Raw genomic sequence first — 55,848 nt, 5'->3', positions numbered from 1 at the left:
ACCGTGGCGACCCGCAGAACGGCTGGGACACCGACCAGTTCCCCAACAGCGTCGAGGAGCTGACCCTGGTCACCTACGAGGTACTCAAGGCCGGTGGCTTCAAGGGAGGTGGCTACAACTTCGACTCCAAGGTACGCCGCCAAAGCCTCGACGAAGTGGACCTGTTCCATGGCCACGTGGCCGCAATGGACGTGCTGGCGCTGTCCCTGGAACGCGCCGCCGCCATGGTGCAGAACGACGCCCTCGAACAGTTCAAGGCCCAGCGGTATGCCGGCTGGGACCAATCCTTCGGGCGTGCCGTGCTTGGCGGCGACTTCAGCCTGGCGTCGCTGGCCGAGCATGCCTTCAGCCACCAACTGAACCCACAAGCCGTGAGTGGCCGCCAGGAGATGCTCGAAGGCGTAGTGAATCGCTTTATCTACCCATGACCGCTACGCTCCAGGTCCAGCAGTGCGTCTAAACAACAATAAAAGGGACTCACCATCATGAAACACCTGAAAACCGTCTTGCTCACCAGCGTTCTGGCACTGCTTTCCAATTCGGTCATGGCCGACGCGGCCCATCCGAAAATCGGTTTTTCCATCGACGACCTGCGCCTTGAACGCTGGGCCCGCGACCGTGATTATTTCACCGCCGCCGCCGAACAACTGGGGGCCAAGGTCTACGTGCAGTCGGCGGACGCCAACGAACAGCGGCAGATCTCGCAGATCGAAAACCTGATCTCCCGGGGCGTCGACGTGATTGTGATCGTGCCGTTCAATGCCACGGTGCTGAACAACGTGGTGGCCGAGGCCAAGAAAGCCGGGGTGAAAGTGCTGTCCTACGACCGGCTGATTTTGAATGCCGATATCGACGCCTACATCTCCTTCGATAACGAAAAGGTCGGCGAGATGCAGGCCCAGGGCGTGTTGAACGCGCAGCCTAAAGGCAATTACTTCCTGCTGGGCGGCGCACCTACCGACAACAACGCGAAGATCCTGCGCCAGGGCCAGATGAAGGTGCTGCAGCCTTCGATCGACAAGGGCGACATCAAGATTGTCGGCCAGCAATGGGTCAAGGAGTGGAACCCCACCGAAGCCCTGAGCATTGTCGAAAACGCCCTGACCGCCAACAGCAACAAGATCGACGGCATCGTCGCCTCCAACGACGCCACCGCCGGCGGCGCGATCCAGGCCCTGGCGGCACAAAAACTCGCGGGCAAGGTGCCGGTCTCGGGCCAGGATGCCGACCTGGCCGCGATCAAGCGCGTGATCGCCGGCACCCAGACCATGACCGTCTACAAGCCCCTGAAGCTGCTGGCGTCCGAGGCGGCCAAGCTCTCGGTACAACTGGTGCGTGACGAGAAACCGGCCTACAACTCGCAGTACGACAACGGCAGCAAACAGGTGTCGAGCATCCTGCTCAAGCCGACCGCGTTGACTAAAGACAACGTCAACGTGCTGGAAGAAGACGGGTTCTACACCAAAGCGCAAATCGCCGGGCAGTAAGCGTACGGCTCACTGCAGGGGCGGCTTGAGGCCGCTCCTGCCTTTTCGCTGTGGAATGAGTGCCCGCCATGTCCGACTACCTGCTGGAAATGAACAACATCGTCAAGACCTTCGGTGGCGTCAAAGCCCTGAATGGCATCGACATCAAGGTAAAACCCGGGGAATGCGTAGGGTTGTGCGGCGAGAACGGCGCCGGCAAATCGACCCTGATGAAAGTGCTGTCGGCGGTGTATCCCCATGGCACCTGGGACGGCGAAATCCTTTGGGACGGCCAGCCGTTGCGCGCCCACTCCATCGCCGAAACCGAAGCCTGCGGCATCGTGATCATCCACCAGGAATTGACCCTGGTACCCGACCTCTCGGTGGCCGAAAACATCTTCATGGGCCACGAGCTGACACTGCCCGGCGGGCGCATGAACTACCCCGCCATGATGCACCGTGCCGAAGCCCTGATGCGCGAGCTGAAAGTGCCGGACATGAACGTCGCCCTGCCCGTTTCGCAATACGGCGGCGGCTACCAGCAACTGGTGGAAATCGCCAAGGCCCTGAACAAGCAGGCGCGCCTGCTGATCCTCGACGAACCCTCCTCGGCGCTGACCCGCTCGGAAATCGAGGTGCTGCTGGACATCATCCGTGGGCTCAAGGCCAAGGGCGTCGCCTGCGTGTACATCTCCCACAAGCTCGATGAGGTCTCGGCCATCTGCGACACCATCGCGGTGATCCGCGACGGCAAACACATCGCGACCACGGCCATGGCCGAGATGGACGTGTCGCGCATCATCACGCAGATGGTCGGCCGTGAGATGAGCAACCTCTACCCCACCGAACCCCATGCGGTCGGCGAGGTGCTGTTCGAGGCGCGCAACATCACCTGCCACGACGTCGATAACCCGAGCCGCAAGCGGGTGGACAATGTCTCGTTCAGCCTGCGCCGTGGCGAAATCCTCGGCATCGCCGGGCTGGTGGGCGCCGGCCGCACGGAACTGGTGTCGGCGCTGTTCGGCAGCTACCCCGGGCGCTACCAAGGCGAGGTGTGGCTGGATGGCAAACCGATTGATACACGCACGCCGCTGAAGTCGATTCGCGCCGGGCTGTGCATGGTCCCGGAAGACCGCAAGCGCCAGGGCATCGTCCCGGACCTGGGCGTTGGGCAAAACATCACCCTGGCGGTGCTGGACCGTTTCTCGCACCTGACGCGCATCGATGCCGAGGCGGAACTGAGCAGCATCGAGCAGGAAATCAAGCGCATGCACCTGAAGACGGCGAACCCGTTCCTGCCGATCACCAGCCTGTCCGGCGGCAACCAGCAGAAGGCCGTATTGGCCAAGATGCTCCTGACCAAACCTCGGGTGCTGATCCTCGACGAACCGACCCGTGGCGTGGACGTGGGCGCCAAATATGAGATCTACAAATTGATGGGCGCGCTGGCGGCCGAAGGCGTGTCGATCATCATGGTGTCTTCGGAGCTGGCCGAGGTGCTGGGGGTCTCCGACCGGGTGCTGGTGATCGGCGAGGGCCAGTTGCGCGGCGACTTCATCAACCAGGGCCTGACCCAGGAACAGGTGCTCGCCGCCGCCCTCAGCCAACCGAACGGGCATGACAATAATAATGATCGGAAGTCCGCGTAAATGAACCAGGTCAAACAGCTCTTCACCCGCTACAAAATGCTCGCCCTGTTGATCGCCGTGGTGCTGATCTGGGTGTTTTTCAGCTGGCAGACCGAAGGCGGTTTCCTGACCCCGCGCAACCTGTCGAACCTGCTGCGGCAGATGTCCATTACCGGCATCCTGGCCTGCGGCATGGTGCTGGTGATCATCAGCGGCGAGATCGACCTGTCGGTGGGCTCGATGCTCGGTTTGCTCGGCGGCGTCGCGGCGATCCTGGATGTGGTTTATCACATTCCCCTGCCGCTGAACCTGGCCATCGTCGCCCTCTGTGGCTTGCTGATTGGCCTGGGCAACGGCTACATGACCGCGTACCTGCGCATCCCCTCCTTCATCGTCGGCCTGGGCGGCATGCTCGCGTTTCGCGGGGTGCTGCTGGGCATTACCGGCGGCACCACGATTGCACCGGTTTCGCCACAACTGGTGTACATCGGCCAGGGTTACCTGCCGACGGTGGTCGGGGTTATTCTCGGCGTGCTGCTGTTCGGGCTGGCGATATTCCTGACCTGGCGCCAACGCCACAACCGCGCCCTGCACGGCTTGGCGCTGCCGTCGATGCTGCGCGACAGCGTGCGCGTGGTGTTGATCGGTTTCGTGCTGGCCGGCTTCGTCTACACCCTCAACAGCTACGACGGCATTCCCGTGCCGGTGCTGCTTCTGCTGGTGCTGCTGGGGGTGTTCAGTTACGTCACCAGCCAGACCGTCTTTGGCCGGCGCATCTACTCGGTGGGCAGCAACATGGAAGCCACGCGCCTGTCGGGGATCAACGTGCAGGCGGTCAAACTGTGGATCTTCGGGATCATGGGCGTGATGTGCGCCCTTGCCGGGCTGGTCAACACCGCGCGCCTGGCGGCGGGTTCACCTTCGGCGGGCAACATGGGCGAACTGGATGCTATCGCGGCGTGCTTTATCGGCGGTACATCGATGCGCGGCGGTTCGGGCACGGTGTACGGCGCCCTGCTCGGCGCACTGGTGATCAGCAGCCTGGACAACGGCATGTCGATGCTCGACGTGGACAGCTACTGGCAGATGATCGTCAAGGGCAGCATCCTGGTGCTGGCGGTGTGGGTGGATGTGAGTACGCGGACGGGGCGTCGTTGAGGTTGGGGCAATGGCATGGAGCTTGCTCTTGACCAGCAGGCGGCCGATATCGGCCTCGACTTGAGCAGAAACGACCCACGAGGCACATGCCATGCACAGTTTGTTCTTTGCAACCGCTCAGATGATCAACGGCCGCGTACAGTCCGTTGATTCCATGGACAAACATCAGGACCCAAGGGCAATGCCCCTTGAACTGCAGGCAAAGCTTGGCATCGCCCTTGGGCTGCTGGCCCTCGGCAGCTGTTTCGCGCTGTGGTTGATCGGCGCCTGAGCCTGCCCCAAAAAGAGGCCGGTGTTACCGCCCGGGCAACCCTATCGGGCGGTCCGGATCATGTCGGCAGCTTTTTCGCCGATCATGATGCACACCGAGTTGGGGTTGCCTGAAATCAGGGTCGGCATGATCGACGCATCGGCCACCCGCAGCCCTTCGATGCCATGCACCTTGAGGTCCGGCCCCACCACCGCCCGCTCATCCACACCCATGCGACAGGTGCCGGATGGATGCAGTGCGGCGTGGGCTTCCTCGTGACAGAACTGCTTCATCGCTTCGCGCGAGCGCACGGTGGGTTCCGGTACATGCCGACGAGCCACGTAGGGTTTGAAGGCCGCCTGGGCCATGATCTGTTCGCCCACCAGGCAACCGTCCACCAGGCTTTCAATGTCGTACGGATCGGAAAAGTAGTTGGGCACGATGCGCGGCGGGGACATCGGGTCGGCGGAGTAAAGCTCCACATAGCCCCTGGACCTTGGCCGTATCTGCCCCAGGTTCAACGTGCAGCCATTGCCGCCGGGCACCGAATCCACACCCTCTTCGATGCCCGCGCCCACCACCATGAAATACTGGATATCCGGGTGCACCGCCGTCTTGTCGCCCCACCAGAACGCCCCGCCTTCAATCAGGTTGGACGCCGCCGGGCCTTGCCGGAACAACGCGTACTGCAACCCCGCCATAAGCTTCCACCACGGTTTTTTGTACTTGTCGTAGCTGTGGGGGCCGGTCAGCTCATACACCAGTGAAATTTCGATATGGTCCTGCAGGTTCTGCCCCACACCGGGCAAATCCTGAACCACTTTGATCCCGTGTTTTTCCAGCTGTTCAGCGGGCCCGATCCCCGACAACATCAGCAACCGGGGTGAGTTGATGGCGCCGCAGGACAGGATGATTTCCTTGTCGGCGTGCATCACCTGGCGCACGCCCTTCTCCAGGTATTCGATGCCGACGGCCTTGTTGCCCTGCATCAGGATACGCAGCACCCGGCAGCCGGTCTTCACCGTCAGGTTCTTGCGCGACTTGGCCGGCGCCAGGTAGGCCACGGCGGCACTGCTGCGAAAGCCGTTTTTGGCGGTGATCTGGTACAGCCCGCAGCCCTCGGGCTGGCCCGAGTTGAAGTCTTCGTTATAGGGCAATCCAAACTGCTGGCAGGCCCGCAGCCAGACTTTGGTCAAGGGGTGGATATTGATCGAGTCCGACACCCCCAACGGCCCGCCGACACCGTGCACCTCGTTGCAGAACCGCTCGTTGTCCTCGGCCTTTTTGAAGTACGGCAACACGTCTTTATACGACCACCCGGCGGCGCCCTGTTCGGCCCAACCGTCGTAGTCGGCGGGTACGCCACGGATATAAATCATCGCATTCACCGAGCTGCCGCCCCCGAGCACGCTGGCCTGGACCATGGTCGGCGTTTCGCTGCGGTGCTGGTCCTCGGTCGGCTCCCACGCATAACGCTTGAGCAGCGGGCCCTGGGCGGTCTTGTAGTAGGCGCCGGGAATATGGATGTAAGGGCTGCGATCCCGCGGGCCTTCCTCGAACAGCACCACCGACGCTCCCGCATCCTCACTCAGGCGCGATGCGACTGTGCAGCCCGTGGAGCCGCCCCCGATTACGATGAAATCCACCATGACAACCTCAGATCTTTTTAGTATTCAGCCAGTGTCGAAACGCGCGTTATCAACCGACCAGACCGGTTAACAGCGTCTTCAATTGTTGGGCGACGGCGTAGCTGTTTTGCTGCTGCTGTTTTTTGCAGAACAACTCACAACTCCACCACCCGGCGTAACCGGTGGCCTTTACCGCGGCGGTCCACTCGACCAGATCGAGCACGCCGCTGCCGGTGGGCACATCGCGCAGCACTTCCTCATTCGGGATACCGCCTTCGAAGGCCAGTGAGTCGCAGACATGCACGCCGTAGATCACGTCCTTGTCGAGCCGGGCGACGTCCGCAGGGGTCACGCCGCTGGTAAAGCAATGCCAATAGTCGATCACCATCTTCACGTTGCTGCGCCCGGTGCGTTCAATCAGCTGCAGTTGGTGATCCAGGGTGTTGAGTGGCGTCCAGGACAAGGCTTCGAGGTAGAGCAGCAGACCGTATTGCCGGGCCACATCGGCCAACTCCGCCAGGTTGCTTGCCGTGCGGGCGTACTGTTCGGCCTGATCCAGGCCCAGCAAGCCTGAGTAATGCAGGCTCTTGCCGGTCGCCTGAAAATCAATCACCGCCTGTACATTGATCGGACCGGTGAGGACTTGCACGCCTTTGGCGCCCACCAGATTGGCCAGCTCAAATAGCCGCCGGGCTTCTTTGAACAGGTCGTCACGCTCGTCACCCTGACGTTCGATATCCCGCAGGTAGCCGATGCCGGTGACAGGCACGTCGTTGAGCAGTGCTTGAAGCTCTGACTCGGTATAGCCGGCCTGCAGATACGCCTCCAGCTTGCCGCTGTTGATCTCCAGCGCGTCAAAACCCAGCGTCCGGGCGATGTCGATATCCATCGCCAGGGTCGAGTGTTTCGCAACGGTGGAATGCAGGGCGAGGACGTTATTTTGGGTTGCCATATGGCGCTCCTACGGTTGAACAGCGATCAGCCAAGGCACCAACGGCCAACGCCGCGGCGTCCAGCCGCGCTTGGGGCAAGAGGCCCTCGGCGACGGCGGCGACAATCGCCCGAACGATCTGCGGTACGTGGGGCATAGCCTTTGCGGAAATCAGTAATAAGTCGGCCCCGGCATTCAGCGCGGCCACTGCGACCTCGCCGAGGGACATCTGGCCGATGGTTGAGCGGTGATCGAGGTCGATGGTCATGACCAGCCCCTTGAAGCCCAACTCCTGGCGCAACACGCCGATCAATTCAGGCGACACCGAGGCTGCCGTGGGCGGTGTGCATGCGGCGAATATCGCCGGACCCATCATCACCGCATCGGCGCCAGCGTCGATCCCGGCCTGAAACCCGGGCCAGAAGGCCCGCAGTTGCTGCATGGACTCGCTGACCACCGCCGTTTCAGTCGACGGCTGCTGAAACAGCACCGGGTGCCCGGGGAAGTGCTTCAGGGTGCTGGCCATCCCGGCCCGCCGCACGCCGCGCACATACGCACCGACCATCGCCGCCGTCTGGTGGACATCGCCCGACAGCGTGCGCCCCGCCAGCCACACATTACGGCCGCCGACCACATCCGCCGTCGGCGACAGCAGCAGGTTGACCCCGGTCGCCCGCGCGGCGGTGGCGACCTTGAAGCACGCCTGTTCCAGCGCCGCACAATCCATCGCCCGGGCCACATCGGGCTCCGGCAGCGCCGGGGTCACCCCTTGCAAGCGGTGCACGGCGGAGATGTCGGCATCGGCTGCCAGCAGCAGCGGCCCACCCAGTTCGGTGGCCGTGCCGGTAAAACGCTGCCAGATGTCCAGGGTTTCGGTTTGCAGGCGGCTGGCGCTCATTTTTCCGCTGACGTATTCCTCTCCGGTCTCGCCAAACAACAGGCTGCGCCCGCCATTGCCGAGGAACCGACGCACGTCATCCGTCATCTGCACGTCCAGCAATACCGGGAACAGTACGCCGTAGGCCTTGCGGTCATTCGCGCTCATGGCTGGTTTCCTGGGTGGCGATTGCCAGTTGACGAACCTTGGCAGCGGCGTCCAACAGAACCTGGCGGTCCAGGGTGCCTTCGTGGACGGCGGCGACAATCGCCTCGGCGATGCTGTCCAGGCCTGACTCGCTGGACACCAGCAACAGGTGCGCACCGGCCACCAGGGAGGCTACGGCGGTATCGGGGATAGTGTTGCCGCGCAGGATCGACACGGCGTCCAGGTCATCGGAAATGATCAGGCCTTCGAAGCCCAGGGTGTCACGCAGTACGCCGATGACCTTCGACGAGGTGGACGCCGACTGCTGCGCATCAATCGCAGGAAACACCGCCGGGCCAGGCATGACGGCTTTTACGCCGGTGGCGATGACCTGCTTGAACACTTCAAGATTGTCATGCAGCAATTCCGGCGGCCCCGGCACGGTGGCTTCGGCAATGGCCGGATCGTGCTCGGTGACGTAGTGCCCGGGAAAGTGCTTGGCAGTGGCGATCACACCCGCGCGCTGCACCCCGCGGATAAACGCGCAGGACACTCGGCTGACTTCCACTGGATCCGCGCCCAGGTGCCGGTTGTGCAGCCATGGATTGACGCCGGTGACCACGTCCACGATGGGCGCCAGGAACAGATTCACGCCCAGCCCGCGGGCCGCGGCGGCCATCTCGAAGCAACGTTGCTCGAGGTCCTCGGCGCCGAGGTCCTGGAGCTGCGCCCGGGTGGCGACCGCCGGGACCAGTTGGTGCAGGCGTTCGATTCCGCCGAGTTCCTGGTCTACCGCGATCAGCACCGCAGAGCCCGCCAGCGCCGTGGCTTCCTTGACGATACTGATGAAATCGGCTTTGGACTCGGCCGCCTTGCGCGCCGGGCTCATGCCTCGGCCCACGTATTCATCCCGGGTTTCCCCAAGCAACAGGGACACACCACCACGGCTCAGGTAACGGCGCACATTGTCGTCCAGGTGCAAATCCCCGAATGCGGGAAGCAGTACCGAATACGCGGCGCGATGCAGTTCGCTTGACATTGTTTTTCCTCAACAGCGTTTGGGTGAGTCGTTGGATGCGCAGCGGTGCCACGCATGAAATCAATTACCGCGGGAAAGGCACCCAGGCCCGCTGCTGGTGGGATTCGAGGCTGGCCTGGGACAACAACACCCCGCGCACGCCTGCGTGAATATCCGGCAACGGGACGCTGGTCGCTGTGCGCCATTGCGCCCCGGCGTCCAGGGCCTCGGCGAAGTCGGCGTACAGCACGGCCAGCGCTTCCAGATAACCTTCGGTATTGCCCGCCGGCAAGCTGGTGAACGTCAGCGTCTGCGGCCTGTTGTCGGACTGGCCTCGCCGATAGATGCGGTCTGCACCGTCAGTGGGCGTGAACAACAGGGTTTCCGGTGACTCCTGGCACCATTCGAGCGAAGCCAGGCTGCCGACGACCTTGAAGCGCAAGCCGTTGCGATGCCCGGGCGCGGCGAAACTGGCCCACAACAATCCATCCACGCCGCCGTCGAATTCCAGTTGCACCACGCAGGTATCGTCCAGGCCCCAACCCGGCACCACGCTGGTCAACTTGGCGTTGAGCTGGGTGCAGCGCTGCCCGGACAGAAACTCCAACAGGTTGAAGGCGTGGGTGCCGACGTCTCCCAGCGCGCCGGTGGGGCCGGCCTTTTGCGGGTCACCGCGCCACGCCAGGCTATTGCTCAAGCCGGACACGCCGGGGGCCAGCCACTCCAGCAGGTATTCGACGTACAGGAAGCGCAGCTCACCCAGCTCGCCGGCCTGGATTCGACTGCGGGCGTCCCTGACCATCGGGTAGCCCTGGTAGGTGTAGGTCAGCGCAAAAAATGTCCCGTGGCGCTCGGCAAGGCTCGCCAACTCACGGGCTTCGTCAGGGTGGTTGACCAGGGGCTTGTCGCAGATCACCGGGATGCCCGCCTCCAGGAACAACCGGCACGGTTCGAAGTGCAAGTGGTTGGGCGTCACGATAACCACCGCCTCGATCGGGTCGGGGCGGCGAGACTCGGCGGCCGCCATGTCCTCGAACGACAAGTAGATACGTTCGGGTTCAATAGTGAGCGCTGCGCCCGCCTCGCGGCATTTATCCGCGTCGGCAGAGAATGCGCCGGCGACGATATCGAAGCGATTACACAGGCGCATCGCTGCGCGGTGGTAACTGGCGAAGTAAGCGCCCTGCCCGCCGCCGACCATGCCGACCTTGAGTCGCCTCTTTCCGGGAATGTCGCCGGTCAACCTTGCCATCGCCCAATCCTCCGCAAAAAGCATTGGCCCGAGTATCAGGGGTGACCGGTGTTTCCACCATTTCGCACCCTTGGCGATACCTGACGCGGACTGAAGCACTCCTGCGCAGCACGGGGTGTTACCCGTCGCTATCGAATGTGTTACTGGGCGGACCGCCACCGTCACGATTGACCCGTGAAAACCACAACGCACTGGCGCCGAACCTTCAGTAAAAGCGCTTACAATCTGACGCATTCAGTTATGCTCAAACTTCATGTTTGAACTTAAACAAACGGCATGAAAGATGCTTTGGTAGTGATCGGAAGTTTCAAACGCTTAAACGGTTATTACGGTTATGCCCAAGGTTATTCGATAACTGCGCTATAACTTTAATAACTGGCGCCTTAACCCAGCCAAGTACATCGAGATAATAATGCCCAGCCGCCCGGACTCATCGCCTCTGTCATTAGCCGCCGCCACCTCCCACCCCGAGCGACAGCAGGCGCGCAGCGACTTGCAGGCCAATGTGCAAAAGAACCTGAGCACGCTGGTGGAGTCCTGCCGGTCGGTGGCCGACATGTGCCGCAAAGTTGATGTGAACCGCCAGCAGTTCAACAAGTACCTGGTGGGCCAGCACGTGCCGTCGCAGAAGATTCTGCAAAAGATCGGCCGCTATTTCATGATGGAAGCCGAAGACCTCTTCCGCCCGCCCGCCGAGTTCAAGAAGTTCTATGAAGGCTATGAAAACGAACTGCCCACCGGCTTGCGGGCTTCGGAGCAGTTCAATCATTTCCTGCCGCTGGCCAAGCAGTCGGCTGACGTGCTCGAAGACTATCTGGGGGTGTATTACCGCTACCACAATTCATCGATCTACAAGGGCCGGATCCTGCGTTCGGTCACCTGCCTGTACCGCGCCGACTCGATGGTGCAGTACGTCACCGTCGAGCGCTTTCCGCTGCGCGATGGCAGCGGCAAGATCGGTTATTCATTCACCTACCACGGGTTCTGCCTGCTGCTGGGCGATCGCCTGTTCATGGTGGATTTCGAAGGCAAGCAACGTAACGAAATGACGTTTTCGATCCTGACGCCGCAGCATCGTCGGCCGATCCGTTTTCTCTATGGGTTGGTGACGGGTGTGGCGTCGTCCTCGTTCCGCCAACCCTTCTCCACGCGCATGGCGCTGGGACTGGTGGACAAGGGCAAGATCCGCAAGCATCACTTGCGCAATGCAACGGTGCTGTTGCCCAGCGACCAGTCGATCCCGCTGGACGTACGTGAATACATGACCGGCGACAACGCCACCATTGTCTGGGGCGGTCAGGACTGAGGGACCTGCAGGGGCTGGCGTGCCGTCATCATTTCAACCAGCGACGGGCCCTTGCTGTTGAGGGCTTTGACGAGGGTCGCGTTGAGTTGTGACGCGTGTTCCACGCGCCAGGCTTCAAGGCCGAAGTTTCGGGCGATGCCGGCGAAGTCCGGGGCATAGGGTTTGCCATCCGGCAGGTTGAATTCACCGGCCCGGTGCTGCTCGATGGGCGACGTCTGTACGTCGCCCAGGGCTTCGTCACCGTTGCTGTTGAAGACCAGGAACACCACCGGAATGCTGTGCATCACGCACACGGCCATCTCTTGCATCGACTGCAGGAAATCCCGGCTGCCCACGGCACAGACCACCTGGCGGGCGGGCATGGCGAGCTTGGCGCCGATCGCTGCCGGGACGGCCCAGCCGAGGGTGGCGGGGTTGCCGGCGCACAAGTGCCTGCCGGGGTAATGCACCGGGAACATTTTGCGGGCCATGGGCTGGGTGGGGCCGCTACCGATGACGAGAATGGCGTCGTTTTCCAGCACGGAGGATGAGGCGCGGCCTTCGCGCAGTACGCTGATTTTACGCGGGGTGGGTTGGGGTTCTGCACGCAGGGTGGCGGGTGGCAGGCTGGCGTTGGTGGAGGCGCCTTGGAGGGCGTCGTCAATGGACAGGCTGACAGGGCCGGGATGGGCGCTCAGCATGGTGTCGAAGGCTTGGCGCAGGGCTTGGGGTAGCTGTTGTAGTGTCGAAACCGTCGCGTGATCTTTCATGACGTTGGCGGCTATCGTTTCGGGCTGGGCGTTACTGATGACCAGCAGCGCGCAGGCGTCCTGGTGCGCGGTGGCGAGGGCTCCCAGGGCTGAGGGGATGCCCAGGGGGCCCGTGAGTACGACGGCCATGGGGCGACCGCACGCACGGTAGTAGCCGTCGGCGAGGTGCACGGCGCTGTGGGCCTGGATGACGTGGATAAAGGGGATGTCGGTGCCTGGGGTCAGCAGCGCTTCCACCAGGGCCCGGGCGCCGTCGCCCGGGGGCCCGGCTACGTAGTCGACACTGTTGGCCTTGAGTGCCTTGGCGATGATTTGGCCACCTGTGAATTTCACTCGATACTCCAGCGAATGCGCGGCGTCTGGGCCGGGATCAGGCTTGGAGTATTCGCTTGGTGCGGGGTGGGCTCAATTTCGCACCTTGGGTAAAAGAGACGCAGATTGACGCAGATATTGGGGCTCACTACAGCACAGCGGCCTGCAGGCCGGCTTGAGTGTTAGAAGCCAAATCAAAAGCTAAAGCGGGCACGGTCAAATGTGGGAGCTGACTTGCCAGCGATGGCATCGCCCAGGTGTGTCTGATGTACCGAGTTGTCTGCATCGCAGGCAAGCCAGCGCCTACAGAAAAGCCGCTCTGCTTCTGCTCTGGTTTCTAACCTGCAGGTCGGCTTTCAGGCCGCCGTGCTCTTGCTACGGATCCCCCCAGAAACCCCTGGCCCCCCACGTGCGCCGCTTAGGTCACTCCAATGCGTCAGAGTGCGTCGCTTTTAACCCCCCTGCGAAATTGAGCCCCCCGCCTCCCCGCTCAATACTCAACCCATGAAAACAACAAGCCGAGCCTATCAAGCGCTGGGCGCACCGCTTCAGGCCCGCAACACCCTGCAGCCCGGAATAAGCGTGCGTCGCCCCGCCAAGGAAGAGTCAATCGGAACAGTGGAGGCCTTACCACCCTCCCCAGCAGCATGGAATCAATGCTGGCCATAACACTGCCGATCCAACTGACTGCATACAAAAGGACGCACCTGGCATCGACACCAGGCCCACGCCTTGCAAGTCGCTCAACATTTGCACCCACCACCCAGGCAGGAACTCGAAATGAAAAAAGAAATAGAGACGGGTTATGGTTTGACCGGCATTGACTTCAATTCCCTCAGCTTGAAACGACGCTCGTTCCTGCTGGGCGCTGCCGCCTCTGCCGCAGGCTTGTACCTCGGCTCGTTCGTGCCCAGCGCATTTGCCGCCACCACCGGGCACCTGGAAATCCTCGGCTGGGAAGGCGAAACCGGCGACGCCGAACTTGCCGACTGGCGCAAGCAACGCAACGTTACCGTGCGCTCCAGTTATGCCAGCAACCAGGACGACATCACCGCCCGGCTGGCCGGCTCCGATCCAGTGCAGCTCGACCTGACCATGTACGCCTTGGGCTACGAAAAGATCTATCAGGAAATGGGCCTGCTCAAGGCCATCGACACCACGAAGATCCCCAACTATTCCGCCGACAATACCCTCGCGCTGTTCTACAAGGGCAGCCGTTGGTACTGGGACGGCAAGCAATGGGGCATCCCGTTGCTGTGGGGGATGAACACCATCATCTACAACCCCAAGAACGTCAAAAAGCCCACCCAATACACCGACCTGCTGGACCCCAAGCTCAAGGGCAAGTTGACCTTTGTCGATGACGGCACCTCGAACTGGTCGCTGATCGCGACCATCGCCGGCTACGGCGACAAGTACCCCAACCTGACCCGCGCCGAGTTCAACGACGCCTTTGAAAAACTCAAGCCGTACCGTGATCAATGCCGCGTGTTCGCGGCTTCGTCGGGTGACGCGGTATCGCTGCTGGTATCGGGTGAAGTGGACGCGGTGTTCTCGGCCTCCGCCAACACCCCGAGCGAAACCATCAAGCGTGGCGTGACCACTGCCCTGTCGGTGCCCAGCGAAGGCGCAGCGCTGTGGTGCGATGCGTTGTTCATTCCGAAAACCGCCAAGGATATTCCCCTGGCCCTGGAATTCATCAATAAGACCCTGGAGCCCGACATCCAGGCCAAGATGGCAACCACGATGTTCTCCGGCGTGGTCAACCCCAAGGCCGTGCCGCTGCTGCCGGAGGACCTGAGAAACACCTTTGACTACGCGAACCTCGACAGCTTCTTCGAGAAATCCAAACTCTATGGCCAACCGCCCCTGAGCTCCGAAAAGTATGTGACCTATGCGGAATGGATCGATCAGTGGGCGAACTTCAAAGGCTCGTTCTAGAGCGCTTGGCACGCCGGCGCTGGCAACCGTGGGGTGGGTGCTCATCAACACGTGCCCCACGGGTCAACGCGCCCTGACTCTCGAATAAAAACGCAAAGGCAACCTCATCATGACCGTAGTCAACAACACCGAGTCCATGCCCCTGGACGACGGCGATTCAAGGGTCGGTAAACACGTGAAGATGGATAAGAGAACCCTCAGCGGGTATTGGCTGGCGTCGCCGCCGTTGCTGTTTCTGGTGGTGTTCTTTCTGGTTCCGTCGGCACTGTTGCTGATTGCCAGTTTCTGGACCGCCAAGACCTTCAGCATGGAGCCCGCCGCCACCCTGGCCAACTATGCCAAGGCCCTGAGCGCCAGCGGGTTTTATGACTCGCTGTGGATCGCCCTGCAAAACGGCTTCTGGACCGCCCTGCTCTCCACCGTGATCAGTGCGCCGGTGGCCTATTACATCGTGTACCGCACACGCTCCAACGCCGTGTTGTACCTGGCGTTGGTGTCGTGGTTTTCCAGTTACCTGGTACGGGTCTACGCATGGCGCTCGATCCTGGGCACCAACGGCGTGATCAACTCCACCCTGCTGCACTTCGGCCTGATCGACCAGCCGCTGGAGTGGCTGGTGTTCAGCAAGTTCGCCGTGGTGCTGACCCTGGTGCACATCATGCTGCCCTTCACCCTGTTGCTGCTGGTGTCGGGCCTGCGAGACATCAAGAAGGACTACCTGGAGGCCGCTGCCGACCTGGGCGCCGGCGGTGTCACCATTCTATGGCGGGTGATCATGCCGATGGCCCACAAGAGCATCGTCAGCTCCTTCATGTTCACCTTCGTGCTGGCCGCCAGCGACTACGTCACCCCGCAACTGCTGGGCGGCCGGGATGCGATGACCACCGGGCTGGTGATCGCCAACCAGTTCCGCTCGGTAGGTAACTGGCCACTCGGTGCGGCGATGGCTTATCTGCTGTTGATCGTGTTCATGCTGGTGTACGCGTTGCTGCTGGGGGTGTTGCGCGCAGCCAACCTGGCACCCGGCAAGCGTTACCACGACTGACTGCCGCTCATAAAAAAGGTAACTCCCCATGATCCGGTTATTCACTTACGTCTACATGTTGTTCCTCTACGCGCCCATCGCGATTATCGCGCTGTTCAGCTTTCACTCGTCCGCCTCGCTGTCGTTCCCGTTCGAGGGTTTTTCCACGCGCTGGTACGAGGCGCTGTTCAGCAGTTCGGACTTCATGACAGCCCTGACCAACAGTGCGATCGTCGCCGCCGGTTCGGCGATTCTCACCACGCTGCTGGGCACGTTCTCGGCCCTGGCGCTGATGCGCATGAAAGGCCGGGTAAAAGCGGTGTTCGCGTTCATGAACTTCGCCCCCATCGCCTTGCCCGGTTTGTTTTTGGGGATTGCACTGGTGATTTTCTTCTCACTGGTCGGCCTGCCCCGTTCGCTGCTGACGGTGATCATCGGCCACACCCTGTTCACCTTTCCGTTCTTCGTGGAGTCGGTGCGCTCACGGCTGGAGTATTTCGACCTGTCGTTCGAGGAGGCCGCCCGCGACCTCGGCGCCTCGCCCCTCAAAGCGTTCTGGCTGGTGACGCTGCCGATCATCGGGCCAACCATCGCCGGCGCCGCGATCCTCGCGGTGGCGCTGTCGATGGATGAATTCCTGATCACCGTGTTCGTCACCGGCAGCGACACCACGCTGCCCCTCATGATTCTTTCGATGATGCGCCGCGCCGTCAGCCCCACCATCAATGCCGCCTCGGTATTCATGCTGGTGGTGACCATCGCCATCATCGCCATTGCCGGCCTGGTCATGACCTTGCGTCGTCGCCGCCTCGAACTTGAACGTGCTGAAACTGCAGAGTAATCACCATGACCAACAGTATTGAACTGACCGGGATTTCCAAGAGCTACGGCAACCTCACAGCCCTGGGCAAAGTCGACCTCACGGTAAAACGCAACGAGATCCTGACCCTGCTCGGCCCCAGTGGCTGCGGCAAGACCACCCTGATGCGGATCATTGCCGGCTTCGAAGAGCCCACCACCGGCAAAGTGGTGATCGACGGCAAGGACTCCACCGCCCTGGCGCCTGAACACCGCCCGGTGAATATGGTGTTCCAGAAGTACGCGCTGTTCCCGCACCTGGACGTGTTCGACAACGTTGCCTTCGGGTTGCGTTTGAAGAAGAAGCCCAAGGATGAGATCAAGCGTGAAGTGAACAAGGCGCTGGAACTGGTGCAACTGGAAAGCTTTAAGAGCCGTTGGATCTCCGAGCTCAGTGGCGGGCAGGCGCAACGTGTGGCCCTGGCCCGCGCGCTGGTGAATCGCCCGGCGGTGTTGCTGCTGGACGAGCCGCTGGCGGCCCTGGACCTGAAGATTCGCCATCACATGCTTAACGAGATCAAGCGCATCCACGAAGAGACTTCCACCACGTTTGTGTATGTGACCCACGACCAGGACGAAGCGATGATCTTGTCGGACCGTGTGGTACTGCTGAACAAGGGTGGCATCGAGCAGATCGGCGGGCCGCAGGAGATGTATTGGTCGCCGCGCACGTTGTTTGCCGCCAGGTTTTTCGGCGATACCAATATCGTCAACGGCACGTATGGGCTCGGTGGCGTGGTCGAGTTGCCGTTTGGGCGTTATGCCCACACCGCTAAAAGCGGCGTGGGTGCAGGGCCGGTGAATGTGTCGATCCGGCCTGAAACCATCGGCCTTGAGCCGGCTCTGGGCGCCGCACTGGCCGACGGTGCGTTCGCCGGGAAGGTCAAGGACACTTCGTTTATCGGTAATCGGGTGATCTACCGCGTGGAGGTGGCCGGTGGCACGCTTGATCTCAAATGCCAGCAACTGCCGACTCCCGGCAGCCACGCACTGCCGCCGGGTACGAATGTGGCGTTGACCTGCAAACCGGAAAGCTTTGTGGTGATTCCGGTCTGAAGGGGTTGAACATGGGGCCTGGCTGAAGCAGCCGAGGTTCATTTTTACGCTGGATCATGCGCTCTTTCACGGGAGGCTGGTCTGGCGTTTTTTTTGCCCGGGGGGAAGAGAGTAATGGTCGGTTTTATTGAGCGGGAAGTGGGCCCTCCGGTAAGTCTAGATTTACCGGGGGCCCGTGCCGGGCTGACCATCTCATTAGGGCTCTGCCCCGCCTGTCGGCGCCTCGCCTAGGCTCGGCGTTCCCTCACTCCGGCACCGCGAAGCGGGCCGCCGCGACGGGCCATCCATGGCCCGGTGCGGCTAAACCGGCGTCCTGCCGGTTTACCCGCTGCGCAATACCTGCGTTCGGCCTCGGGCTTATTGGGGCAGTCAGATCAAGATGAAGATCAAAAGCACGGCGGCCTGAGAGCCGACCTGAGTGTTAAAAGCAAAGGCAAGATCCAGAGCGAAAGCAGAGCTGCTTTTCTGTAGGAGCTGGCTTGCCGGCGATGCAGACACCTCGGTGCATCAGGCACACCCAGTTGATGCCATCGCCGGCAAGCCAGCTCCTACAGTGGACCGTGCCCGCTTTAGCTTTTGATTTTGCTTCTAAACACTCAAGCCGGCCGGTAGGCCGCTGTGCTGTTGATCTGCTTTTGATCTTGGGCGCCCCGTTAAACCACGCTGGCCGAACGCAGGCTTTGGAGCGTGGGTAACCCGGCAGGACGCCGGGTTAGCCGTCCTGGGCCAAGGATGGCCCATGACGGCGGCCCACGGTCCAAAGCCGGAGTGAGGGCACACCGAGCCTAGGCGAGGTGCCGAGTGGTGGGGCAAGAGCGTTTTGCTTACTTTTGCGCTTTTCAAAAGTGAGCCGCTGTAAGAGCGGAACCAATAGCAGCCGTGACCGCAGCAACGGATATGTACCCATAACCCCGCCATCCCCCCCCGCTAGCCCCCCGCATTGCACCCGCAGCCCAGAGCCGATAGTCTTGCAAATCATTACCAGCCCAATCGCCCCAGCACCCCGGGCCCATTGGGTAAAAGGAGAGGTTTGTGAACATCGGACAGTTCGCCTTTCAACGCCAGGTTGAAAATCTATACGTCGACCACAACGCCTGGCTACGTACCCTGTTGCGCCGCAAGCTGGGCAACGCATTCGACGCCGCCGACCTGGCCCACGACGTCTACCTGCAACTCATGCGCAAGGGCCAACTCCCGCCCACCGGCGAATCCCGGCGGCACCTGACCCAGATCGCCAACGGCCTGGTCATCGACCTCTACCGCCGCCGCCAGATCGAATCCGCCTACCTGCAAGCCCTGGCCCTGTTGCCCGAACCCTGCGCCCCCGATGAAGAAACCCGCGCCCTGGCCATCGAGGCCCTGATCCAGATCGACGCCGCCCTGCACAGCCTGCCACCCAAGGCGCGCCAGGCCCTGTTGCTGTGCAAGCTCGATGGCCTGAGCTACCGCGAGATCGCCGCCGAGCTCCAGGTCTCCGTCTCCTCGGTGGAAAAGTACATCGCCGCCGGCCTGCTGGCCTGCTACCAGACCCTGTACGGCTGACCCTCGCAATGTCGACCGAGCAGCCAATCTCCCCGGATATCATCGAGCGCGCCGCCGCCTGGATGGCCCGCCTGTGGGCCGATGACGCCAGCGCCGAAGACCACGCCAACTGCCTGCACTGGCGCGCCGAACATCCCCACCACGAACTGGCCTGGACGCGCCTGCTGGGCTTCGAGCAAAGACTCCACAGCATCCCCGCGCCGGTGGCCAGGCACAGCCTGGCCGAACCCGACGCTCCCGACTCCCCCGACCGCCGGAGCACCCTGCGCCTGCTGGGCCTGTTGGTCGCAGCCGGTGGCCTCACCTACGGCGTGCGCCGCACCGACGCCTGGCAGCTGGCGAGTGCCGGGCATAGCACCCGCACCGGCGAAGTTCGCGAAGTGGTATTGCCCGACGGTACCCGCCTGGTATTGGGCCCGGCTTCAGCAGTTGACGTACAGTTCGATGACGACCAGCGCCTGGTGCTGCTGCGGGCCGGCGAGGTCTTCATCACGACCGGGCCGTCACCCCGGCCGTTTCGGGTGCAGAGTCGCCAGGGCGTGTTTCATGCCCTGGGCACGCGTTTCAGCCTGCGCCAATGCGACGACGGCAACTGCCAGTTGGCCGTGCTTGAGGGCGCCGTGCAGGTGCAGCCCGACCATGGCGCAGGTGCGCGGGTGGAGGCAGGTCAAGGCGCCACGGTTTCCAGGGACACCGTGCAGCCGACCGCAGCAGTGACTGACCGCAGCATCGCCTGGGTCAAGGGCCTGTTGGTGGCCGATGGTACCCGGCTGGACGAACTGATCGCCGAGCTGGGACGCTACCGCCCCGGTGTACTGCGCTGTGCGCCTGAGGTGGCGATGCTGCGGGTCAGCGGTGTATTGCACCTGGACAACACCGACCTGGCGCTGGACAACCTGGCCGCCGCGTTGCCGATCCAGGTGGTGCGGCGCACCCGCTATTGGGTGACGGTCCGCGCCCCTGCCTGAAAATTCCTTGAGGTTTCGATTGAGGGGTTTGGCCGCTCGTTCGGAAGATAAGGTAAGGGCGAGCAAAGGCTCATTCAGTCAGGGAGACTTCATGAGTAACAAGGATGTGGCTGCGGCCAAACCCAGGGGGCGCGGCGCGGTCTCGCAAGTGTTGCGGCCGGTGCGCGGGCGACTGATCGCTGCGGCACTGCTGGCCGGTGTGGGCAGTATGCTGACGCTGGTGCCGCTGGGGGGCATTGTGCATATCGCCAGGGTCGCCCTCGGCGCGCCGTCGATGGCCCAGGCATCGGGCGAGGTCTGGTTGACCATCAGCCTCAGCTTGGCGAGCCTGTTCGCGGGCCTGCTGTTGATGACAGTTGCGGAGACGGTCGCGCACCTGGCCGACAACCACATCACTCGCCACTTGCGCCTGGCCATCGCCCAGCGCCTGAGCCAGGTGCCGCTGGGCTGGTTCACCGAGCGGGCGTCGGGCGAGGTCAAGCAGGCAATGCAGGATGACATCGGCACCCTGCACAGCCTGACTGCGCATTTCTACACCACCGTGGGCCGTTGTGCCGGGGCCGTGCTGCTGTCGGCGGCTTATCTGTTCATGGTGGACTGGCGCATGGCGCTGGTCTCGCTGCTGCCGTTTCCGGGGTTTTTGCTGTTTTTTACCCGGGCGATGAAAGCCAGCGGCAGCCACATGCGGTCCTTTGTCGAGCGCATGACCCGGGTCAATAACGCGGTGGTCGAGTTCGTCAACGGCATTCCGGTGGTCAAGGCCTTCGGTGCCACCGGCAAGGCCCACGCCAGTTACCGCAAGGCGGTGGATGAGTTCAGCGAAGCCTTCGTTGAGTTCACCCGGCCACGGGTGGGGACGATGGCCAATGCCAACGCGATGATCGCCCCGGTGACGGTGCTCGCCATGGTGCTGACGTTTGGCCTGGTGTTTGTCAGCCTGGGCTGGATCAGCGCGGTGGAGGTGCTGCCGTTCGCCATCGTTGCACCGGGCATTTGCGCGCCACTGATGCTGCTGAGTTACATCGTGCATGATCTGGACAACGCCACCGGCGCGGCCCAGCGCGTGCAGGCACTGCTGGCGACGCCGGTGCTGGCGCAGGTGGAGCCGGGGTGCGAACGCTTGCCCAAGGACGCCGAAGTACGCGTCGAAAACCTCGGGTACGCCTACGACCCGCAGCACCCGGTACTGTCGAACATCAGCTTCACCCTCAAGCCTGGCACCGTAACCGCCATCGTCGGCGCCTCGGGTTCGGGCAAGTCGACCCTGGCGCGCCTGCTGCTGCGGTTTTTTGACCCGACCGAGGGGCGTATCACCCTGGGCGGCGTCGACCTGCGGCAGATCGAGACCTCGCAGCTCTACAACCTGATCGGCTTTGTGCTGCAAGAGGTGCGCCTGGTCCACGCCAGCGTTGCCGAAAACATCGCCCTCGGCCGGCCCAGCGCCAGCCGCAAGGAAATCGAGGCGGCCGCACGGGCCGCGAATATTCATGAGTGCATCATCGGCTTGCCACGGGGCTATGCCTCGGTGATTGGCGAGGACGCGCAGTTGTCCGGTGGCGAGCAGCAGCGTATCAGCATCGCCCGCGCAGTATTGCTGGCGCCGCCGGTGCTGGTGCTGGATGAACCCACGGCCGCCGCCGATGCTGCAAACGAGGTGGCAATCCAGGAGGCGCTGTCGCGCTTCGCCCAAGGGCGCACGTTGTTGGTGATTGCCCATCGCCTCGATACCGTGATGCACGCCGACCACATCATCGTGCTGGAAAACGGCCGTATTGTTGAACAGGGCACCCATCCTCGACTGATCGCGCAAGAGGGCCGTTATGCGCGCCTGTGGGCGTCGGGCGGTTACAAACAGACCCGCGAACAGGCGCTGCCGACATGCTGAAAACCTTTATCGAACTGTTGGGCGATGACGGGCCGGTCTTCCGTCGCTATGTCGGGAAAGTGATGTTCTACGGTGCGCTGTGCGGGCTGACCCTCGCCGCCCTGGTGCCGGTACTCACCGACATGCTCAACGGTGATCTGGCCGAAGCGGCGTTGTGGCTGGTGGTGTTCCTGGCGGCGGTGGCGACGTGTTGGGCCACGCGACGCGAGGTTGAAAAGGCTGGCGTCGCGGTGGGTGTGGCGGTGCTGCAAGGCGGGCGCCAGCGCATCGGCGACCATGTGGCCGAACTGCCTGTCGGTTGGTTCACGCCTGATAACACGGCGCGGCTCAACCAGGTGGTGACCCAGGGCATGATGGCCGTGGCTCAGCTGCCGGCCCATGTATTTACTCCGGTGCTCAGCGGCGTGGTGACGCCATTGGTGCTGGTACTGGCGTTGTTTGTGCTGCACTGGAAGATGGGCCTGATTGCCTTGCTGGCGTTGCCGATTCTCGGCGGCGCGTTCTGGCTCAGCGCCCGCCTTGGGCGGCGCGCCGACCGGGCGTTCCAGCGCAGCTCGGCCGACACCAGCCAGCGCATGCTGGAGTTCGCCCAGTCGCAGTCGGTGTTGCGTGCCTTCAGTGGCGGCGGCAGCTCGGTGTTCCTGCAACGGGCGATCGAGCAGCAGCACGCGACCGGGGCGCGCCTGATCCTGCTGTCCGCCACCTCGATTCTGCTGAACATGTGGCTGGTGCAGGTGGTGTTCGCGGCCTTGTTGATCGCCGCCGCGCTCTGGCTTGAAGCTTACCTGGGAAATGCCTTGCACGTGGGCTCGGTGATTGCGGTGATGGTGTCGCTGTTGCTGGTCAGCCGCTTCATCGACCCGTTGCTGGAGGTGGCCGGCTATGGCGAAACGTTGCGCGGCGCCGGGGTGCAGCTTGAGGCGGTGCGCGAGATATTGGCCGCGTCGCCCCTGAAGGCGCCGAGCGCGCCGCAATCTCCACGGGATGCCTCGGTGGAATTGTTCGATGTGAGCTTTCGCCACGCGGCCGGTTCGCGGGACGTGCTGCGCGGGGTGAACCTGCGTATTGAGCCCGGCAGCATGACCGCGCTGGTGGGGGCTTCCGGTTCGGGCAAGACCACGCTGTTGCGGTTGGTCGCACGGTTTTTCGAGGTCAGCCAGGGCCAGGTGTGCATCGCAGGCGTGGATGTGCGACAGATGTCCGGTGAGCAGCTCAACGCGCAGATCAGCCAGATCTTCCAGGACACGTACCTGTTCCAGGGCAGCGTCGCCGACAACATTCGCCTCGGCAAACCCGACGCCAGCGACGCACAAGTACTGGAGGCCGCGCGGCAGGCTGGCGTGCAGGAGATTATCGAGCGCCTGCCCATGGGCCTGTCGACCACGGTGGGTGAGGGCGGGGCACGCCTGTCCGGTGGCGAGCGTCAGCGTGTCGCGATCGCCCGTGCGTTGATCAAGGGCGCGCCGATCCTGCTGGTGGACGAAGCCACGGCAGCACTGGACGCCGAGAACCAGGCGGTCATCGCCGAAACCCTGGCACGCTTGCGCGGCACATGCACGCTGATCGTGATCGCGCATCAGTTGTCGACGGTGGTGATGGCCGACCAGATCGTGGTGCTCGATGAAGGCCGGATCGTGGAGCAGGGCACGCCTGAGCAATTGACCGCAAGACAAGGGCGCTATGCCCGGTTCCTCGCGCAGCGGCGGGCGTCGAAAGGCTGGCGTATCGCTTAGTGGACCCGCCAGGGCGGCGGGTCCGAAGGGCAGGTCAGAGCTTTGGCAGTTGCCCGATGCGGCCCATCATTTCGGTGACGATCTGCAGGTCCAGCAGGAACTGGTCGACGGTCTTGAACTCGTTGTCGGTATGGCCGGTGTACTTGACCTCCGGCCGTGCCAGGCCGAATTGCACGCCGTTGGGCAACTCATGCACCGAGGTAGCGCCGGCAGAAGTACCGTACTTGTGCTCCATGCCCAGGTTCTCGCTGGCCACCGCCAACAGCGCCTTGACCCACTCGCCCTCAGGGTTGCGGTACATCGGCTCGGCGATCGAGTAATCGAAGGTCACAGCCACGTGGTTTTTCTTGGTCCAGGCGCTGAGCTTGTCGGCGATTTCGGCCTTGAGCGCTTCCGGTGACTTGCCCTTTGGCACCCGCAGGTTGACCGCCAGCTTGAAGGTAGTGTCATCTTCGCCCACATAGGTCAGCGAGGTGGTCAGCGGGCCCATGAACGCATCGGAGAAGCCCACGCCCAGCTTGGCGCCCAGGTAATCCAGGCCCCAGTTGTTGGCGGCGTAGTGCGCGGCGTCGGTGAACTGGTTGTGCTTGAGCGCGACCTTGCCGTCGAGGCTGTTGAGGAAGTCGAGGACCCTGGCTACCGGGTTCACCCCGGATTCCGGTTCGGAGGAGTGGGCGGACACGCCAGTGACGGTCAACTGAACGTCCTTGCCGACGACCTTGGCCGCCACTTCAAAGTCGCCGCCATTGCGCTTGGCGTACTCGCTGCCGGCCTTTTGCAGGCTGGCGGCCAGTTCGGCAGGCTTGTCGCTGAGCAATGTCACCACCGACGCCGACGGAATCTGGTTGGTGGCCTTGCCGCCGGTCATCGAGATGATTTCTGCGCCTTTGCCTTCAGCCTTGCGCTTGGGGAACTTGGCCATGACCGTGCCGTAGCCTTTCTCGGCGATCACCACCGGGTAGCCGCCGTCCAGCGCCAGGTTGTAGTTGGGCGTTGGGTTGTGCTCGAAGTAGTACGGGATCGCGTCGCCGGAGGTTTCCTCGGTGGTGTCCACCAGCAGCTTGAAATTGCGCGCCAGCGGCAGCTTCTCTTCCTTGATCACCTTCATCGCGTACATCGCCACCACGATGCCGTTCTTGTCATCCTCGGTGCCGCGACCATACATCCGGTCGCCGATCAGCGTGACCTTGAATGGGTCGAGCTTGGTGCCGTCCTTGAGCACCCAGTTTTCCGGGGTTACCGGTACCACGTCCGCGTGAGCGTGGATGCCGACCACTTCATCGCCGCTGCCTTCCAGGGAAATCTCGTAGACGCGGTTGTCGATGTTGCGGAAGTTCAGGTTGAACGACTCGGCCAGGCTCTTGATCTTGGCGGCGATCTTGATGAACTCGGGGTTGTCGTGCTGGGCCACGCCGGCGACCTGGAAGGTCGGGATCTCCACCAGCTCACGCAGGGTTTCAGTGGCGGCCGCACCGTACTTCACCCGCGCATACAGGCCCAGCAGGCGATGGATTTCATTCTGCTGGTCGGCGCTCAGGTCCTTGTTGTCGAGAAAGGCACTGATGGCCGGGCCGAGGTTGTCGCTCTTGGCCACGTCATTCTTGGCCAGGCTGGCGAGGAACTGCCGGAAATCCTTGACCGAGGCATCGCTGAAGGTCTTCAGGATGACGGCGTTCTGTTGTGGGGTGAGGTTGGCTTGAGCTTGGGTGGTGAACACCGAAAGGCTGGCGGCCATCAGGGTGGCTACGGCCAGTTGCTTGAGGGAAAAATCCATTGCTGGGGGCATTCCTTTGCAGGGAGTGAGTGAGAAATGTCTGATCGAAAGGTCAGAAACAATTTCACACACTACCATCGGGAGGCAGGGGTAGGGGAGTGCCTGAGTGGGAAATCTCCCATAGAAATGCACAGCAACCCATTGAACGGAAAGCTACGGTATGGTTCTCCTGTCAGGGTGTTAATTGTGCAAAGGAGTGAGATTGATGATGCTTTCAGAGCGTTACCGCGGCAGCCTGCTTGGCCTGGCGTGCGGTGATGCAGTAGGGACTACTGTTGAGTTCATGCGCCGTGGGTCGTTTGCCCCTGTCATCGATATGGTTGGTGGTGGGCCCTTTCAACTGTTACCGGGCCAGTGGACGGATGACACGTCCATGGCGCTTTGTCTGGCCGAAAGCCTGCTGCGCAAGAATGGTTTTGACGCTGCCGATCAGATGGGCCGTTATCTGAACTGGTGGAAGTGGGGCTACCTTAGCTCGACGGGTGAATGTTTCGATATTGGCACGACGGTTCGTGAGGCATTGGCGGAGTATCAGTACACCGGTGACCCGTTCGCGGGCTCCACCGATCCTTACTCAGCGGGTAACGGGTCGATGATGCGCCTGGCGCCGGTGGTGCTGTTCTATTTTCCGGATGCCGAGCGCCTGCGTGAGTTTACCGTCGACAGTTCCCGCACGACCCATGGCGCGATGGAGGCGATTGAATGTTGCCTCGTGCTGGCTGAGTGTATTGCGAATGCGCTGCGGGGGGATTCGAAACCGCAGGTATTGCAGGTCGGCTACCTGGAGTTGAGCGAATCCAAAGTTGCGGACATTGCTGATGGGCACTACCTCGACAAGGCGCGCAGTGACATCGTGGGTTCTGGCTACGCAGTGGCTTCGCTTGAAGCGGCGCTATGGTGTTTTCATCACACCAACAGCTTTGCCGAGGCTGTGTTGGCTGCCGCAAACCTGGGGGATGACGCCGACACTACCGCAGCGATCGTGGGTCAGTTGGCGGGCGCGTATTACGGCGTGCAGGGCATTCCGTCCGAGTGGTTGGGCAAGTTGTGGCAGTGTGAAGATATTCAAGAAACTGCTGACGCGTTGTATCAGGCGGCGCAACTCCAGGCAGCCGCACTTTAACTCAGTGTCTGCTAATCTGCGCTCGTTGAATCTCGACCGCCACCCGTGGACCTCTCAATGACATCGCCATCCGATCAAAACCTTGAACCCCAATCCGTCTGCAGCCCGATCACCAGCAGCGCCATTTTCATGGTCGCGACCCTGGCGCCTGGCAGTGACTCGGCTGAGGCGGTGCGCAGCTGGTGCGCCGATATCGCCGGCCTGGTGCGCTCGGTCGGCAAGCGGGTGCCAGCCGGCAACCTGACGTGTGTCGCAGGGTTTGGCTCCAAGGCGTGGGACGCGCTGTTCGGAGGGCCGCGGCCAGCAGCGTTGCACCCGTTCAAGGAAGTGGGCGTGGCCGGGCGCCTGGCGCCGGCCACGCCGGGGGATATCCTGCTGCACATTCGTGCCGAGCAGATGGACCTGTGTTTCGAATTGGCCACCCAGTTGATGGCGGCGCTGGGGGATGCGGTGACGGTGGTGGACGAGGTCCAGGGTTTCCGCTATTTCGACATGCGCAGCATCATCGGTTTTGTCGACGGCACCGAGAACCCGGTCGGGCGCAAGGCGGTGGGTTTCACCATCGTCGGTGATGAGGATCCGGCGTTCAGCGGCGGCAGCTATGTAATGGTGCAGAAGTACCTGCACAACATGCAGGCCTGGAATGAATTGTCGGTGGAGGCGCAGGAGCGGGTGATCGGGCGCACCAAGTTGTCGGACATCGAGCTCGACGATGCGACCAAACCGAGCAATTCCCACAGTGCATTGACCACCATCACCAAGGACGGCGAGGAAGTGAAGATCCTGCGGGACAACATGCCCTTTGGCCGGCCGGGCGCGGGGGAATTCGGGACGTACTTTATCGGCTACGCGCGCTCGCCAGAGCCTTTGGAGTTGATGCTGGAGAACATGTTTGTCGGCCGACCGGTCGGCAACTATGACCGCCTGCTGGACTTCAGCACGGCGGTCACCGGCGGCCTGTTCTTCATACCGTCTGCGGATTTGCTCGAAGAACTGGCCGACCGCGCGCCTTAGGCCAACAACCCGGTGCTCACCGCCACAATCAGGAACACCCCCAGCACCGCGCGGTAGATCACGAACGGCCAGGTGGAGAATCGCTCCAGGAACTTCATCAGGCCCCAGATCGCGAAGAACGCCGACACACTGGCGACCACCAGCCCGAAGATCAGGTGCGGCCAGGCGTGGGCGGGCAGGTCGGCGTGGAACAATACCCACAGCTCTTTCAGCCCCGCGAGGGCGATCGCCGGCAAGCCCAGCAGGAACGAAAACCGCGCAGCTTCTTCACGCTTGAAGTTGAGGAACAGTGCGGCGGTCAGGGTCGAACCCGAGCGGGAAACCCCTGGAATCAGCGCGCCGATCTGCGCAATGCCGACAATCAGCGCATCCCGCAGGCGCATTTCGCCCACCGTGCGCTTATGCCTTGCGCTGAGTTCAGCCGCCGCCAGCAGCACCGCCATCACCAGGCAGGAAATCCCGATCACCATCAGCCCGCGCAGCGGCGAGTTGCAGGAGTTGAGGGTCGACGACAAGGCTATCCCGGCAATCCCGATCGGAATCGTCGCCAGCACAATGGCCACCGCCAGCTTGAACCACTGGTTGTTGTAGTCACCCTGGCGCACCGCAGTGATGCTGCCGACCGTGACCTGGCGTACATCCTTCCAGAAGTAACTGACCACTGCTGCCAGTGCGGCCAACTGCATGGCTGCGGAAAACGCCGAGCCGGGATCCGGCCAGCCGAGCAGGGCGGGCACGATGCGCATGTGGGCGGTGGAAGACACGGGCAACAATTCGGTGATGCCCTGAATGATGCCCAGGATGCCTATTTGCAGGTAATCCAGGGACGCAAAGCCGACATCGAGGCCGCTGGTGCAGACGTTTGTCAAAGTACTTATCCTGAAAGCAAGGGGAGGGAAGTGACGCGGAGTTTAGTCTAACTTTGTAACGATTTTGTCGTTGACACGAGAAAAGCGCGATCGGTTCAGCAAGCAGAAAGCTTGGCCGGTGTATTGGCATTGCAGGTGGCTTTGTTGACAATGGCGGCCTGTTTTTTTGCCGAGATGCCCATGCCTGCAATCCCCGATACCACCGTCGAACTGATCGAGACCGGCCCGGAACACGCCACGTTGATCGCCAACCTTTACCAGTTCTACGCCTACGAGTCCTCGGACTGGGAACAGGAAGATGTCGAGGTGGACGGTCGCTTCTACATCCATGAGGAGCACCTGGCCCGCTACTGGGAAGACCCGCAGTGGAGTGCCAACCTGCTGCTGGTCGACGGCTTCATCGCCGGCTTCCTGCTGATCGAAGGCAGCGAGTTGCCGGGGATCGATGCGCTGGAACTGGCGGACCTGTTCATCCTCAAACGCTACCGCCGCAAGGGCATTGGCCGCGCCATCGCCACTCAGGTGTTGAGCAGCGGCGAGGCGAACTGGCTGGTGCGTTTCTATGATCAGGATGAAGTGAGCCAGGCGTTCTGGCGCACGGTGTTGGATAACCTGCCGCGTCCGGTGCAGGCCATCGAGCTGGACGATGAGCCGAATTTGCTGAGCTTCCTGGTGACGCGCGCAGCGTTGCACTGAACCATCAACTGAAAGCGGCGCCAGCCCCTGCACTGAACAATGCCGCCTGCATCGCCTGTGGCGGCTGGCCGAACGCCCGCAGGAACGCCTGGCGCATGCGCTCGCGATCACCGAACCCGGTCTCGCGGGCGACCACTTCCACCGGATGCCGACTGGTTTCCATCATTGCCCGGGCGGCCTCCACCCGCAGGGATTCGATGGCCTTGGCCGGGGTTTGCCCGGTCTCCTCGCGAAACACCCGGCTGAACTGGCGTGGGCTGAGCCGCGCCACGGCCGCCAGGGCCTCGACCGAAAGGTCGTGGGTCAGGTTCTCCCGGGCGTAGGCCAGGGCCAACTGCACACGGTCGGACTTGGGGTCGAGTTCCAGCAACGCCGATAGCTGCGACTGTTCGCTGCCACGGCGCTGGGCAATCACCAGCTTGCGCGCGATGCGGCGGGCGAGGTCGCTGCCCAGGTCGTTCTCCACCATCGCCAGCGCCAGGTCCACCCCGGCGCTCATGCCGGCACCGGTCCAGATCTGGCCGTCGACCACGAACAGCTTGTCTTCCTCCAGGCGAATCTGCGGGTAGCGCTTGGCAAAGGCCGGTGCGTGCAGCCAGTGGGTGGTGGCGCGCTTGCCTTCGAGCAATCCGGCCTCGGCCAGCACGAAGATGCCCATGCACAACGAAGCAATCCGTCGCGACTGTTTGGACGCCGCCTGAACCAGCCTCGGCAGGCTGGCGTCAGGCAGTTGGAACTCCAGGTAACCGCTGACGATCAATGTGTCATAGCCCTCGGGCCGGATCGGCGTACTGTTCACCGAGAAGCCCTGGGACGTCATGATCGGGCCGCCACTTTCCGACACCAGGTGAAACTCATACGCCTGCTCGCCACGCAGCAGATTCGCGCACTCGAACACCGAGCCCAGGCTGAGGCTCAAGGATTGAAAGTTCGGGTACACCATCAGCGCAATGCTGTGCATCTCATCTCTCCAGGGGGCGCGGAGCGTTGATTGTCGGCGTGTGCCAGGGAAACGGCAACCGCCTTGGCGCAATGTCCGGAATCCTTGCGGACATGACATTGTGCGGTTTTGGCCCGGCTCCTAAGCTTGATTCCATTCCAACCCACATCACCCCGAGGCACTGGCACATGAAAGTATTGATGGTTTTGACTTCTCACGACCAGCTTGGCAACACCGGCCGCAAGACCGGGTTCTGGCTCGAAGAATTTGCTGCTCCCTATTACGCGTTCAAGGACGCCGGGGCTGACGTGACCCTGGCTTCGCCGGCCGGAGGGCAACCGCCCCTGGACCCGGTCAGCGACCTGCCGGATTCGCAAACCGACCAGACCCGCCGCTTCGCCACTGACCCGGCGGCGCAACAGGCCCTGGCCACCACCGTGAAGCTGGAGTCGGTCAACGCCGGCGACTTCGACACCGTGTTCTACCCAGGCGGCCACGGCCCGCTGTGGGACCTGGCAGAGTCGAAAACCTCCATCGCCCTGATCGAAGCCTTCGAGCGTGCGGGCAAGCCGATTGGCTTTGTGTGCCACGCCCCGGGCGCCTTGCGTCACGTCAAGGCGGTCAACGGCGAGCCGCTGGTCAAGGGCCGACGCGTCACCGGCTTCTCCAACTCCGAAGAAGCGGCGGTTGGCCTGACCGACGTGGTGCCGTTCCTGATCGAGGATGATTTCAAGGCGCTGGGCGGCACGTATGAGAAGGGTGCCGATTGGCAGTCCTTTGTGATTGAAGATGGCCTGCTGGTCACCGGGCAGAATCCTGCCAGTTCCAGTGACGTTGCCAAATCGCTGTTGAAGCTGACCGCGTAACCCGCTGAATCCCCCCCAAAAGTACGTTGTTGGCGGCTCCCCTGAGCGGGAGCCGGCAGCTTCTGCTTGTCTGAAATTTGAATCCGGAACTTTCCCCCATGAGCAACAGCGCTTTAGGTACCCCGATCACACTGGGGCACCACACCCTGAAAAACCGCATCGTCCTGCCGCCGCTTACCCGCCAGCGAAGTGCCCAGCCCGGTGATATCGCCACGGACTTGATGGCGCTTTATTACCGCCAGCGCGCCACCGCCGGCTTCATGGTCAGCGAGGGCACGCAGATCGAGCCTCGCGGCCAGGGCTATGCCTGGACCCCGGGCATCTACACACCGGAGCAGATTGACGGCTGGCGTACCGTGACCGATGCCGTGCATGCCGAAGGCGGCGTGATCTTCGCCCAGCTTTGGCATGTGGGTCGCGTGTCCCATCACGAACTGCAGCCCGACGGCGCAGCACCCGTCGCGCCGTCGGCGATCCAGCCGCAGCAAGCCAAGGCATTCGTTGCAACCGGGCCCGGCACCGGTAAGTTGGTGCAGCCACCCGAGCCGCGCGCCCTGGCTACCGTCGAGGTCAAGGAGTTGGTGGGGCTTTACGCCCAGGCTGCAAAAAATGCATTGGCCGCAGGCTTCGATGGCGTGGAAATTCATTCGGCCAACGGCTACCTGGTCAACCAGTTCATCTCGGCGCATTCCAACCAGCGCGACGATGAATACGGTGGCTCACTGCACAATCGCCTGCGGTTCCTGCGGGAAATCGTCGAGGCGGTGGCCGAAGTAGCCGGCCCGCAACGCCTGGGTGTGCGCTTTGCGCCGTTGTTCAGCGGCACTGACCAGGACCGGGTCTACATCGGCCTCGTCGAGGAAGACCCGCATCACACCTACATCGAGGCGATCAAGGTGCTTGAGGCGGCCGGCATCGCCTACGTGTCGATTGCCGAGGCCGACTGGGACAATGCCCCCGAGTTGCCCGAGTCGTTCCGCCAGGCGGTGCGTGACACCTTCAGCGGCCGGATCATCTACGCCGGCCGCTACACCGCAGAGCGCGGCGTGCGGTTGGTAGAGGCGGGGCTGGCAGACCTGATCGCGTTTGGCCGGCCGTACATTGCCAATCCCGACTTGCCCCAACGCCTGCTCAACGGTTGGCCGCTGAACCCGTTGAACGCGGACGGCCTGTATGGCGGCACCGAGGTGGGCTTCACCGATTATCCGGTGTATGCCGGGTAGGCACGGGCTACTCGATCGGGTATTTGCCGAATGCCGGGTGCTGCTCGGCGAGGGCCGCGTGGCGTTGCAAGTGGGGAAACGCATCGGCCTTCACGACGTCGGCTATCTTCAGCTGGGTGAAGGACCAGGCGACCGCCACCGTCAGGCTCGCCTGGGTCAGCGGCGCGTCGCTGTCGCGCTCGGCCACCCGCGCCTCCAATAACGCATAGGCCGCCAGCAGTTGCCCGGTCACGCGGTCGATCCACGGCTGATGCAGTTTTTCGGCGGGCCGCAGGTGATGTTCGTAGACGATCTGCACGGTCTTTTCGCACGCTGCCAGCGCCAGGCCGATCACTTGCAGATCCCGGGCAAGTGCCATTGTTTGCTGGGGCAACAGCTTTTTGGCAGCCGGCGCCAGGGCTTCCAGGTACTCGAGGATCAGGCCGGAATCCATCAGCATCGTACCGTCGTCGAGCACCAGCGTCGGGGCCTTGACCACCGGGTTGATCCTGGAGAACTCGTCGAAGGTGCTGAACACCGACAGTGACTGGTGTTCAAACGCGACACCATAAAGCTCCAGGGAAATGGCCACGCGGCGCACGTAGGGCGAGTCCAACATGCCGACCAGTTTCATGAAGCCTCCATTAACCGCAGTGTTTTGTTCTGATGACGTTATAAACCGTTTTTCCGCATGTTTATCAATCCACCCGCAACACAATCTTGCCGATATGGTCGCCACCTTCCATGCGCGCATGGGCCTTTGCGGCGTCGGTGTAGGCATACACCTCATCGATCATCGGCAGGCAACGCCCGGCCGACAGTACCGGCCACACGTGCTCGCGCAGTTGTGCGGCAATCGCGGCTTTTTCTTCCCGGGTGCGTGAGCGCAACAACGAGCCGGTAACGATCGCGCGTTTGCCGAGGATCGCCAGCAGGTCGATGTCTTTGGCGCGTGCGCCGCCGAGGAAGCCCAGCATCACCAGGCGACCTTCCATGGCCAGGGCGCTGATGTTGTCGTTCAGGTAGGAGCCACCCATGATGTCGAGGACCACATTGACACCCTTGCCCGCGGTCTTGTCAGCGATGACCTCGGCGAAATTCCGTTCCCGGTAGTTGATCGGCTCGGCCCCCAGTTCGCGGATGGCGGCGCATTTTTCTGCGCTGCCGGCGGTGGCGAACGCTTCGATACCGAACTCGCGGCAGAGCATCAGCGCGGTGGTGCCGATGCCGCTGGTGCCGCCATGGATCAACACGCGCTGGCCTTTATGCGCACCGCCGATGCCGAACAGGTTGGCCCATACGGTGAAGAAGGTTTCCGGGATCGCTGCCGCCTGAATCCAGTCCAGGCCATAGGGAACCGGCAAGGTCTGGCTGGCGGGCACTGCGCAGTACTGCGCATAACCGCCGCCATTGGTCAGGGCGCACACCTTGTCGCCCAGCGCGTACTCGCTGACGCCTTCGCCCAGCGCGACCACCACACCGGCCACTTCCAGCCCGGGAATCGGGCTCATGCCGGGTTTCATCGGGTACGTGCCGGCGCGTTGCAGGGCGTCCGGGCGATTGACGCCGGCGGCGTGCACGCGGATCAGCACTTCGCCGGGGCCGGCGACAGGTACCGGCTCCTGGCGTGGCTGCAGGACTTCGGGGCCGCCGGGGCTGGTGATTTCGATCAGGGTCATTTCGTGGGGCAGAGTCATTTGAGCGCACCTGTAGCAATGAACGTGTGGGTTGGGACCGCGCCCGTCACCGAGCGGTTCAGCCTGCTGGCGATCCTGGGTATTTTCTCTGGTGCCCAGCATAGCCGTGATGAGTGATGCAATAATGCTGCGATTACACGTCACGATGATGCAAAAATGCATCGAAGGGGAAAGCCATGAATTGGGACGATGCGCGGGTGTTCCTCGCGGTGTGCCGCGAGTCCACATTACGCGGAGCCGCGCGGGTGCTGGGGGTGGATCAGGCCACCGTGGGGCGACGGGTCAATGCCCTGGAAAAGTCCTTGAACGCAACGTTGTTCCTGCGCACCTCCGAGGGCTATGCGCTGACCGCCGTGGGTGAGGCCGCGTTGCAATCGGTGGAGAACATGGAGCGCTCGGCCCTTGACCTGGAGCGTCAGGTCCTGGGCCTGGACGACCGCCTGACCGGCACCGTACGGGTGACCACCACCGATTCCCTGGCCATCGACTTCCTGATTCCGGCCATTGCCCGGCTGCACGATGCGCACCCTGACGTGCGCGTGCAGATGGACGCTTCGACCCAGTTGCTTAACCTGGCCAAACGCGAAGCCGATATCGCGGTGCGCAATACCCGCCCGGACAACCCCGACCTGATCGCCCGGCGCATCGCCCGCTGGCCGGTGGGGCTGTTTGCCTCGCAGGCGTATATCGATCGGCACGGCGCACCCGAACCGGGCAGCCTGTTCGAAGGACACGACCTGGTGGTGTATCAGCCGCACCTGCAAAGCCAGAAGGACCTGACCCTGGTCAGCGAGCCGCTGGGACGCGGACGTATTGTTGCGGCCTTGAGTTCAAGCCTGTTGGTACGCCGCTCCATCGCCGCAGGGATCGGTATCGGTGAGGTTCCGATAGTTTCCGGCGAACGCGACGGCCTGGTGCGGCTGTGGCCGGACTGTACGCGGCCGTTGCCCTACGATGTGTGGCTGGTGACCCATGCCGACCTGCGGCATACCGCCCGGGTGCGGGTGGTGATCGACGAGATCGTCGCGGGGTTTGCCGGCACCGGGGAATAGTACGACTGCCTGAAAAGGCCGGGTGTCAGCCCGGCCAGAAATAAGTCGTCGCAGGAGAACGCAATCGGCTCAGCGTTGCAGGAAGGCCAGCAGATCTTCGTTCAAGGCTTGCTGGTGGGTCACCGCAAAACCATGGGGGGCATCCTTGTACACCTTCAACTGCGCGCCTTTGATCATCTGCGCGGCGACCTTGCCGGTAGTTTCGAACGGCACGATCTGGTCGCCATCACCGTGGATAACCAGGGTCGGCACGTCGATCCTGGCCATGTCCGGGCGGAAATCGGTTTCCGAGAACGCGGTGACGCAATCCACCGTCGCCTTGAGCGAGGCGAGCAGGGCGATGTTCAGTGTTTGAGTCAATACACCGCTGGAGACCTGTTGGCCCTTGTTGATGCCATAGAACGGCGTATTGAAGTCTGCCAGGAACTGCGCGCGATCCTTCAGCAACGCGGCCTTGAACCCGTCAAACGCTGCCATCTCGACACCTTGCGGGTAATCCGGCTTTTGCCCGAACAGCGGCGTCACCGCCCCCAGCAACACCAGCCCGGCCACGCGCGCGCTGCCATGGCGGGCGATATAGCGGCTGACATCGCCGCCGCCCATGGAGAAGCCCACCAGGGTCACGTCCTGCAGATCCAGATGGTTGATCAACTGGGCGATATCGTCGGCAAAGGTGTCGTAGTCGTTACCGGTCCAGGGCTGGTCCGAGCGGCCAAAACCACGGCGGTCGAACGCGATGGTGCGGTAGCCGCGGCTGCTCAGGTACTCCATCTGGTATTCCCACATATCGGCATCCAGCGGCCAGCCGTGGCTGAACAGCACCGGTTTGCCGGTGCCCCAGTCCTTGTAGTAGAGCTCGGTACCGTCTTGTGTGCGTAGGGTGCTCATGGCAAAACTCCTTGGGTGAGAGGGCAGCCAATACTATAGGCGCAGAATCGGACGAGGGCCTTGTATGCCTGTGCTCGGTTGAACGGTTCAGCGTCTATGCTGGTCAACTGACTTCTACCGTCTGAACAAACAGGTGAACGAAATGGCCAAGACTTACAGCTATGCCGCTCGTGACTCCAAGGATTCGCTCAAACCCTTCACGTTCGAACGTCGCGCCCCCGGGGCCGATGATGTGCAGATCGACATCCTCTATTGCGGCGTCTGCCACTCGGACCTGCACACCGTACGCAACGAATGGAAAAACACCCTGTACCCGTCGGTACCGGGCCATGAAATCGTTGGACGGGTGACCGCAGTGGGCGCCAATGTCAGCAAGTTCAAGGTGGGCGATTTGGCCGGTGTCGGCTGCATGGTCGACAGCTGCCAGCACTGCGAATCCTGCGCCGAGGGCGAGGAGCAGTATTGCGAAAACGGCTTCACCGGCACCTACAACGGCCCGGCTTTTGGCGGCGAAAACACCTTCGGCGGCTACTCGGACAATATCGTGGTCAAGGAGAAGTTCGTCCTGCGGATCTCCCACGACGAGAGCAACCTGGCGGCGGTCGCGCCGCTGCTGTGTGCAGGCATCACCACCTACTCACCGCTGCACCACTGGAACGTCGGGCCGGGCAAGCGCGTCGGCGTTGTCGGCCTCGGTGGCCTGGGCCATATGGCGGTGAAAATCGCTCATGCCATGGGCGCCTACGTGGTGCTGTTCACCACCTCGCCGAACAAGCGCGAAGACGGCCTGCGCCTGGGGGCCGATGAAGTGGTGGTGTCGAAGAACGCGGACGAAATGGCCAAGGTTGCCAACTCCCTGGACTTCATCCTCAACACCGTGGCCGCGTCCCACAATCTCGACGCCTTCCTCAACCTGCTCAAGCGCGACGGCACCATGACCCTGGTGGGCGCCCCGGATAGCCCGCACCCGTCACCGACCGTGTTCAACCTGATCTTCAAGCGTCGCAGCCTGGCCGGGTCGTTGATCGGTGGCATCCAGGAAACCCAGGACATGCTGGATTTCTGCGCCAGGCACGGGATTGTCTCGGACATCGAGATGATCGACATCCAGGGCATCAATGACGCCTACGAGCGCATGCTCAAGGGCGATGTGAAGTATCGGTTCGTGATCGACATCGAGAGCCTGAAGAAAGAAAAACACGCGGCCTGATTGATCGCCGCAGATCCCTGTAGGAGCGGGCTTGTGTGGGAGCGGGCTTGCTCGCGAAGGCGGTGTGTCAGTCGCTCAATAGGCTGGCTGAACCACCGCTTTCGCGAGCAAGCCCGCTCCCACCCAAGCCCGCTCCCACATTTTGATCTTCGCCGGTTTCTAGGCCGACAGGTGCTCATACAAAATCGTCGCACCCACCAGCATCAACACCACGCCGCCAACCATCTCGGCGCGCTTGCCGACCACAGTCCCCAACACCCGGCCAAGCATCATGCCGATGGTTACCATGGTCATCGTCGCCAAGCCGATCGCCGCAGCGGCCACCAGGATATTCACGTCGACAAACGCCAGGCCTACGCCCACCGCCAGGGCATCAATGCTGGTGGCAAACGCGGTCACGGCAAGAATCATGAACGAGTGCTGGCTCGGTTTCTCTTCCTCTGGATCATCGCCCTTCAAGCCGTTGTAGATCATGTGCAGGCCCAGGGCTACCAGCAGGGTAAAGGCGATCCAGTGGTCCCACTGTTCCACCCAGCGAGTGGCAGCCTGGCCGATGGCCCAGCCGATAATCGGCGTGATCGCTTCGATCACACCAAAGATCAGCCCGGCCCGCAGGGCTTCGGTCAGGCGTGGTTTGTGCAGGCTGGAACCTTTGCCAATGGCCGCCGCAAAGGCGTCCGTGGACATGGCAAGGGCGAGAAGAATCAGGGAAATGGGGTTCACGGTAAGGCTTCCAGTCGGGCTGTATGAGTCAACGACACAACCACACGCCCGACTTCAGGCATGGATGTGTCGCTGGTCTCACCAACCAAAATGGTGTTCGCACCACGGCATGTTGCCGAGAATGTTGATACGAACGCTTCGAGAATCCGAAGCAGGCTACTCCCCAACGAGGTGGCGGATCATAGCCGCGCAATCATGAAAATTTCGTTAAGGACGCCTCACGGATGTTCCAGGTGACACCGCACCTGCTGACTCATCCCACCCGTCAACCGCTGCGGCCGCTCACAGCCTTGTGTACGCCTCGGGCAGCGGTCGAGAAAGAAACACCCACCCGGCAACACCCGGTTCCCCGGCAGCTCTGTCGGTGCACTGACATACGCGTCGTCCAGCGCCACCCCCAGCTTGGGCACCGCCTCCAGCAACAGCTGGGTGTACGGATGCTTCGGCTGCTCCAGCACTTGCTCGGCACACCCCAGTTCCACGATCTGCCCCAGGTACATCACCGCCACCCGGTCGGCCATGTGCCGCACCACCGAAACGTTGTGGGAGATCAGGATGTAGGTCAGCCCCAGCCGCCGTTGCAGTTCGGCCAGCAGGTTGAGGATTTGCGCCTGCACCGAGATATCCAGGGCCGAGGTCGGCTCGTCCAGCACCAGGATGCTCGGGTTGGACGCCAGCGCGCGGGCGATGGCGATGCGTTGGCGCTGGCCACCGGAAAACTGGTGCGGGTAACGGTCCAGGTATTCGGCGCGAATGCCTACCTGCGCGGCGACCTTGGCGGCGATGGTGCGCATTTCACTCTTGGGCGTGTCGCCAAGGGCGAACAGCGGCTCGGTAATGATTTTCCAGATGGGCAGGCGCGGGTCGAGGGACGATTGCGGGTCCTGGAATACGATCTGCACATGCCGGTGGCGTTCCCGGGCACTTTCGTAGACCCAGTCCACTTCACCGTCACTGGGCTTGACCAGGCCCATCAGCAATTGGGCGAGGGTGCTTTTACCGCAGCCGGACTCGCCGACAATCCCCAGGGTTTCCCCACGGCGCACCTGCAAGTCGATGCCGTTGAGGGCGTGGGCATAACCGCGCGGGCGGCCCAGCCAGTCGGTTTTTACCGGGAACTTGACTCGTACATCCCGCAAAGCCAGCAGTGAATCTTGAGACACAGTCATTGCACCGACTCCCCGGCAGTCAGCCAGCACGCGCTTTTGCGGGTGCCGGCAGGGTTGATCAGGTCCAGGCGCGGGCGCTCGATGCATTGGCTCATGGCCTGGGGGCAGCGTTCGCGAAAGGTGCAGCCTGAGGGCAGGGCGGCAAGGTTGGGCACCTGGCCGGGGATGGTCAGCAGGTCGTCGCCGGGTTTCACCTGTTCCGGCAAACCGCTGAGCAGGCCTTGGGTGTAGGGGTGGCGCGGGTCGCTCATCACCTGGGCGGTGGGGCCTTCTTCCACCACGGCGCCGGTGTACATCACATACACCCGGTCGCAGAACTGCGAGACCACAGCCATGTCGTGGGTGATCAGCAGGATCGCGGTGCCGCGTTCCCGGGCTTTTTCCCGCAGCAGCAACAGCACCTGGCGTTGCACGGTGACGTCGAGGGCAGTGGTGGGCTCGTCGGCGATCAGCAACTGAGGGTCGCAGGAAAATGCCAGGGCGATCATCACCCGCTGGCGCATGCCGCCGGAGAGTTCGAAGGGGTAGCTGTCGAGCACTTGCTCGGGGTCGGCGATGTGCATGTCCCGGAGCAGGGCGATGGCCTTGGCACGGGCGGCGGCCTTGCTCAGGCGCTGGTGGTGGATGATCACATCGAGCATCTGCCGGCCAATGCGCCGGGTCGGGTTCAGCGCGGTCATCGGCTCCTGGAAGATCATCGCCGCGTCACGCCCGCGGATCTGCAGCAGCTCCTTCTCGCTGGCACCGAGCATGTCGCGGCCGAGCATCTGCAAGCTGCCGGCGGTGATCCGGTAACTGCGTTCCGGCAGCAGGCGCAGGCTGAGCATCGCGGTCACGGATTTGCCGGAGCCGGATTCACCCACTACGCCGACGACTTCGCCGGGGTTGACGTGCAACGACACGCCGTTGAGTGCCTGGACGTTGTTGCGGTAAGCCGGGAATTCCAGGCTCAGGTTGTCGATGGCAAGCACTGCCGGACTGGACATGGTCATTTCCCCTGTTGCCGTGGGTCGAGCAGGTCACGAACACCGTCACCCAGCAGGTTGAAGCCGGTCGCGGTGACCAGGATCGCCAGCCCCGGAAAGGTCGAGTACCACCAGTTGTCGAGAATGAAATTGCGCCCGGTGGCAACCATCGCGCCCCATTCGGCGGTGGGCTGCTGTGCACCCAGGCCGATGAAACCCAGGGCCGAGGCCATCAGGATCGCGCTGCCGATGTCCAGGCTCAGTTGCACCAGCAACGGCGGCATCGCATTGCGGCCCACGTGCCACGACACGATGTGCCAGCGCCCGGCGCCGAAGGTTTGGGATGCCTTGACGTAGCCCATCTGCCGAATGCTCAGGGCCTGGCCCCGGGCCAGGCGCACGTAGAAAGGGATGCGCACCACGGTGATTGCCAGCATCGCGTTGAACAGGCTCGGGCCCAGTGCGGCGGCCAGGGCCATGATCAGCACCAGGGACGGCACCGACAGCATGATGTCCATCAGGCGCATGATCAGGCTGTCGAAACGCCCGCCGATAATCCCCGACAGGCAACCCACCAGCCCACCGATCAGGCAGGACGAAAACGCCACGAACAGGCCCACGCCCACCGACTGGCGGCTGCCGTACAGCACCCGGCTGAACAGGTCGCGGCCGACTTCATCGGTGCCGAACCAATGTTCGGCGGAGGGCTCGGCCAGGCGTTGCGCCAGGTTCAAGGCATTGGGGTCATGGCTCGCCAACCAGGGGGCGAAGGCCATGCAGACCAGCACGATCAAGGTGATGGTCAGGCCGGCGATGGTCAGCGGGCTGCGGCGTATTTGATAGCCCAGGTACTCCATTCGCGCACGCCAGGTGGGGCGCTGTTCCAGGGGCACCGGTACGGGCATGGTCAGGGGAGCGGTCATCTCAATTCACCTCGCCGATGCGCGGGTCGACCACCCGGTAGAGCAGGTCGATCAGCATGTTCAGCAGTACATAAATAAACGACACCAGGATCGCGAAGCCCATCACCGCCGGGAAATCCAGGGACTGGATCGACTTCACCACATAGGCACCCATGCCCGGCCAGGCGAACACGGTTTCGGTCAGCACCGCGCCATACAGCAGGTCGCCGAGGGTCAGGCCGAGCACGGTGATCGACGGGATCAGCGCGTTGGGCAAGGCGTGGCGCAGGATCACCGCCCAGCGCGACAGGCCGTAGGCGCGGGCGGTACGGATGTAGTCCTCGCCCAACTGGTCGAGCATCGCCGAACGAATCTGCCGGGCGACTACGCCGAGGTTGACGAAACCCAGGGTGACGGCGGGCAGGATCAGGTGTTCCAGGGCATTCAGGAACAGCGGGATATCGCCGGCCAGCAGCGAGTCGATCAGGTAGAACCCGGTGATGGTGCGCGGTGGTTCGAGGCCTTCATCCAGCCGCCCGCTGCCGGGCAGCCAGCCGAGCTGGCCGTAGAACAACACGATCAGGCCCAGGCCGAGCCAGAAGGCCGGCGTGGAAATGCCGGTAACCGCCAGCGTTCGGGCGATCTGGTCGATGGCGCGGTTGTGATACACCGCTGACAGCACCCCCAGCGGTACGCCCACCAGTACCGAGAGCAGTAGGGCGGCGACCGCCAGTTCGAGGGTCGCGGGGAAGAACGCTTTCAGGTCTTCCAGCACCGGGCGGCTGGTGCGGATCGAGGTGCCGAGGTCGCCGTGCAGCAGGTCGCTCATGTAGCGGCCGTATTGCTGGTACAGCGGCAGGTCGAGGCCCAGTTGATGGCGGATGTTCTCGACAATGGCGTCGCTGGCCCGGTCGCCGGCAATCAGGCGCGCCGGGTCACCCGGGATCAGGTGGGAGATGCAGAAGGTAATCAGCGAAACGCCGACGACGACCAAAATCAGGCCGAACAGGCGTTTGCGCAACATATTCAGGAAGGCCATGAGGGCTCCTCGGTAACGCGAGACATTTGGATCAGGAATACAGCCTGGAAAACACAGCAGGTCCAGTGTGGGAGCGGGCTTGCTCGCGAATACGGTGGGTCAGTCATACATCGGGTAACTGATACACCGCTTTCGCGAGCAAGCCCGCTCCCACATTTGATCGCGTGTTACTTACTGATCTCAGCCACGTTGAACACCTGCTCCAGCATCGGATGGAACACATAACCCTTCACCGAATCACGCATCGGCAGGGTGTAGTTCTTCTGATAGAGGTAGGCGTACACGCTGTCCTTGAGCACGATCTTCTGGGCTTCCTGATACAGCTCGGTGCGCTTGGCCGTGTCGTTGTTGGCCGCCGCATCACGAATCAGCTTGTCCACCACCGGGTTGCTGTAGAACGAACGATTGCCCGGCAGGCCTTGCAGGGAGGAGTCGAACCAGAAGTTCATGTACATGTAGGGGTCGGAGAAGTCCGGTGCCCACGAGCCGATGGACACGTCGAAGTCACCCTTGCCCAGGCGCTCGCGCATGGTGGCGTTGGCCAGTTTTTCCATCTTCAGGTTGATCCCCAGCGGCGCCAGGCTGGCTTGCAGGGTCAGGCCAATGGATTCCCAGTCAGGGTCCTTGTCGGAGTACATGTAGTTCAGGTTGGTGATTTTTTCCGGGAGTTTCTTCAGGTTCGCGCCCGCGCTGTCCAGGTCCTGTTTCATCAAGGGCAGGCTCGGGTCATTGGCCCACATGCCGGCAGGAATCGGCCCGTTCATCAACTTGGCCTGGCCCTTGAGGATGCCGTCGACAATGCCTTTGTAGTCCACCGCATCAACGATCGCCTGGCGCGCATTCTGGTTGTTCAGCGGGGCTTTCTGGTTGTTCAGGTACAGGTAGGTCACCCGCAGCGACGGGAATTCCTTGATCACCACGTCTTTCTTTTTGGCCAGGTTGGTGAGCTGGTCCTGGGGCATGTCTTCGGCGATGTCCAGGTCACCGCGTTCCAGTTGCAGGCGGCGTACCGAGGCTTCGCTGATGATCTTGATCACCACCTTGTTCAGCGCGGGCTTGGTGCCGGCGTAGTAGGTGTTGGGTTCCAGGGTCAGGCTCTGGCCTTTCTGCCAGTTGCTCAGGCGAAAGGCGCCGGAGCCGGCGGTGTGGGTGGAGAGGTAGGCGTTGACGTCGCCCTGTTTCACCACGTCCGGGTTGATGATGCCGGCGCCGTTGTGGGCGAGGGTGTAAAGGAAGGGCGCGTAGGGCTTGGCCAGGGTGAAGCGCACGGTGAGCGGGTCGACCACGGTGACTTTCATGTCATCCGGGAACGCGCCTGACGGGCCTTGCTTGAGCTGCATCACGCGGTCGAAGGAGAACTTCACCGCATTGGCGTCGACCTCGGCGCCATCATCGAACTTGTTGCCGGGCTTGAGTTTGAAGTCCCACACCAGGCCGTCGGCCGAGGTGGTCCAGCTGTCGGCCAGGTCGCCCTTGACCTCGGTGCTGCCCTTGCCGTTTTCGACTTTGTAGGCCACCAGCTTCTGGTACGCCGGGTACGTCACCGCCCAATCATTGTTGTCGATGGTCACGGCCGGGTCGAGGGTTTGCGGGTCGGCGGCCTTGCCGATCATCAGGGTGTCTTTGGGGGCGGCGGCACTTGCCGATTGCCACGCGCCCAGGCTCAGGGCGGCGCACAGCAGGGAGAGTGCGAGGGTCTTGCGGTTGCTTGGGGTCATGCCGGTTTCCTTGATTATTTAGAGGAAAAAGCGGGTTGGTTTATTTTTATGAAATCTATAACCGGGCAGTTGGAGCTAAAGGGTGCTGCTAATTATTGTGATGGTACGGTCCTTGTGATCAGTATGACTCCTCAATTAGTGGGAAAAGTTCGGCATCCGGCAATTCGTAATGCCACCACTCGGTGGCAATCGCCTTGAAGCCGGCGCCAAGCATGATGCCCAGCAACAGCAGGCGGTTGCGCTGCACCTGCGGCGGCAGGTCGGGGTAGAACTGGTGGGACTTGGGCTCCATGGCATCAAACGCCGTGCCCATGTCCAGTGGGGTGCCGTGTTCATCAATCAGCGTCAGGTCGACGGCCACGCCACGGGTGTGGTGCGAGCCCAGGCGCGGGTCGCGCACGTAGTCCGGGTTGGGCAGGGCCTGCCACAACAGTTGCTGGGCGTAGGCCGGGCGATAGGCGTCGTAGATCAGCAACGTCATGCCGGCCTGGCGTGCCAACAGGCTCGCCTTGCGCAGGCAGGCCGCCGCTTCGGCGTGCAGCAGGCAGCGGGCATTGCGGTAGATCACGGTGCCTGCCAGGTTGTCGGCACTGGCGTAGATCAGGTCGACCTGTACCGGGTATTCCGGTGGGGCGATTTCTACCAATGGGCTGGTTTTCACTCAAAGATTTCCTTTCCAGGGTCAGGATTCGAACTGGCCGAAGGCCTGTTGCAGGGCGCGGTTTTTTGCCAGGCGTGCATCCAGTCGCTCGCCGTAGCGGTCAGCGACGGCAGACACCATCAGGTTGAACAGGCACGTCAGGGGCGCCATGGAGTCCCAGAACTGGCCGACATCGGTTTTCAGTTGCAGCAGGTCCAGGTCGTAGTCCCGGGCCCAGGGGCATTGCAAGTCGGTGATCAACGCCAAGGGTAGACCCTGGGCGTTCGCGGTCTCGCAGAACGTGGGCGTGATGCTGGAATAGGCGCGGAAGTCCGCTGTAATGGCGTAGGGTTTTTCAAAGCCGGAGTTCAGGGTCTCGGCGTAGATCCCCGACAGGCCATCGACGTAATAGACCTTGGGGCGAATGTATTCCAGGTGACTGTGGAACGCATTGAGGATGCCCCGGGTGGACTGGATACCGAGGATGAACACGGCGTCTGCATCCACGATATGCTGCACGATGTCGGCGAAACCCTGGCTGCGGGCCAGGCCGTACACATGCTGGATGGCTTCGATCTCGCGGTTGAGGGAACGGTCGAGGGCGTCTTCCTGATCGTTCTCCTGGCGAAACGCACCCAGGCGGTCGGTGATCAGCCAGGAGGCTTGCGGGTCGCCGCGCAGGCCTTGCTTGACGTCATCGAGGTTGCGATAACCCAGGGTTCGCAAGAAACGCCCCACTGAAATCCCGGTGGTGCCGGCTTGCTGGGCGATGCTGTCGGCGGTTTCGAACGGCAGCTGTTGCAGGTTGCCCAGCAGGTACGTCGCGATGCGCTTGCCGGTGGGCGTCAGCGTCGGGAACTGCTGTTCCAGCGTGCGCTGGAAGCTGTTTTTATCCATGACGTTTTCGCGCAGGCCGGTCATTGATGTTACTCATGTTTCATGATTTTGATGTCTGTTAGAAACATAACATCGGCAATCGCGATAACACAATGGCTTTTTTGCACTGGGCGGGCAGGGGGGGACAAGCGGCGATCAAGGCCGCTGGGGTTTCACCGAAGTACCGAACGTATTGCCCATGCGCACACTGGTCGCTGCGGGCGTAGAGAGCCCGATCTGGTTCGGCTTGCGTTTGTCGATGGGCACCTGTTGCGCCTGCTGGTTCTTTTGCGTGGCCTTGGCGGCGTCCGGGTGGTTGCCCATCTGCTGGCTCAGGCAGCCATAGTCCGGTGCCTTGTAGCCATCCACATTGACCTCGGTGCAGCCATTCGGCGTTCCTTCGGCGTGGGCCATCAGCGGCAGGGCAGCACACAGCAACAGGCTGGCGAGGGTCGGGAACAGGTTCATCGGTGCCTCCTGGCGAGCCCTGGGAAATGGGCCGGTATGGCTCAAAAGTGTAGTGCAGCGGGCTGCCCGTCACCGTGATGTTTTTTTTGCTGGCACCGTAACATCAGGTTCATAAACTGGCCTCAGGATGACGGTTTTGTAGGCTATGTCGGACGTGTTGCGATGCTGAGCAGGGGGGCTTGGAGGCGCGCGGGCTGCTGCCTGGCTCTGCTGTTGGGGCTGGCGCAGACCGTGCGCGCCGAAGTGACCCTGGACCTGCCCGCGCAGAACCTGGATAGCGCCCTGCAGGCGTTCAGCCATGCCACCGGCATGGCGGTGCTGGTGGACCGCGAGTTGACCCGGGGCCGGCGCTCCATCGGCGTGCATGGCCGCTACAGTGCGCAGCAAGCCCTGGGCCTGCTGCTGACAGGGAGTGGCCTGATGGCGCGTTATGCCCGCAGCGATGCGTTCACCCTGCAAGTCCCCGAGGTCAGCCAGCCGGCCACGACGCGGGGGCTGAAGGCAGGGCATGCAGCACGGATCAACAACAGCTATGCCGCGGCCTTGCAGCAGGCGATCGAACGCAGTTTGTGCCGTTCGCCGCTGACCCGCCCCGGCAGTTTCCGGGCGCTGGTGCAGGTGTGGGTCAACGGTGACGGGGTGATCGAACACAGCCGGCTGGTCAGCTCCACCGGTGACCTGCAGCGTGACGAAGCGCTAGTACGCGGCCTGGGCGCCACCCGGGTCGAACGCCCTGCGCCCAGTTCGCTGCGCTTGCCGGTGACCTTACTTTTGATGCCCGATTCAACAGGAACACGCATGGAATGCACAGCAGGGGAAGGAGTTTCCGGGGCATGAAAGATACCGGCCACAGCATGATGGTCAGCCTGTTCCTGGCGTCCTACGAGGACTTCAAGGTACGCCTGCGCAAGCGCCTCGGGTCCGAGGACCTGGCCAACGACGTGCTGCACGAGACCTACCTGCGGGTCGACCGCATGGACATGCCGCCGAACCTGGCGCAACCCAATGCCTACCTGTACCGCATGGCCCTGAACATCGCCGCTGACCGACGCCAGGCGGATGCGCGACTGTTGACCGGCAGCGAAGTCGAAGAGCTGCTGCAGACCGTCGATGAAGCCCAGGACCCGTCGCGGGTGGTGGGTGGCCAGCGGGAAATCCAGTCCTTGCTCAAGGCCCTCTACGAACTGCCGGCGCGGCGGCGCCAGATCCTTATCGCTGCACGTCTGGAAGAGGCGCCACACCTGGAGATCTCCAGGCGTTTCGGGATTTCCACGCGCATGGTCGAAAAGGAAATCAAGGCCGGGCTGGGCCACTGTGCACAGCGCCTTGAAAGAAAAGTGATCCAGCGGTTCGGTCCCGGGGCCGGAAAACCGTCTTAGTGATTGAGTCCCTGATAATCCGTTGAGTACCTGCGCGCTTGAACATTTTTAACCTCTCCGCTGCCCGTGCTGCGCCCGACAGCCCCCTGCACGATGAAGCGCGTGACTGGCTGGTGCTGCTGACGTCGGGCCGGGCCACCGTTGCTGATGCCAAGGCGTTGCGCCAGTGGTGCGCCCAGAGCCCGGAGCATGCCCGGGCGTTCGAGCAGGCCAAGGTGTTGTGGCAGCAATTGGCTCCCGCCGCCGAGCAGTTTTCCCGGCCGCGGCATTTTGGGCGGCGGGCGTTTTTGGGCGGGGCGATTGCGGCGTCGGCGGCGGTGTTGATGGTGCGGGTGACGGTGCCGGGTGGGTTTGCCGGGTTGACGGCGGATTACCGCACCGAGGTCGGGGAGCAGCGGCGGGTGGAGTTGGGTGATGGGGTTCGGCTGGAGCTCAATACGCAGACGCGGATCAGCCGGCGTGAGGGTGGGATTGAGTTGTTGGAGGGGGAGGTCGAGGTGCTGGCCGATGCTGCGATGCCGCTTCAGGTTCAGGCGGGTGGAGGGTGGTTGAGTGCGGCTCGGGCGCGGTTCAATGTGCGCAATACGGATCACAGTGTGTGTGTGACGTGTATTGATGGGGCGCTGTTGGTGGGTGTTGGGGGGCGTACGGTTCGGCTTGAGGGTGGGCGGCAGCTGACTTATGACGCCAGCGGTGTGGGTGAGCCGGTGGCGGTGGACGTGCAGGCTGTGGTGGCTTGGCGGGAGCAGGTGCTGGTGTTTGACAATGCGACGCTGGCGACGGTGGTGGATGAGATCAATCGCTATCGGCCGGGGATGTTGCTGCTGATGAATGCGCAGTTGGGCAAGCGGCGGGTGCAGGCGCGGTTTAGTCTGCATCAGTTGGCGGGGGTGGCGCTTTTGATTCGCGATGCGTATGGGGCCAAGTGTACGGAGTTGCCTGGCGGTGTTGTTTTGTTGAGTTAGATCGGTGTGCATATCCGTTATTTAGGTAACGGCTGCTTCAAAATCAAAAGCACAGCGGCCTCCCGGCCGGCTTGAGTGTTAAAAGCAAAGGCAAAGACCAGAGCGAAAACAGATCTGCTTTTCTGTGGGAGCGGGCTTGCTCGCGAAAAACCTGAGAGCGCCACGTTCATCCAGAATGCCCGCGTCATCGTTAACGACCTTCGCGAGCAAGCCCGCTCCCACATTTGGACCGTGCCCGCTTTAGCTTTTGATTTTGCTCTTCAACACTCAAGCCTAGGCGAGGAGCCGAGTGGTGGGGCAAGAGCGTTTTGCTTACTTTTGACTGGGCCGGCATTCCGGCTTTTCGAAAGTGAGCGGAACCCATATCAGCCATAACAAAAATAACGGATATGTACACCACCCCAAAAAGCCCTACCGCAAGGGCCCCAAAACCTGCCGATACCGCTCCACCCCCTGGCCCGTCTCCCGCACCAGAACCACCTCGATCCCCAGCGGTTCCTCCTGCCGATTCCCACTCAACTGCCGCCACCCCTTGTCCCAAACCCGCACCTGCAAATCCCTGACCTGCCCAAGCACCGCCACCGCATCCCTGGGCGCCGGCAGCGGATACCGATCCCGCGCCGGTGCAGCTGCCCGGTACAGCGTGTCGCCCTTGAGCCACCACCGCACCCGCTGCAACCCATCCCCAGGAACCGGCGCACTCCGGATCACCTCCAGCCGAAACCCCTTGCTGTCCGAACTCCTCACCGACACCGCCGCCAACCCGCCAGGCTTCGGCGCGTCTTCGCCAATCGGCGGCCCCAACTCAACCCCCGCGCGCAAGCTCACATCCAGCTGCATCTGGTTCAGCGCCCGCAACAACACCTCCGTCTGCTCACTGCTGGCCTGCAAATGCTGATCAGCCCGGGTCACACTGTCCAACCCGCGCCAGGCAATCACACTGACCACCGCCATCAACATGATCGCCACCATCACCTCGATCAACGTAAAACCCTTCTGGTCACTCATGACTCACCACCCGCAACAACCCCGCCGCATCCCGTTGCAGGCTCAGGCTGTATTGCCCATCCGACAGCACCACCCGCATGGGCGGGTTCACCCATTCAGCATCCAGCACCAATGTTTTCCCAGGCTCGATGCGCACCTGCATCGGCGCACTGTCCCAGGCCCGCGGACGCAGTTGCTGATCGCCGCTGAAGTTCTCCACTCCCAGCCCATCATCGGTCACGCGGCTGAAGCGAAATCCCTTGGCATCGGCTTTCCAGGTAATCGCCCGGCCATCGGCACGCGCCTCGGCCTGGGCCACCTGCAGCAATTGGCTCAAGCGTTCCGCGTCCTTGCGCAGCAGGTGCAGCGGATCAGGCTTGATGCTCAGGCTGATGGCCGCACTGGCGATGCCGATGATCACCAGCACCACCATCAACTCGATCAACGTGAAGCCCTGCTGTTTCATTTTTTGCTCCCTGATCAACCGCTGAAATAAAAAGGTGTGAATTGCCCTGTAGCCTGAGGCGACGGACAAACAGGAGGTCCCGCCCATGGCATTCATCCATCGTTTTTCACCCGCCCATGGCGTCCAGGCCTTGGCGTTGCTGGCGGTGCTGGCAGGGGTTGCGACCTGGACGCCACTGTTGCTCACGTCGGCCGAGTCCCACACCCCGCAGGCCGCGCCCCAGGCGTTGGCGGCCCGCAGCGACAACCCCGCCGTGCAATGGTTTTCCAATACCCCGGCGGTGATGCAGATCAAGGTCTCCGGGGTGCTTGCCGGGGCGCGTGGGGCGGTGGCGATCCTCAGTCTCAACGACGGCCCGCCCCGCAGCTTTTTGTTGGGTGAACGCCTGAGCCCCGGCGTGCGGCTGACGGCCATTGAAGGCGATAGCGTGGAGATCGAGCGCGGCGCGGAAAAAATCCGCGTGCCCCTCGACAAGTTGCCCGACGGGCCGACGTTGCCAAGCCTCATTCGGCAGTAACCGGGCGCTTCACCGGCGGGCGCCCCAGCAGTGTCTCCAGGCGTGCCAGGGGGGGCGCTTCCCGGGTGGCGTCCAGCACCTGCACGCTGACCTGGAACAGGCGCCCCTCCGGCCCGTTGCTGATGGTCTGTTCGCAACGCAGTTTCAGCCGGCCCTGGTCGCAGTCGAACGTCTTGCGCCCGGTGCTCATCCGACCTTCCAGGCGCAGTTCCGCCATCCGGCCCTGGGCTGCCAGCAGCGCCATCGACTTGTCCCGCAGCAGGCCGTTGCTGGTGGTCATCAGCCCGGCCACGCGTACCGCCGCCGCCATGGCCACGGCGATGATCGCCAGTGCCACCAACACTTCAATCAGGGTGAAACCTTGCTCGTTGCGGGGCCCGCCCATGGCGTACTCAAAACCGGGAAACAGGCCCGCAGACTAGCCCCGGGAGTTGACCGATTGGCGACCAAAGCTCCCGAGGATTTTCAACATGACTGACATGTGTTCTTGCAACACTGCGCCACGAAATGCACTCAAGCCAAGGAATGTCGACATGGATATCGCACACTTCACGTCAGCGCGCAGGCAGCGCGGTTTCACCCTGATCGAGATCATGGTGGTCGTGGTGATCCTGGGGATTCTGGCGGCGCTGGTGGTGCCCAAGGTGCTCGACCGCCCCGACCAGGCGCGGGCCACAGCGGCCCGGCAGGACATTGGCGGACTGATGCAGGCCCTGAAACTCTACCGCCTCGACCACGGCTCGTACCCGAGCATGAACCAGGGCTTGAAGGTGCTGGTGGAACGCCCGGCCGATGCGAAAAACAGCAACTGGCGCGCCTACCTCGAACGCTTGCCCAACGACCCGTGGGGCAACCCGTATCACTACCTCAACCCTGGGGCCAACGGCGAAGTGGATGTGTTCTCCCTCGGCGCCGACGGGAAACCTGATGGTGACGGCGTGAACGCCGATATCGGCTCCTGGCAGTTGTAAGGCCGGCGATGAACAGCCATTCGCCCCCAGCGGTGAAGCAGCGCGGCATGGCGATTATCAGCGCTTTGCTGATCGCGGCCGTGGTCGCGGTGCTTGCCGGCGCCATGCTCACCCGGCAAACCGTATTCACCCGCAGCCTGGAAGCTGAACAACTGCGTATCCAGGGCCAATGGTTGTTGAATGGCGGCCTGGAAACCAGTCGCCAGCTCCTGTGGGACGCGCGCCGCCAGGATGTATTAACCCGGCTCGATCAACCGTGGGCACGGCCCCTCGGCGGTGCTTTCGAGGGGCGGATTGAGGATGAGCAGGGCAAGTTCAACCTGCGCAACCTGGTGACTCAACAACACCCGGACGCCGGGCAATTGCAGAGCTTCGAGCGCTTGTGCCAATTGATCGGCATCGACCCGGCCGTGAGCCGCCGCATCAGCCGGCGGGTGATCGACTCATACGACCAGCGCGAGCTCGGCGGCTCACTCACCGGCGGTTTCAACAGCAGCCGGGATACCTCGCCCGGTGCCGCCGCGCCATTGATCCCGGCCAAGTACCCGATGTTGCGCAGCGTCACCGACCTCAGCGGTATCGAAGGCCTCGACCCGCGCCAACTGCGGCGCATGGCGAGCTATGTCAGCGTGCTGCCCGGCAATACCTGGGTCAACGGCAATACCGCCAGCGCCGAGGTGCTCAGCAGCGTGGTACCGGGGCTCAGCCTGTCCCAGGCCCAGGCACTGGTGGCCGAGCGCGACGGCGGGCGCTGGTTTGTCAATCGCGGGGATTTCGTCAACCGGTTGCGCATGCCACAAGTCGCGGTGGACACGGTGCAGGTGGGGATCACCAGCGAGTGGTTTCGCGTGCACGGCCAGGCGCGCCGCGAGCAGCGTCGGGTCACGCTGGAGGCGTTGCTGTATCGCCCGCAAGACCGTCAGCCTCAGGTGATCTGGTCGCGGGTGGGCGTATGAAGCGTTTGCGCATCGGCTTGCCGCCGCTGGATGAACTCACCACCGAGAGCCAGGTGCAGTTCGCCTGGCTGGACCGCGCCGGGCAGGTCAGCCAGCAGGGCGAGGGCCGCCTGGCGCAATGGGCGAATACCCAGGCGGAGTGTTTTCTGCATCCACGGGACAGCTTGCTGACCAGCCTGGAGCTGCCGCAATTGCCCTCCGCCAAGGTCGACGATGCAGTGACCTGTGCGGCCCAGGCACTGATCCTCGGCCCGCTGGAATTGATGCATGTGGCCCACGGTCCACGGGACAGCAGCGGCCTGGTGCAGGTCGGCTGGTTGCCCAAAAGCAGCCTTGAGCACCTGGGCCGGATAACGACCCAGCTGCAAATCAAAGTGCGCGGGCTGTACCCGGCGCCGTATGCGTTGCCAGTCAGCGGGCAACCGAGCGCGGCATTCAGCGACGGGCATTTGCTGCTGCGCCTCAGTGTCCAGCAGGGTGCGGTGCATCCGTTGGGACAGCCCGCGCTGGATGATCTGCTCGCCACCGGTGTCGATGTGCTCCATGTGGCCGACGATGCCCGTTGGAGCGGTACCGCGCCGGGCTGGGGTTTGCACGGTCGGCTCCAGCAGGCGGCCACCGGTGGCTGGGGCAAGGCGGCGGCCTGCACGGCGCTGGCGGTCGCCATCTGGGCCCTGGGCCTGAACCTCTACTCCGCCCGCCAGGTCGACGAAGGCCAACGCCTCAAGGCGCAGATGAGCCAGCAAGTACGCCAGGCCTTCCCCGAACTGCCGGTGATTCTCAACCCGCTGCAACAAGCCCGTCAGCAACTGGCCGCACGCCAGAGCGGCGCGGCGGCCGAACCTGGGCAGCGCTTTACCGGCTTGCTGGCGCTGGCGGGCAGCAGCCTGCCGTCCATGGCGGGCAGCGTCGAGAGCTTGAGCTACGAGCAAGGCCGCCTGCAGCTGAGCCTGCTGCCGGACGCCCGGACCCCGGCGCTGGCCGCTGACGCGCAGGCGCTGCTGGCCCAGGCCGGGTTCAGCGCCAGTCGCGACGACCAGGGCTGGACAGTCGGCCCGCTCACCGAGCGCGTTGAAGCCGATGCAGACGATGAGGCCGAAGATGAATAAGCGTTGGCAGCTTCTGCGCAGCCAGGCCCAGGTGTTCTGGAACGGCCTGGCCATGCGTGAAAAACGTCTGTTGGTGGGTGCCGGCCTGGTGCTGGCGGGCCTGCTGACCTGGTTGCTGTTGATCCAGCCACCGCTGAAGAAAATCGACTACTGGCAAGCCGAAACCCCGAAACTGCGCAGCCAGGCCGAGGCCTTGCAGGTGCTGCTGCAAGGCGTCGCCCCAGCCCCGCGCAGCAGTGACCTGGAAACCGCCTTGCACCAGTCCCTCGACAACGCCGGGCTGCAGGGCCGCTATCAATTGCAGCCGCAGGACACCGGCAGCTGGCGCCTGACCTTCGACGACGCCCCGGCGGACGCGGTGATCGACTGGCTGCTGGCCAACCCCCGGCCGTTCTCCCTGGAAGTCTCTGCGGCCCGCCTGCAACGCGCAGGCGAGGCCACCCCTTCAAACTCGGCCGGCACCTTGTCCGGGACCGTTCGCATGGATCAGGCGCCTGGCGCTAAGGAAGCTTCATGAAGTGGTCATTGCCCAACGCTGCGCCTTATCGCAAGGTCGCCCCTTTGCTCTTGTTGGCGCTGGGAGCGTGCAGCAACCCCCAATCCTCCGCGCCGTTGCTGGTGGACAGCGAGCTCGGCCAACCCCTGGCCGACACCCGGCGCAGCGGCGACACACCACTGGACCGCCAGCGCGAAACCGTGCCGCCACCCCGGGTGCAACACCCGGTGACCAACAGCGCCCGCAGCCATGGCGCCGCACCGGCCAGGACGCGCAACCCGCTGGGTGATCAACCGGTACAACTGAACTTCGTCGACGCCGATATCCAGGCGGTGGTGCGCGCCTTGTCCCGCGCCACCGGCCAGCAATTCCTGGTGGACCCGCGTGTCAAAGGCAACCTCACGTTGGTCAGCGAAGGCCAGGTACCGGCGCACCAGGCCTACGACATGCTGCTGGCGGCGCTGCGTATGCAGGGCTTCAGCGTGGTCGACGTAGGCGGCGTGGCCCAGGTGGTGCCGGAGGCGGACGCCAAGCTGCTGGGCGGGCCGATCTACAGCGGCGCCAACCCGGGCGGGCAGGGCATGCAGACCCGCACCTTCCGCCTGCAATACGAAAACGCGGTGAACCTGATCCCGGTACTGCGCCCGATCGTGTCGCCGAACAACCCGATCAACGCCTACCCCGGCAACAACAGCATCGTGATCACCGACTACGCGGAAAACCTGGCGCGGGTGGCACAGATCATCGACGGCATCGACACCCCGAGCGCCATCGACACCGACGTGGTGAAGGTGCAGAACGGCATCGCCGTGGACATCGCCGCCATGGTCTCGGAGCTCCTCGAAACCCAGGGCGCCGACCAGACCCAGAAGATCAACGTGATCGGCGACCCGCGCTCCAACTCCATCATCATCCGCGCCGGCAGCCCGGAGCGCACGGAACTGGCGCGCAACCTGATCTACAAGCTCGACAACGCCCAGAGCAACCCGAGCAATATGCACGTGGTGTACCTGCGCAACGCCCAGGCCGGCAAGTTGGCGCAGTCGCTGCGGGGCTTGCTGACCGGCGAGAGCGACTCCGGTACCAGTGATAATGCCCGTGGCAAGTTGAGCAGCATGGGCGGCAACACCCAGGGTGGCCAGGGCAGTACCCAGAACAGCAGCGGCACTCCCACCGGCAGCGGCACTGTCCAGCCCAGTGGTTACGGGCAGGACACCAGCAGCACCGGAGCCTCTTCCCCTACCGACCAGAACACCGCGTTCAGCGCCGGTGGCGTGACGATCCAGGCGGACGCCACCACCAACACCTTGCTGATCTCGGCGCCGGACCCGCTGTATCGCAACCTGCGGGAGGTGATCGACATGCTCGACCAGCGTCGCGCCCAGGTGGTGATCGAGAGTTTGATCGTCGAAGTGGGCGAGGACGATGCCAGCGAGTTCGGGGTGCAGTGGCAGGCGGGGAACCTGGGCGGGAAGGGGGGCTTTGGCGGGGTGAACCTGGGGGGCAGCGGCTTGAATGGAACCCCCACCAGCAAGACCAGCATTGATGTGTTGCCCAAGGGTTTGAACATCGGGCTGGTGAACGGCTCGGTGGACATTCCGGGGATTGGCAAGGTGCTGGACCTCAAGGTGTTGGCCCGGGCGTTGAAGAGCAAGGGCGGGACTAATGTGTTGTCGACGCCGAACCTGCTGACCCTGGATAACGAGGCGGCGAGTATTTTTGTGGGGCAGACGATTCCTTTCGTCACGGGCAGTTATGTGACCGGTGGCGGCGGGACCAGCAATAACCCGTTCCAGACGGTACAGCGGGAGGAAGTGGGGCTGAAGCTGAACGTGCGGCCGCAGATTTCCGAGGGGGGGACGGTGAAGCTGGATATTTATCAGGAGGTCAGCAGCGTCGACACGCGGGCTTCGGTGGATGCCGGGACGGTGACGAACAAGCGGGCGATTGATACGAGTATTTTGCTGGATGACGGGCAGATCATGGTGCTCGGGGGGCTGTTGCAGGATGGGTACAGCCAGAGCAATGACGCGGTGCCCTGGTTGTCGGATATTCCGGGGTTGGGGGCGTTGTTCAGGAATGAAAAGCGCAGTGTGACGAAGACTAATTTGATGGTGTTTTTGCGGCCTTACATTATTCGTGACGGCGGGGCGGGGCGCAGTATTACGCTGAATCGCTATGAGTTTATGCGCAGGGCCCAGGGTGGGTTGCAGCCGGAGCATAGTTGGGCGATGCCGGATGTGCAGGCGCCGCAGTTGCCTTCGGTGGATAAGGCGATTCCCGGGGGGCAGGGGGTTAGGGCGGTGATTCGGGCGGTGCCGCGGTGATTTGGGTTTTGGATGGGGGGCATATCCGTTGCTGCGGTAACGGCCACCTATGGTTCCGCTCTTACAGCGGGTCACTTTTGGCAAACGCCCCAAAAGTAACCAAAAGGTCTTTGCC

The 55,848-nt window shown here is 62.9% G+C and carries 53 protein-coding genes and 1 riboswitch (1 of these 54 only partly in view); of the genes, 29 read left to right on the top strand and 24 right to left on the bottom strand.

What is annotated here, in order from left to right; translation table 11 throughout:
- From xylA to ACIOMR_RS14840, 4 genes are all read left to right on the top strand, one after another.
- On the top strand, positions 1-428 hold the 3' end of the coding sequence (gene xylA / locus ACIOMR_RS14855; protein WP_401194918.1) for a xylose isomerase. It extends 889 nt beyond the left edge of the window; 428 of the gene's 1,317 nt are visible here — the last part of the coding sequence; the start codon falls outside the window, past its left edge; it ends in the stop codon at positions 426-428.
- A gap of 57 nt (positions 429-485) precedes the next feature.
- The gene (gene xylF, locus ACIOMR_RS14850) at positions 486-1,487 is read left to right on the top strand and encodes a D-xylose ABC transporter substrate-binding protein (RefSeq protein ID WP_003219660.1); all 1,002 of its coding nucleotides are present in this window, start codon (positions 486-488) and stop codon (positions 1,485-1,487) included.
- A 68-nt stretch (positions 1,488-1,555) separates the two neighbouring features.
- Positions 1,556-3,115 (top strand): D-xylose ABC transporter ATP-binding protein, encoded by a 1,560-nt coding sequence (xylG, locus tag ACIOMR_RS14845; protein ID WP_401194915.1) that lies wholly within the window; start codon positions 1,556-1,558, stop codon positions 3,113-3,115.
- Positions 3,116-4,252 (top strand): sugar ABC transporter permease, encoded by a 1,137-nt coding sequence (locus tag ACIOMR_RS14840; RefSeq protein WP_003219656.1) that lies wholly within the window; start codon positions 3,116-3,118, stop codon positions 4,250-4,252.
- A 312-nt stretch (positions 4,253-4,564) separates the two neighbouring features.
- Here the strand turns inward: ACIOMR_RS14840 and ACIOMR_RS14835 are convergent, their stop codons facing one another.
- The 5 genes from ACIOMR_RS14835 to ACIOMR_RS14815 form a co-directional block, all read right to left on the bottom strand.
- Entirely contained in the window at positions 4,565-6,151 is a 1,587-nt protein-coding gene (locus ACIOMR_RS14835) for a GMC family oxidoreductase (protein WP_401194912.1), read from the bottom strand.
- 49 nt (positions 6,152-6,200) lie between these two features.
- Positions 6,201-7,082 (bottom strand): sugar phosphate isomerase/epimerase, encoded by an 882-nt coding sequence (locus tag ACIOMR_RS14830; RefSeq protein ID WP_177035691.1) that lies wholly within the window; start codon positions 7,080-7,082, stop codon positions 6,201-6,203.
- Positions 7,066-8,106, bottom strand: a complete 1,041-nt coding sequence (locus ACIOMR_RS14825) for a glycoside hydrolase family 3 N-terminal domain-containing protein (protein ID WP_102605571.1) — start codon at positions 8,104-8,106, stop codon at positions 7,066-7,068. The genes ACIOMR_RS14830 and ACIOMR_RS14825 overlap by 17 nt, the downstream gene beginning before the upstream one ends.
- Positions 8,093-9,124, bottom strand: coding sequence for a glycoside hydrolase family 3 N-terminal domain-containing protein (locus tag ACIOMR_RS14820; protein ID WP_401194907.1), 1,032 nt, complete (start codon positions 9,122-9,124; stop codon positions 8,093-8,095). Before ACIOMR_RS14820 ends, ACIOMR_RS14825 begins: the two co-directional genes overlap by 14 nt.
- Positions 9,125-9,188: 64 nt before the next feature.
- A complete protein-coding gene (locus ACIOMR_RS14815) occupies positions 9,189-10,355 on the bottom strand; it encodes a Gfo/Idh/MocA family protein (protein WP_401194905.1) in 1,167 nt (388 codons plus the stop codon).
- A gap of 439 nt (positions 10,356-10,794) precedes the next feature.
- Between ACIOMR_RS14815 and ACIOMR_RS14810 the strand changes: the two genes are divergently transcribed.
- Entirely contained in the window at positions 10,795-11,661 is an 867-nt protein-coding gene (locus ACIOMR_RS14810) for a helix-turn-helix transcriptional regulator (RefSeq protein ID WP_032899479.1), read from the top strand.
- On the opposite strand, the gene ACIOMR_RS14805 is transcribed toward ACIOMR_RS14810, so the two are convergent.
- Positions 11,652-12,743 carry a thiamine pyrophosphate-dependent enzyme gene (locus tag ACIOMR_RS14805; protein ID WP_177067185.1) on the bottom strand — a complete coding sequence of 364 codons (1,092 nt, stop codon included), beginning with the start codon at positions 12,741-12,743 and terminating at the stop codon, positions 11,652-11,654. The genes ACIOMR_RS14810 and ACIOMR_RS14805 overlap by 10 nt on opposite strands.
- A 759-nt stretch (positions 12,744-13,502) precedes the next feature.
- Here ACIOMR_RS14805 and ACIOMR_RS14800 point away from each other — a divergent pair.
- The 8 genes from ACIOMR_RS14800 (at position 13,503) to ACIOMR_RS14765 (ending at position 23,729) form a co-directional block, all read left to right on the top strand.
- Entirely contained in the window at positions 13,503-14,663 is a 1,161-nt protein-coding gene (locus ACIOMR_RS14800; RefSeq protein ID WP_177019768.1) for a PotD/PotF family extracellular solute-binding protein, read from the top strand.
- A gap of 109 nt (positions 14,664-14,772) precedes the next feature.
- Positions 14,773-15,708, top strand: a complete 936-nt coding sequence (locus ACIOMR_RS14795) for an ABC transporter permease (RefSeq protein WP_008430156.1) — start codon at positions 14,773-14,775, stop codon at positions 15,706-15,708.
- 28 nt (positions 15,709-15,736) lie between these two features.
- A complete protein-coding gene (locus tag ACIOMR_RS14790) occupies positions 15,737-16,528 on the top strand; it encodes an ABC transporter permease (protein WP_008430153.1) in 792 nt (263 codons plus the stop codon).
- A 5-nt stretch (positions 16,529-16,533) separates the two neighbouring features.
- Positions 16,534-17,601 carry an ABC transporter ATP-binding protein gene (locus tag ACIOMR_RS14785; RefSeq protein WP_008430152.1) on the top strand — a complete coding sequence of 356 codons (1,068 nt, stop codon included), beginning with the start codon at positions 16,534-16,536 and terminating at the stop codon, positions 17,599-17,601.
- Positions 17,602-18,633: 1,032 nt separating this feature from the next.
- Positions 18,634-19,143 carry a sigma-70 family RNA polymerase sigma factor gene (locus ACIOMR_RS14780; RefSeq protein ID WP_177029375.1) on the top strand — a complete coding sequence of 170 codons (510 nt, stop codon included), beginning with the start codon at positions 18,634-18,636 and terminating at the stop codon, positions 19,141-19,143.
- Between the two features lie 8 nt (positions 19,144-19,151).
- Positions 19,152-20,111, top strand: coding sequence for a FecR domain-containing protein (locus tag ACIOMR_RS14775; RefSeq protein WP_401194898.1), 960 nt, complete (start codon positions 19,152-19,154; stop codon positions 20,109-20,111).
- Positions 20,112-20,202: 91 nt separating this feature from the next.
- Positions 20,203-21,996, top strand: a complete 1,794-nt coding sequence (locus ACIOMR_RS14770) for an ABC transporter ATP-binding protein (protein ID WP_401194895.1) — start codon at positions 20,203-20,205, stop codon at positions 21,994-21,996.
- Positions 21,990-23,729 carry an ABC transporter ATP-binding protein gene (locus ACIOMR_RS14765; protein ID WP_401194892.1) on the top strand — a complete coding sequence of 580 codons (1,740 nt, stop codon included), beginning with the start codon at positions 21,990-21,992 and terminating at the stop codon, positions 23,727-23,729. The genes ACIOMR_RS14770 and ACIOMR_RS14765 overlap by 7 nt, the downstream gene beginning before the upstream one ends.
- Positions 23,730-23,763: 34 nt before the next feature.
- On the opposite strand, the gene ACIOMR_RS14760 is transcribed toward ACIOMR_RS14765, so the two are convergent.
- Positions 23,764-25,503, bottom strand: a complete 1,740-nt coding sequence (locus ACIOMR_RS14760; RefSeq protein WP_177029379.1) for a dipeptidase — start codon at positions 25,501-25,503, stop codon at positions 23,764-23,766.
- Positions 25,504-25,708: 205 nt separating this feature from the next.
- On the opposite strand from ACIOMR_RS14760, the gene ACIOMR_RS14755 reads away from it, so the two are divergent.
- Together ACIOMR_RS14755 and ACIOMR_RS14750 are read left to right on the top strand one after the other, a co-directional pair.
- Entirely contained in the window at positions 25,709-26,626 is a 918-nt protein-coding gene (locus tag ACIOMR_RS14755) for an ADP-ribosylglycohydrolase family protein (protein ID WP_177010062.1), read from the top strand.
- Positions 26,627-26,683: 57 nt separating this feature from the next.
- On the top strand, positions 26,684-27,640 hold the full coding sequence (locus tag ACIOMR_RS14750) for a Dyp-type peroxidase (protein ID WP_003220100.1): 957 nt from the start codon (positions 26,684-26,686) through the stop codon (positions 27,638-27,640).
- Here the strand turns inward: ACIOMR_RS14750 and ACIOMR_RS14745 are convergent.
- Positions 27,637-28,509, bottom strand: a complete 873-nt coding sequence (locus ACIOMR_RS14745; RefSeq protein ID WP_003220102.1) for an undecaprenyl-diphosphate phosphatase — start codon at positions 28,507-28,509, stop codon at positions 27,637-27,639. The genes ACIOMR_RS14750 and ACIOMR_RS14745 overlap by 4 nt on opposite strands.
- A 189-nt stretch (positions 28,510-28,698) precedes the next feature.
- On the opposite strand from ACIOMR_RS14745, the gene ACIOMR_RS14740 reads away from it, so the two are divergent.
- Entirely contained in the window at positions 28,699-29,205 is a 507-nt protein-coding gene (locus tag ACIOMR_RS14740) for a GNAT family N-acetyltransferase (protein ID WP_032898758.1), read from the top strand.
- Between the two features lie 4 nt (positions 29,206-29,209).
- Here ACIOMR_RS14740 and ACIOMR_RS14735 read toward each other — a convergent pair whose 3' ends face one another.
- Positions 29,210-30,166: a GlxA family transcriptional regulator gene (locus ACIOMR_RS14735; RefSeq protein ID WP_003220105.1), complete on the bottom strand. Its 957-nt coding sequence runs from the start codon at positions 30,164-30,166 to the stop codon at positions 29,210-29,212.
- Positions 30,167-30,333: 167 nt separating this feature from the next.
- Between ACIOMR_RS14735 and ACIOMR_RS14730 the strand changes: the two genes are divergently transcribed.
- Both ACIOMR_RS14730 and ACIOMR_RS14725 read left to right on the top strand, forming a co-directional pair.
- Entirely contained in the window at positions 30,334-31,011 is a 678-nt protein-coding gene (locus ACIOMR_RS14730) for a type 1 glutamine amidotransferase domain-containing protein (RefSeq protein WP_401194887.1), read from the top strand.
- Positions 31,012-31,109: 98 nt separating this feature from the next.
- Positions 31,110-32,234, top strand: a complete 1,125-nt coding sequence (locus ACIOMR_RS14725; protein WP_177029381.1) for an alkene reductase — start codon at positions 31,110-31,112, stop codon at positions 32,232-32,234.
- A 7-nt stretch (positions 32,235-32,241) separates the two neighbouring features.
- Here ACIOMR_RS14725 and ACIOMR_RS14720 read toward each other — a convergent pair whose 3' ends face one another.
- Both ACIOMR_RS14720 and ACIOMR_RS14715 read right to left on the bottom strand, forming a co-directional pair.
- Positions 32,242-32,847 carry a glutathione S-transferase gene (locus ACIOMR_RS14720; RefSeq protein ID WP_401194884.1) on the bottom strand — a complete coding sequence of 202 codons (606 nt, stop codon included), beginning with the start codon at positions 32,845-32,847 and terminating at the stop codon, positions 32,242-32,244.
- A 64-nt stretch (positions 32,848-32,911) separates the two neighbouring features.
- Entirely contained in the window at positions 32,912-33,910 is a 999-nt protein-coding gene (locus tag ACIOMR_RS14715) for an NAD(P)H-quinone oxidoreductase (protein ID WP_401194882.1), read from the bottom strand.
- A 176-nt stretch (positions 33,911-34,086) separates the two neighbouring features.
- On the opposite strand from ACIOMR_RS14715, the gene ACIOMR_RS14710 reads away from it, so the two are divergent.
- Positions 34,087-34,962: a LysR family transcriptional regulator gene (locus ACIOMR_RS14710; RefSeq protein WP_401194880.1), complete on the top strand. Its 876-nt coding sequence runs from the start codon at positions 34,087-34,089 to the stop codon at positions 34,960-34,962.
- A 69-nt stretch (positions 34,963-35,031) separates the two neighbouring features.
- Here the strand turns inward: ACIOMR_RS14710 and ACIOMR_RS14705 are convergent, their stop codons facing one another.
- Complete coding sequence (locus ACIOMR_RS14705) at positions 35,032-35,850, bottom strand: alpha/beta fold hydrolase (RefSeq protein ID WP_003220116.1); 819 nt, start codon at positions 35,848-35,850, stop codon at positions 35,032-35,034.
- Positions 35,851-35,992: 142 nt separating this feature from the next.
- On the opposite strand from ACIOMR_RS14705, the gene ACIOMR_RS14700 reads away from it, so the two are divergent.
- Positions 35,993-37,060, top strand: coding sequence for an NAD(P)-dependent alcohol dehydrogenase (locus ACIOMR_RS14700; protein WP_003220118.1), 1,068 nt, complete (start codon positions 35,993-35,995; stop codon positions 37,058-37,060).
- Positions 37,061-37,219: 159 nt separating this feature from the next.
- Here the strand turns inward: ACIOMR_RS14700 and mntP are convergent, their stop codons facing one another.
- From mntP to ACIOMR_RS14655, 9 genes are all read right to left on the bottom strand, one after another.
- On the bottom strand, positions 37,220-37,783 hold the full coding sequence (mntP, locus tag ACIOMR_RS14695; protein ID WP_401194875.1) for a manganese efflux pump MntP: 564 nt from the start codon (positions 37,781-37,783) through the stop codon (positions 37,220-37,222).
- A gap of 10 nt (positions 37,784-37,793) precedes the next feature.
- Positions 37,794-37,960: riboswitch (yybP-ykoY riboswitch) on the bottom strand.
- 41 nt (positions 37,961-38,001) lie between these two features.
- Positions 38,002-38,952, bottom strand: a complete 951-nt coding sequence (locus ACIOMR_RS14690) for an oligopeptide/dipeptide ABC transporter ATP-binding protein (protein ID WP_003220120.1) — start codon at positions 38,950-38,952, stop codon at positions 38,002-38,004.
- Positions 38,949-39,944, bottom strand: coding sequence for an ABC transporter ATP-binding protein (locus ACIOMR_RS14685; protein ID WP_032898749.1), 996 nt, complete (start codon positions 39,942-39,944; stop codon positions 38,949-38,951). Before ACIOMR_RS14685 ends, ACIOMR_RS14690 begins: the two co-directional genes overlap by 4 nt.
- A complete protein-coding gene (gene ddpC, locus ACIOMR_RS14680; protein ID WP_371916599.1) occupies positions 39,941-40,822 on the bottom strand; it encodes a D,D-dipeptide ABC transporter permease in 882 nt (293 codons plus the stop codon). The genes ACIOMR_RS14685 and ddpC overlap by 4 nt, the downstream gene beginning before the upstream one ends.
- 19 nt (positions 40,823-40,841) lie before the next feature.
- Positions 40,842-41,858, bottom strand: coding sequence for an ABC transporter permease (locus tag ACIOMR_RS14675; RefSeq protein WP_008431420.1), 1,017 nt, complete (start codon positions 41,856-41,858; stop codon positions 40,842-40,844).
- Between the two features lie 167 nt (positions 41,859-42,025).
- On the bottom strand, positions 42,026-43,576 hold the full coding sequence (locus ACIOMR_RS14670; RefSeq protein WP_008431417.1) for an ABC transporter substrate-binding protein: 1,551 nt from the start codon (positions 43,574-43,576) through the stop codon (positions 42,026-42,028).
- 118 nt (positions 43,577-43,694) lie between these two features.
- Positions 43,695-44,237: a D-alanyl-D-alanine dipeptidase gene (gene ddpX, locus ACIOMR_RS14665; RefSeq protein WP_177029386.1), complete on the bottom strand. Its 543-nt coding sequence runs from the start codon at positions 44,235-44,237 to the stop codon at positions 43,695-43,697.
- A gap of 21 nt (positions 44,238-44,258) precedes the next feature.
- Positions 44,259-45,113: a MurR/RpiR family transcriptional regulator gene (locus ACIOMR_RS14660; protein ID WP_032898755.1), complete on the bottom strand. Its 855-nt coding sequence runs from the start codon at positions 45,111-45,113 to the stop codon at positions 44,259-44,261.
- A gap of 135 nt (positions 45,114-45,248) precedes the next feature.
- On the bottom strand, positions 45,249-45,560 hold the full coding sequence (locus ACIOMR_RS14655; RefSeq protein WP_087694900.1) for a hypothetical protein: 312 nt from the start codon (positions 45,558-45,560) through the stop codon (positions 45,249-45,251).
- 162 nt (positions 45,561-45,722) lie between these two features.
- Here ACIOMR_RS14655 and ACIOMR_RS14650 point away from each other — a divergent pair, with 162 nt between their 5' ends.
- From ACIOMR_RS14650 to ACIOMR_RS14640, 3 genes are read left to right on the top strand one after another with little or no spacing between them, the layout of a single operon-like run.
- Positions 45,723-46,397 (top strand): secretin and TonB N-terminal domain-containing protein, encoded by a 675-nt coding sequence (locus ACIOMR_RS14650; protein WP_087694899.1) that lies wholly within the window; start codon positions 45,723-45,725, stop codon positions 46,395-46,397.
- Positions 46,394-46,939, top strand: coding sequence for an RNA polymerase sigma factor (locus tag ACIOMR_RS14645; RefSeq protein WP_008431413.1), 546 nt, complete (start codon positions 46,394-46,396; stop codon positions 46,937-46,939). Before ACIOMR_RS14650 ends, ACIOMR_RS14645 begins: the two co-directional genes overlap by 4 nt.
- Positions 46,940-46,977: 38 nt before the next feature.
- On the top strand, positions 46,978-47,904 hold the full coding sequence (locus ACIOMR_RS14640; RefSeq protein ID WP_008431412.1) for a DUF4880 domain-containing protein: 927 nt from the start codon (positions 46,978-46,980) through the stop codon (positions 47,902-47,904).
- 411 nt (positions 47,905-48,315) lie between these two features.
- On the opposite strand, the gene ACIOMR_RS14635 is transcribed toward ACIOMR_RS14640, so the two are convergent.
- Positions 48,316-48,912 carry a type II secretion system protein GspJ gene (locus ACIOMR_RS14635; RefSeq protein ID WP_087695372.1) on the bottom strand — a complete coding sequence of 199 codons (597 nt, stop codon included), beginning with the start codon at positions 48,910-48,912 and terminating at the stop codon, positions 48,316-48,318.
- Positions 48,905-49,357 (bottom strand): type II secretion system minor pseudopilin GspH, encoded by a 453-nt coding sequence (gene gspH / locus ACIOMR_RS14630; RefSeq protein ID WP_177117480.1) that lies wholly within the window; start codon positions 49,355-49,357, stop codon positions 48,905-48,907. Before gspH ends, ACIOMR_RS14635 begins: the two co-directional genes overlap by 8 nt.
- An 85-nt stretch (positions 49,358-49,442) precedes the next feature.
- On the opposite strand from gspH, the gene ACIOMR_RS14625 reads away from it, so the two are divergent.
- Positions 49,443-49,874, top strand: a complete 432-nt coding sequence (locus ACIOMR_RS14625; protein WP_401194866.1) for a type II secretion system protein N — start codon at positions 49,443-49,445, stop codon at positions 49,872-49,874.
- Here ACIOMR_RS14625 and gspI read toward each other — a convergent pair.
- On the bottom strand, positions 49,861-50,259 hold the full coding sequence (gene gspI, locus ACIOMR_RS14620; RefSeq protein ID WP_401194864.1) for a type II secretion system minor pseudopilin GspI: 399 nt from the start codon (positions 50,257-50,259) through the stop codon (positions 49,861-49,863). The two genes, ACIOMR_RS14625 and gspI, sit on opposite strands and share 14 nt — an antisense overlap.
- A gap of 148 nt (positions 50,260-50,407) precedes the next feature.
- On the opposite strand from gspI, the gene gspG reads away from it, so the two are divergent.
- Genes gspG through gspD form a run of 5 tightly spaced genes read left to right on the top strand, consistent with a single transcriptional unit; the run spans position 50,408 to position 55,733 of the window.
- Positions 50,408-50,845: a type II secretion system major pseudopilin GspG gene (gspG, locus tag ACIOMR_RS14615; RefSeq protein ID WP_003218660.1), complete on the top strand. Its 438-nt coding sequence runs from the start codon at positions 50,408-50,410 to the stop codon at positions 50,843-50,845.
- An 8-nt stretch (positions 50,846-50,853) separates the two neighbouring features.
- The gene (gene gspK / locus ACIOMR_RS14610) at positions 50,854-51,801 is read left to right on the top strand and encodes a type II secretion system minor pseudopilin GspK (protein ID WP_401194861.1); all 948 of its coding nucleotides are present in this window, start codon (positions 50,854-50,856) and stop codon (positions 51,799-51,801) included.
- Complete coding sequence (gene gspL / locus ACIOMR_RS14605) at positions 51,798-52,910, top strand: type II secretion system protein GspL (RefSeq protein ID WP_401194858.1); 1,113 nt, start codon at positions 51,798-51,800, stop codon at positions 52,908-52,910. The genes gspK and gspL overlap by 4 nt, the downstream gene beginning before the upstream one ends.
- Entirely contained in the window at positions 52,903-53,427 is a 525-nt protein-coding gene (gene gspM / locus ACIOMR_RS14600; RefSeq protein WP_003218654.1) for a type II secretion system protein GspM, read from the top strand. Before gspL ends, gspM begins: the two co-directional genes overlap by 8 nt.
- Complete coding sequence (gene gspD, locus ACIOMR_RS14595; RefSeq protein WP_401194854.1) at positions 53,424-55,733, top strand: type II secretion system secretin GspD; 2,310 nt, start codon at positions 53,424-53,426, stop codon at positions 55,731-55,733. The genes gspM and gspD overlap by 4 nt, the downstream gene beginning before the upstream one ends.
- Positions 55,734-55,848 lie beyond the last annotated feature (115 nt).

This window comes from Pseudomonas sp. NPDC087814 (genome assembly GCF_044742865.1).
Classification (GTDB): Bacteria; Pseudomonadota; Gammaproteobacteria; order Pseudomonadales; family Pseudomonadaceae; genus Aquipseudomonas.
Note: the sequence above shows the minus strand (reverse complement) of the source record. Positions and strands in the feature narration are given on the sequence as shown.

What these genes read in the sequence shown, in the direction of transcription:
- gspK (WP_401194861.1), top strand. Translation starts at nt 50,854, where the DNA reads ATGAACAGCCATTCGCCCCCAGCGGTGAAGCAGCGCGGCATGGCGATT.
- ACIOMR_RS14645 (WP_008431413.1), top strand. Translation starts at nt 46,394, where the DNA reads ATGAAAGATACCGGCCACAGCATGATGGTCAGCCTGTTCCTGGCGTCC.
- ACIOMR_RS14835 (WP_401194912.1), bottom strand. Translation starts at nt 6,151, where the DNA reads ATGGTGGATTTCATCGTAATCGGGGGCGGCTCCACGGGCTGCACAGTC.
- ACIOMR_RS14670 (WP_008431417.1), bottom strand. Translation starts at nt 43,576, where the DNA reads ATGACCCCAAGCAACCGCAAGACCCTCGCACTCTCCCTGCTGTGCGCC.
- ACIOMR_RS14710 (WP_401194880.1), top strand. Translation starts at nt 34,087, where the DNA reads ATGAATTGGGACGATGCGCGGGTGTTCCTCGCGGTGTGCCGCGAGTCC.
- ACIOMR_RS14790 (WP_008430153.1), top strand. Translation starts at nt 15,737, where the DNA reads ATGATCCGGTTATTCACTTACGTCTACATGTTGTTCCTCTACGCGCCC.
- ACIOMR_RS14735 (WP_003220105.1), bottom strand. Translation starts at nt 30,166, where the DNA reads ATGCACAGCATTGCGCTGATGGTGTACCCGAACTTTCAATCCTTGAGC.
- ACIOMR_RS14815 (WP_401194905.1), bottom strand. Translation starts at nt 10,355, where the DNA reads ATGGCAAGGTTGACCGGCGACATTCCCGGAAAGAGGCGACTCAAGGTC.
- ACIOMR_RS14685 (WP_032898749.1), bottom strand. Translation starts at nt 39,944, where the DNA reads ATGACCATGTCCAGTCCGGCAGTGCTTGCCATCGACAACCTGAGCCTG.
- ACIOMR_RS14650 (WP_087694899.1), top strand. Translation starts at nt 45,723, where the DNA reads ATGCTGAGCAGGGGGGCTTGGAGGCGCGCGGGCTGCTGCCTGGCTCTG.
- ACIOMR_RS14725 (WP_177029381.1), top strand. Translation starts at nt 31,110, where the DNA reads ATGAGCAACAGCGCTTTAGGTACCCCGATCACACTGGGGCACCACACC.
- gspI (WP_401194864.1), bottom strand. Translation starts at nt 50,259, where the DNA reads ATGGGCGGGCCCCGCAACGAGCAAGGTTTCACCCTGATTGAAGTGTTG.
- ACIOMR_RS14700 (WP_003220118.1), top strand. Translation starts at nt 35,993, where the DNA reads ATGGCCAAGACTTACAGCTATGCCGCTCGTGACTCCAAGGATTCGCTC.
- gspH (WP_177117480.1), bottom strand. Translation starts at nt 49,357, where the DNA reads ATGAAACAGCAGGGCTTCACGTTGATCGAGTTGATGGTGGTGCTGGTG.
- gspG (WP_003218660.1), top strand. Translation starts at nt 50,408, where the DNA reads ATGGATATCGCACACTTCACGTCAGCGCGCAGGCAGCGCGGTTTCACC.
- ACIOMR_RS14705 (WP_003220116.1), bottom strand. Translation starts at nt 35,850, where the DNA reads ATGAGCACCCTACGCACACAAGACGGTACCGAGCTCTACTACAAGGAC.
- xylG (WP_401194915.1), top strand. Translation starts at nt 1,556, where the DNA reads ATGTCCGACTACCTGCTGGAAATGAACAACATCGTCAAGACCTTCGGT.
- ACIOMR_RS14785 (WP_008430152.1), top strand. Translation starts at nt 16,534, where the DNA reads ATGACCAACAGTATTGAACTGACCGGGATTTCCAAGAGCTACGGCAAC.
- ACIOMR_RS14635 (WP_087695372.1), bottom strand. Translation starts at nt 48,912, where the DNA reads ATGAGTGACCAGAAGGGTTTTACGTTGATCGAGGTGATGGTGGCGATC.
- ACIOMR_RS14625 (WP_401194866.1), top strand. Translation starts at nt 49,443, where the DNA reads ATGGCATTCATCCATCGTTTTTCACCCGCCCATGGCGTCCAGGCCTTG.
- ACIOMR_RS14655 (WP_087694900.1), bottom strand. Translation starts at nt 45,560, where the DNA reads ATGAACCTGTTCCCGACCCTCGCCAGCCTGTTGCTGTGTGCTGCCCTG.
- ACIOMR_RS14795 (WP_008430156.1), top strand. Translation starts at nt 14,773, where the DNA reads ATGACCGTAGTCAACAACACCGAGTCCATGCCCCTGGACGACGGCGAT.
- ACIOMR_RS14755 (WP_177010062.1), top strand. Translation starts at nt 25,709, where the DNA reads ATGATGCTTTCAGAGCGTTACCGCGGCAGCCTGCTTGGCCTGGCGTGC.
- ACIOMR_RS14765 (WP_401194892.1), top strand. Translation starts at nt 21,990, where the DNA reads ATGCTGAAAACCTTTATCGAACTGTTGGGCGATGACGGGCCGGTCTTC.
- ACIOMR_RS14690 (WP_003220120.1), bottom strand. Translation starts at nt 38,952, where the DNA reads ATGACTGTGTCTCAAGATTCACTGCTGGCTTTGCGGGATGTACGAGTC.
- ACIOMR_RS14720 (WP_401194884.1), bottom strand. Translation starts at nt 32,847, where the DNA reads ATGAAACTGGTCGGCATGTTGGACTCGCCCTACGTGCGCCGCGTGGCC.
- ACIOMR_RS14800 (WP_177019768.1), top strand. Translation starts at nt 13,503, where the DNA reads ATGAAAAAAGAAATAGAGACGGGTTATGGTTTGACCGGCATTGACTTC.
- ACIOMR_RS14675 (WP_008431420.1), bottom strand. Translation starts at nt 41,858, where the DNA reads ATGGCCTTCCTGAATATGTTGCGCAAACGCCTGTTCGGCCTGATTTTG.
- gspM (WP_003218654.1), top strand. Translation starts at nt 52,903, where the DNA reads ATGAATAAGCGTTGGCAGCTTCTGCGCAGCCAGGCCCAGGTGTTCTGG.
- xylF (WP_003219660.1), top strand. Translation starts at nt 486, where the DNA reads ATGAAACACCTGAAAACCGTCTTGCTCACCAGCGTTCTGGCACTGCTT.
- ACIOMR_RS14840 (WP_003219656.1), top strand. Translation starts at nt 3,116, where the DNA reads ATGAACCAGGTCAAACAGCTCTTCACCCGCTACAAAATGCTCGCCCTG.
- ACIOMR_RS14820 (WP_401194907.1), bottom strand. Translation starts at nt 9,124, where the DNA reads ATGTCAAGCGAACTGCATCGCGCCGCGTATTCGGTACTGCTTCCCGCA.
- ACIOMR_RS14775 (WP_401194898.1), top strand. Translation starts at nt 19,152, where the DNA reads ATGTCGACCGAGCAGCCAATCTCCCCGGATATCATCGAGCGCGCCGCC.
- gspD (WP_401194854.1), top strand. Translation starts at nt 53,424, where the DNA reads ATGAAGTGGTCATTGCCCAACGCTGCGCCTTATCGCAAGGTCGCCCCT.
- ACIOMR_RS14770 (WP_401194895.1), top strand. Translation starts at nt 20,203, where the DNA reads ATGAGTAACAAGGATGTGGCTGCGGCCAAACCCAGGGGGCGCGGCGCG.
- ddpC (WP_371916599.1), bottom strand. Translation starts at nt 40,822, where the DNA reads ATGCCCGTACCGGTGCCCCTGGAACAGCGCCCCACCTGGCGTGCGCGA.
- ACIOMR_RS14760 (WP_177029379.1), bottom strand. Translation starts at nt 25,503, where the DNA reads ATGGATTTTTCCCTCAAGCAACTGGCCGTAGCCACCCTGATGGCCGCC.
- ACIOMR_RS14750 (WP_003220100.1), top strand. Translation starts at nt 26,684, where the DNA reads ATGACATCGCCATCCGATCAAAACCTTGAACCCCAATCCGTCTGCAGC.
- gspL (WP_401194858.1), top strand. Translation starts at nt 51,798, where the DNA reads ATGAAGCGTTTGCGCATCGGCTTGCCGCCGCTGGATGAACTCACCACC.
- ACIOMR_RS14830 (WP_177035691.1), bottom strand. Translation starts at nt 7,082, where the DNA reads ATGGCAACCCAAAATAACGTCCTCGCCCTGCATTCCACCGTTGCGAAA.
- ACIOMR_RS14730 (WP_401194887.1), top strand. Translation starts at nt 30,334, where the DNA reads ATGAAAGTATTGATGGTTTTGACTTCTCACGACCAGCTTGGCAACACC.
- ACIOMR_RS14660 (WP_032898755.1), bottom strand. Translation starts at nt 45,113, where the DNA reads ATGGATAAAAACAGCTTCCAGCGCACGCTGGAACAGCAGTTCCCGACG.
- ACIOMR_RS14715 (WP_401194882.1), bottom strand. Translation starts at nt 33,910, where the DNA reads ATGACTCTGCCCCACGAAATGACCCTGATCGAAATCACCAGCCCCGGC.
- ACIOMR_RS14825 (WP_102605571.1), bottom strand. Translation starts at nt 8,106, where the DNA reads ATGAGCGCGAATGACCGCAAGGCCTACGGCGTACTGTTCCCGGTATTG.